This window comes from Neobacillus sp. S1227, assembly GCF_055385255.1.
Genome location: NZ_AP038276.1, coordinates 1,350,172 through 1,407,842, shown reverse-complemented (window position 1 = coordinate 1,407,842; position 57,671 = coordinate 1,350,172). Strand labels below are relative to the sequence as shown.

The following is a 57,671-nucleotide window of genomic DNA, read 5'->3' as shown; positions in this document are numbered from 1 at the left end:
GAAAGTCATCAGAGTATTTTACTTTATTTAAGTCTTTGTATAGAGGGCGGTTTATTTCTTTTAGTTTAAAAATTGCATTGTTGAAACTTATTTGGTCTCTTGGGTCGTCATCATTGATTTCAAAGTCAAACAGTTTAAACAACAAATGACCAATAGTTTCATATACGGTAAAAGATTGTAAAAAGAACACGTCTACAAAATAAGTAAAGTTATAAAAATTACTGTAATGTTTTTCCTCAAAGTGAGGGTAATATTGAACTGATTGTCCTTGTTTACCTGGTGACATGAACCATTCATCATCTGGAATACCCTTGTAATAGTAAAACATTGCATAACCGAAATTGCGGTCTACTGAAAGCAATCTATTTTCTAAAATTGTTTCCCAATGTTGTGTGTCCCAATTATCTAAGTTTAGTATATGATCGTCTTCTTTTTGAAACATTCCTTTTGGAAGTTTAAAGTCTTTCAAAGGGCTTTCTTTTGTAGTTTCTCTAAGGTCAACCTCCGTAATGACTTCAAAAGGGTTAATATGTATATCCATGAAACCACCTCACTTAATCTTCAACTCGATCGAGTAGGAGGCTAATCATTAATTGATTAGCCGACCTCTCACACCACCGTACGTACGGTTCCGTATACGGCGGTTCAACCTTTTAAGTATCGTGACTCATACAGTTGGGAGATGTCTTTTAACCCCCACTTTGTGAGTCTTTCTTTTGTTATTGCTTGATGAAGAATTTCACTTTTTGAAATATGCCAATATCCCTTTCGGGAATTGGTTAATTTCATGGCATCGTCGTGATTAATTCCGTATTTGCGAAGCATCCTGTATTTGGTTTTAATCTTTTTCCATCTCTTCCAGATAAGTTGTCTGAGTCTGTGATTTAACCATTTTTGAATATCTATAATGAATCTTTTCATTCGCGATATCCCATAATAGTTAATCCATCCGACAGTTACTTGGTTTATTTCTTTGGTAATTTCTTCGAATTTCCCCGGACGTTTCCGACTGGTCAACTTTTTTAGTTTAGTTTTAAACCGTTGTTTTGCCGACCTGCTAGGCCGGCACCCGACTTTCCCATGAGGTTTTGTATATTGAACCCCAGGAATGTTGCCGAGGTTGCTCCACATACTTTACTTTTCTTTTGGTTGATAATTAACCCCAGGTCTTTTTCGATATAGCTTGTGATGCTATCCATAACCCTTTCACCAGCTCGCTTGCTTTTAACAAAGATGACGAAGTCATCCGCATATCTAATGAAACGATGTCCTCTTCTTTCCAGCTCTCTATCCATTTTGTTTAGATAGACATTTGCTAAAATGGGAGATAATGGTCCTCCTTGCGGAGCCCCCTCTGTTGTTTCAATAAAGATATCCTTATCAAGAATGCCTGAACGGAGGAATTTCCAAATTAGTTTAAGCACAGTTTTATCTGAGATGAATTCTTCTAGATATGCTCTAACTCTTTGGTGGTGGATTGTGTCAAAATAGCTTTTCAAGTCACAGTCCACTACTACTCTGTAACCTTCTTGGTAATACTGTTCGGCAAGATTAATTGCATGGTGGGCATTTATTCCCTTACGAAAACCAAAGCTCTTCTCGGAAAAGTATGGGTCAATAATTGGTTCAATCACTTGGAGAATGGCTTGTTGTACGACTCTATCCAATACGCATGGTATTCCTAGATATCTTTTGGAACCATCTGGTTTTGGGATAGCAACTCTTCTTACAGGTTGGGGCTGGTAAGTTCCATCCATGAGCTTCTGTTTTAGAGGTTGAAAATACTTTTCCATGTGTGATTTCAGTTGGAATACTGTAATCCCATCAATCCCGGGAGCTCCTTTGTTACTTTTCACTTTTTCGTATGCCTTCCAAAGGTTCTCATCTTCTATAACTTTATTGATTAAATCGATACCATCTTGTTCTTTCATATCCATGTTGGCATCCCTACGCACTCCTATGTACCTTTTGGTTTCCAACCTATCTCTTCATAGGCAGCCATCTTTTGGTCTTTACCTCGATGTTTTCTGCGATTAGGCGGTGATGCCTACACCTCCTTGTTTTCCAAGATTTAAGATTGTTCAGTCCTTCATTTCCAGCGGAAACTACTATGACTTCGGCTGACTTCTCACGATAAATCTTGTTTCAACCGAGCTATTTTGCTCGTCCGTGAGACCTCCCCGGGTAAGAGTTATAACCTTCATCCCATGTAACTGCTGTATCTACTGTATGGAACTTGGGCAGTGTCGGACTTTGTTTTGTTTGGGAAACTCGTCCATTCCAATTCAGCCTTATATACAGTTTCTGTCCGTCAGTTCGGGATTTTGCTTCCGGCTTCCTTCAGATTCCACCTCGCGGTGGACACCCTTGCCATTAGCTAACAGTTCCTACTGCCAAGTCTGTAGTGGACTTTCACCACCAAGTTATAGCCCATGCCGGGCGCACCAAAAAAACGGGTTAATCATTGTTGATAAACCCGCTTTTCAGGTATTCTTCTCCATCTTTTTATATCTTTGGATTTAGTTTTAATGAAATATAATTCTGACTGCCAACGAATACATAAGCGCCCAGATTCCAGTCATAGGGTGATGTACTACCGACAATTAATAAAATGGGTTCTGGACAATTGTAGGCTTTATTTTTTGCAATTCTTTTCATTTCTACGATGTCATGAATACTGGGAATAGGAGCGCCACCCGGATGATAGTGCCACTCCCCTAAATAAAAATCTCCCTGCGTCTCCCAGACTTCATCCAACAATTGCTGCAGTCCTTTTATCCCTCTGTGGAACCATGTCCTTCCATTCTTTGAGTCCACGGGCGCTCCAGTTACAATTGTTACTTGAGCTTTTTTAAGGTCAGAAGAATATTTGCCAATCACTATACCGCCTGTTTCTTTTGGATGGGCATCCTTACATATATTATAAATTGCACTAATTATTTCTTCCTTAATTTCGATACCAAAAGAATTCTCTTCATTTAAGTATAATAAATCACTCATTGTATTCCTCCCGGTAAACAAGAGAGACTCCTGCGAATAAATCTCCATCCCACTTTTGTTCATAGACCAATAGAGTTGGCTTATTCACTACCGAAATAATAGCTTGTTCAATGGATTTAAATGCTGTGGACACCATTAGCCAAACATCATCAGCTCTTGCTGGGAATACAGGGTGCCAGCAGCCTATCCCCTCCCGAGGAAATTCAATATGTGATGTTTCGCTTTGTTCCTTCAACAACCACGGTTGCATTAAACGGACAAATGCAGAATGATTAAATTGATGACCTTTGGAATAAAAAACAAACAACCGTTTTGCCCCATATCCTAGAGAAATCGATAAAAATGTTTTTTGCTTTTCAAATTGATATTGTTTCAAATAAAACAGGGTTTCATCTTCACCAGTACAATCCAAAATAACATCAAAATATTTTGGATCATTCGATTCAACCATAGGGGGGAATCTTTCCCGAATCCCCCTTGCCCTACTCTGCGGCGAAATTTGATTTAATCGTTTCGTCAAGCTATCAACTTTGTACTTAAGGACATCCTTTAATGTTAATGTATGACGAACAGTATTGCCAGCCTGGAGAATATCATTGTCCATTATGGTTAATTCCTTTTGCCCGCTGCGTACGAACAGTTCAGAAATCATCGAACCAACTGCACCAGCACCTAACTGGAGTATGGACGAATTTATGGTATCTGGATTAAGCCTGCCTCTGTTGAACAACTCATTCTCGTGCCAATTCTCCGAATTAAGCCAGTCTATATTTTTATGAAGCCTAAATACCCTTTTCGTATCCCGAAACCAATTATATGTTTCAACATCCCGAAAGCCGTGCGCGTTTTTTGTCACACGACTTAGCTTAGGCAATAAAATGGGTTGCCAATAGATGAGTTTAGGGCTGCCTTCTACTTTCTCGGGAATGGGAAAACCAATCAACAATATATGGGATTTACCATCGCGCAATGTTGAGGCAATCTTTTTTACGATCTTCAATAAATGAATTCCCTGCTCTTTACATGCATCATTCAACTCACCCCATGTCATTGGCGCTTGCCATGGTAAAATAATTGGTATTTCTTTTAGCAGAATCCAAGCACCACGCAATGTTTCTGATTCAGATTTAGGATTAGAAATAGCTTCACCCCAACCAGGCTCGAAAATAACTTCTCCCTCAATTGTGGTAAATTTCGTTGGCATCATAACAAAAGGCGCTTCCTTTTGGTAAAGCAATAATTCCGCCAGCCCATATGTTTTATTACTTTTCTGCCACTTTAAAAAAGATTCATTACTTTCGCTAAAAGCAATTGTATCTAAAGTATCGTTAAAGTCCGGCAATTCAAACGGATCCCCTGGAGTTCTCAGATTCCCTATATCTGCGTCTTGCACCCACCTCAATGCTCTTTCAAAGTGCCATAATAATCGATATTCAGGATCAAATGGTTCGTTATCTATTCCTAAGTTCTTAAATTTTCTGTAACTGGTGTCCAAACATAGATTTCCATTACTCCACGGAAGTTCTTCATTCCCTTCACCATTATAATTCTGATGAGGAAATGTTCCTTTTAACCCATTAATTTTATCGGGTAAGAATTTAATAATTCCCCAGGGATAACCCTCTTCAATTTGAACGTACCAATTGGTAGATACAGGCACTAAACCATTCGATTGAAGCATTGGCGAAAGTTTGCAAAGAAGGACCCATTTTCGAATCAATGGGTCCCATTTTAAATCTTCTATTATTTCAACAGCATCCAATTCTTCAACCATTCTCCTCGCAAGCAGCAATTCTGGTTTAGGTCTTTTTTGCTGTGTATTATGCAAACCTGTTTCCCCCGATTGTCGTTTTTTCAGTCCGTTTTGTAAATCCGGATTGTCCATTGTTATTTTCTGTTTTTGGTTTTGGAGGTTCTGGAAACATACTTCCAAATAAAATCCTCCATGCAGTGGCGCTATCGTAAACCGTTTCTGCATCCAATGCTTCGCGGGCAATTTTGGCAGCTTCTTTCACTCTATCATAAAAAGCCTCATAATCTTCATCTGTCAATCTATCAAATACATCATGTTCAGGGACTCCATGGTCCGGCATTACCGGTTTTGTTGGATGATTATCAACAATTGCTTCAAGTGTTAATGTAACGCCTTCTGCCACCGAATCAATGCTGTCTGGACAACATTGACCAATCAAATGCTCAAAAGGATAACTTTTTGGATGACTCCCTTCCGGATCATCCACACGCCGCCACCATTTTAATGCCTTTACGACGTTGACATAATGCTTATTGCATTTTTTGTTTTTGTCCCATGTCCATTTAATTTGCGCCAACGGGTCGGTCGGTTCCCATATTTCCGCATCCCTATTTGGAATGAACAATGGTTCTGTTTTCCATTCTGCTTCGTTTGCCGCTTTTTCGAAAAACCTATATGATTCTAAAAGGACATCGTTTGAGAAAGCGGTAGACTTTTGCAAAGTCCAATCCATCAAATCATCGATTGTGTAGTCGGTTGTGATACTATCATCTTCTAATAGTTCCTTTTGACTTTCAGACGGTGCAGATGTTACAACTAAATCCAAATCAACATAACTCAGTTCAATTCCAAGTGACCTTCCTTGGATGCGGTATTTATCCTTATAATGTTTGTCCAAAAAAGGAATGAAGAGATCGTGGGCTTGTTCTGGAGTATACTCATCTTTATCAAGATTTGTCACCACCACGACATCCACATCTGACCGTTTGCCGCTTTTTGGGCGGACCGCAGTTGCCCGGCGGTAGCTACCTTGTAGGAAGGTACTCACAATAATTTTAGAAAGGTCTTCATCCTCGTTTAATCGGTCGCGCAATGTTTGGTGACCTGTGATTAAATCGTCTACTTGATTGTCTGTTAAACGAATTTCGGCAAGAAAGTCATTAAAATATGTTGGTAATTTCCCCATTTGTTTCCCCCTATTGATTATTGTTTTTTTACAGGCGGCAGCGATATGGATGGTTCATATTTGCCAGGTTGCGCACTATCAAAATCATACTCATATAATGTGCATGGTCCAAACGATCTTGCAAATTGACCAATGAAGAAGAGAAGTGCACCAGGAACAGCCGGAAAAATATGCAGATGCCCCAATTTTTCTTGAAAGGGTCTTTGATTTATAAAGGAAGCAATTTTATCAGCCAAAACCCAAGCATGACTTCCGTTTTGGATTACAGCCCCTCCAGGACCTCCCTCTATTGTGCAATTTATGACCCTGCGAATTGGAAAGTTTACCTTATTGAGATAATAGTTCACTTCATCAATCGTTTTATGACGCACGCCAAGTGTAATAACAAGATCATTTGCATCTGGATTCCTGATATACTCCTCATATTCCCAGCCAGGATAATCTTCGTATTTTACATTATTATCGGGTTTCCATACATGGCGTCCATTGAACTTTTGTACGGGAGCAATATCGACTCCAGATTTGGAATCCAAAAAATAGCCTGCAGCAAAAGATATAGAATAATGAGCATCCAAATGGATATGGTATGGAACACTTTCGTGGGTGGAAGAAGCGATAAATTCTTTTATTTTATAAACAATAGGTCCATTCCAGTCAGTCATATCTTTAATGTTCCGGTCCTCAAAATGCTCCAGTAAACATAGCATTTCCTTTGTTTCCTGCTCCATATTTCCGGTGCCCCGTGCAAAGCTTCGGATTCCAATTGGAACAGCATCTGGACTATTCTCAACTTTTCCCTTCCATAAACCTTCTCTTTTGCAAATTTCAATCAGTTTTTCCTTGGTAAACTCATTATTTCCTTTGGTTAGTAACCCTTTGATTAAGTCGATATATGGTTTTACTATTTTACCAGGGTCAACAGGCTTTAACCCTGCTGCATTTAAATGCATATTCAGGCGCTCATTCATCTGCTTCATATTATCAGGGTAGTGAATTATTCTCAGTGGTCTTAAAACAACTTCGAGCTCCTCGTCTGTTTTTAGACCCAGGTGTTCCTTCATGGCTTTACGAATTTTGCCTGTCCTGCTTCTTTCTCCTCCTTGGGATAATTTATCCCAGCGGATTTCCCCGCCATCTGTACTTAATATTTTAGCAAGCTCATCATCCGGATGTACTTGCCAAGTTGATATTAAATAAAAACGACGTCCTTTTCCATCGGGAGCGAAACGCTTCTGCGCTTGATGAACTTTCTGTAAAAACGATTCAGATGTAGCATTAATGAACTTAGGATCCAATAAATCATCCCATTTAATTGAACCGCCTTGTGTGACATGATATTTTATTTGATAGTAATCGGCATTAACGAATTCACCATATTCATCTAATATCGGCGTATCATAAAACAACACCACATCATCCAGAGACCTAATCTGCTTATATTCATATGCAATTTTGTCTACATGTTCATCTTCAATAAAAAGTTTGCAGGCATTAATCCAAAATATATAGGCTTGATAATCGTCACCTTTAATCCTGGAACTAACAGCATTACTCAAAAAAATCACCTTAAATTCGATATTATTTCCAATAATTATACTAAATTGGTCAAAAAAGGTCAATTTTTTGCTTTTTTCTAGACATTTTTCGATTATCCTCAAACATTAAAGAAAACGCCTTGCTCCTTTTTTGGATTACAAATTGATGCAAATACAAAAAATAAAATACAGGCAGATATAGATGTTAATAATTGATTTACAATCAACAGAGCTACCACAATAAAAAAATATGTGCAAATAACCAACACATTTTTTGGGGAATAATTAAAGCGTTTATCAACGATTGCTGCAATTATTGCTAATATTAAAAATAAATTCATTACAATTGATATGTGGCTGAAAAATAAAGCATTTAGTCCAAATAATGGTTGTAAGCCAACAAACGTAAAATAAATAATAGATAAAAAAGCACACGTTGTAATAAAAATGGGCTGAAAAATAAGCTCGATAATACGAATAGTAAAACTGATGGAACCTGAAAAAGTCCCGCGGTTAAAAATAGGACTGATTTCATCAAGTACTTGCTTTAAAACGTTAATCTCTTTTTTTATCTCACAAATACTTTCTTTAGCATTATCTCCTTTATACAATACTCCCTCCAACTTATCGCAAATTTCTTTTTTTATTAGTGGAATTGAATTCGTATAATCATCCAATAATGTTTCTCTTGATTCTTTCCCTTCATGATAAAGCAGTAGGGTTTTATAAAGTAAGCTATACTGATTTAATAAAGCTAACGTTTCAGCTTTTTCTTCTTCATGAAGTTTTTCCTTTCGCGCGGCAACTTGTTTATAAAGCCAAGTAAATAACAAAACCAATAAAATTAAAACGAATATTGTTATCGGTGTAAGCCCCAATTCTTCTAACCCTTTAATCACAAATTGAATAATTTCTCCCAAACCCTTTCATCCCCTTTATTTTTTACCTTACATTAAATCTTCACCTGTCTTGTCCTACGCGTTATTCCCTACATTTTTTACGTATTGATAATAACCCCATTTCATAATTACGTTTATAACGTAATTGCAATTTAAAACTAATATAATATGCCCCTATAATTTAGTCAATACATTTTTCCGTATTGAACGTAAAAAATAGATTATGTTACACTGATAGCGTAGGAGGAATGATAATGAAACTGGGAGAACGATTAAAAACATTCCGAAAAAATGCCGGATATACACTTGCTCAATTAAAAGACTTATCAGGATTATCTGTTTCATATTTATCCGATCTAGAACGGGGAAGAACAAACCCATCGGTAAAAACCCTTCATACACTGGCATCCATTTACAAAACTTCTGTATCAGCACTTACGGAAGGAATCGAAGGATATGGCGCTACTGATAGTAATGAAGAATTTATTCCGAAAAGTTTGCTTGCTTTAAAGGGTGACCCTGATATTGGGTTTATGGTAACAGATGAGGATTTACAATCCCTTAGCCGCATCTCATTAAGAGGAAAACAGCCACAAACAACGAAAGAATGGAGACAAATATTTCTATATTTAAAAGCGATGCTGCCTTCAGGAGATGAATAGATGGATATCTCAAAAGAATTGTGTGAACGGATGGAGCACCTTATACAAAAGACAATTAAAGCATCGAACTTGCGTGATCGATTTTCACCTGAAGAAGTGGCTGAAAAATTAGGATTAACCATTCGAAACGGCAGTCTGCACCAGATTGATGGGTTTTTTCACGATGACAGCAAAGTCATTGTGATAAATTCAGAAGTCAAACTGGAGCGGAGAAAACGTTTTACATTGTTTCATGAAATATGCCATTTTTTACTTCGGAATGATGAGGAGTTTTTTTCGGATATAAATGATTTATACGATGATGATGAAGAGTTCAGAAAAGCAGAAGAACGGCTTTGTGATATTGGGGCTGCTGAATTTTTAATGCCTAAAGAAAAAGTTTCTTCTCTTATTTCTGAATATGGCTTATCTATCAGTTTATTGTTTGAACTTGAAAAGCAATTCCATGTGTCAAAACAAAGTGCGATGTGGAGAATGGCAGAATGTGCTAATCATCCTTGTATTTTAGCGATTTACCTGCCGGAATACGAAACATCAAAAATTATAAATATAAAGGTTGAATGTGCTTGGAATTCGAATCAAACACGGTACAAACTGAAAAAAACTGCTATAATTCCGGGAGATCATCCGATATGGAAATCATACGATTCTCCAAGTGATGTCTTTTCTGTTAAGAGTTCATTTATTCAATTTTATACAGGTAAACAAATGAGCGCACATGTTGAGGGTGTGTGGGTTAATGGACGAGCATACGTGATTTTTCATTTATAATCTAACAGAAAACAATGATTTGTTCTTTGATATACATCAGTGTAATCAGAGCAAAACTATATATCGGCTAAGAAAAAACAGGTATATCTTCGTAGATATACCTTTATTTTTGGTGTTAGTTCGCTTATTTCTTTTTGTTTTGCTAAATCATTAAAAATTGCCGATTTCGTTCATTCGGTTTCCCTTCCTCTTGAATCGGAACTTTCCGCTGCATCAGTTTTTTTAATACTTTAAGACCTTCTTCCCGGTCGCTGCTGCTGTAAACATGAATTTGTTTTTTCTTTGTTTTGATTTCCAGTCTTTGAAAGCCGCCGCTTTTCCCCCATATCATCCTGACGTGTTCTGGCTGCATGATCTCCTCGTTCATCTTTTCTTTCATCAATAAGAATTCTTCATCAATAATGTCAAGCGATTTCCATAGGATATCCCAGGGCGGGATACCGTCAAATTTTACTTTTACATAACAATCATTAATGCTGCTTAAAGTGGTGGTTTCACCAGTTAATCCCTTTTTTAATAATGGATGATACTTTGTTAAATCATCTTTCAGTTTTACTTTAATGTTCATAATGCTCACTCCTCATAAATTTAGTTGAGAAGGTATATTAGAACAATTAGAGTGCAATGATTTCTTTTTTAAAGTATAGCTCAATATAATAAAAAGGGTAAAAATAGGAAGATAATTTTACCAGGGTATTGTTATTTAAAGGTTCGCTGCTTCTGGCAACTAACTTATGGATGTTTTGGTTGGTACAACGATTTAATGGTTTGGCGAAAAAATACCTCAACCATTATTTGAGTTGGTTTCAATTCTTATATTCAAGTGGAAATAGATCCGATTCTAACTTAGCCAAAAAAATGATAGTTGAAAGTTGCTTATTTCCAATAAAGGAAACTTATGCTTCACTCAGAACGTATAAGTATTCGATTGGAAAATAATGTTGGAGTGATTAGATGTATTGGAAACTAAGGATTCCTCTATTTTTGTTTGTTTTAGGGATAATTTCTGGTCTTGTTCAGAAATATCCAGAAGTCTTTCTTACAAACACCTCGTATTTCATAAGAAGCGCAGTCTTTATCGGTCTAATTGGAATTATTTTTTTATCTTTGAAAAGACAAAAATTAATGAAAACAAGATTCATTTTACAATCGGCATTGGTTTAATTTTCTTAGGTGTTATGATTGATTATTTGATGGTTTATGATTAGAACTTTCACAACGAATCTGTCTGTGAAAGTTCTGTATCTAAAATCAAAAATATAGGGGGAATTTGTGAGTAAAGGTTAACAGGAACTAAAGATGTTGTTACATGGGGAGATAGAGTTGTTGTATACTAAATAGTATATTGATATGTAAAGAGGTTAAAATGTGCAAAGAATAGTCGAATATATTATTTATTTTTTAATAACTTTCCTTTTTCTTTTATTTCTAATAGCATTTTTGGTCAATTTATTAAAACTTGATCAGCTCAATACTACAATATTATGTTCATCGATCATCTGTTCAGTTATTATAGTATCTGCTAAATGGATTATAAATAAAACGAATAGTAATTAAAGAACAAAGACGTGGATATTCCTCCACGTCTTCTTCATCCTTTGGGTCTTTTATGTCAATTTTCATCGACATTCCCTACGTCCGTTTGGTCAACTATCCATTTTTTTATTTCATTTATGGAATGAAATATTCTAACACAGTTTCCGGTTCTTCTTTTTTCTATTAGAAAAAACATCGAATCCAATAAATTGGCTTTTAGATAAAAATCTTGTTCTTTATTTCGTATTCGATATAAAAACATATGAATTCGATGACATTCAAAACCGGCTGAGCGAACATGGTCTCCCAAAAAATGCATTTGAACTGAAAAAAGCGTTTTGGATAATGGTTTAGTTCATATTTCTTTAATCATGCCCTAGAATCACACCTACTTTCGTTAAAGCCCAATCCTAAACAAAAAGAAAGCGCAACCTAAATTTCTTAAAGTTTAGGATTTTTTCTACAAGATCTTGCGCTATTACAATTGGTAAACAGAATGCGCCTGAATATCCCTTTCCTTCATATTGAATATCGTGATGTCCAACATGCCAATCGCTGGATTCGTCCAATTTATAAAGGTGAACCTTATACCAACATAGGTCGTCTAGTTTAATACGAACCACTGCTATATGATAATTGGGCTGGTGCATCCCGGCTTCTCCAAAAGGGTTCGAAGTTGGTTCATAAATAAATTCACCATCAATTATTTCCGTTGCCATTTATAACCTCCTGATACATTCATATAACAAAAAACGGGTGTATCTCTTGAGATAGGACCCATTAAACAAAAAGAAAAGGAATTCTGAATTGATTAAAGTTAAGGATTTTTTCAGCGAGTTCCTCTCTTTTTGGGATTGGTAAATGTAAATATCCCATACTTTTCTCACCATCCATGACAATGTCAAGGTACCCAATATGCCACTGATCTTTCCCGTTACGCCTTTGTAATTTCACATTATACCAACAGTTGTCCTCCATTTTTATTCGAACAACTGAAACAGCATAATTCACATCTTCAATCCCAAATCCTCCAAGAGGATTACTTTTAGGTTTTAACAAAAAATGACCCTTTACGATATCACCATTCATGTTATCTTTCCTTTCTGAAGATTTCTTTGGCTAGAAGCCAATTTCAATCATTCCTCTTTCATCAAGGTCCACTTTGGCAACCACCTCATAATGATAATCCTCACCTTGTCCAGTTATGGTGACTTTATCTAGCAAATATAGAATCAATCGCCTGAATTCCGGTTCATCGAATTTGTATTCAAAATTGGTTACAGTGGCGGTAAAGGTTTTAAAATTCTCAACATGACCGTATGCGAAATAAAGTTGCTGTTTTTCTCTCTCCTTACGTTCGATTTCATTTTCATAAAAGTCCATTTTCTTTCGCAGACTAATGCGGACCTGGACCAAAGCATGTTGAAGTTCATCGAGCTCCGGATTCTTTTGCATCAGCATTTTTTGTTTTACTTCAACATCCCTCAACTTTTGCGATAAGGACTGCAACTCTTTTTTATATGACTGTATACAGGCATCGACTTCATTCATTTCCTTTTGGACTGCCTCCATTACATTTGCTTGTAGCTCTCCTTTTCGCTTTGAAAAGTATTGAAAGTGCCATCCACTTAGCAACTTTTCGATCATATCTTTTTCCACCGTTTCCACCACCCACTTTTGTTTGCACGATGTGCAAATATAAAATCGACCGCCGTAAGCTTCACCATCCTTATTTTTCTTTCCGGATGTGTAGTTCTTTCCAACCACTTTAACATCACAATTCTTGCAAAAAAGCACATCCACGAAAAGGTAAGGCGTAATCAGACTGTTTTGGGATACCTGCCCACCCTTTTTCTTCTCGTACAGCTCCATGCATTCATTCCATTCTTCTTCCGTTATGATGGCAGGAATTTTATTACACTTCCCTTTTATCCACTCACTCCTGTCTTGTATTGAATTTCCTGCTCCCGGAACAATTCTTTGGCTTGTGGTAAAACCTGCATAAAATGGATTGGTTATGATGGTCTTAATACTTCCCGCCACCCACTTCCCATTTCCCGCTTCATTAAATTTTGGCTCATTTTCATTCATGAGGTTGGCTATGCGCTTAAAACCATATCCTCTCTTATATAAATTGAAAATTTCCTTTACCTGTTCAACACGGTCCGGAATCTGAACGATGGCACTGTTTCCATCCTCATCCACATCGTATTTGAAACCATAAGGAAGATTCCCACCTAACCATTTTCCCTGCGCTGTAAACGCTTTATAATTGTCCCGGGTCCTGATGCGTGTATTTTCCGACTCAAATGAGCTCATCCCAATTTCAATCATGATTTCTGTTAGACTATCTGTTGTGTACAATTTCTCTGATTCTGCCAAAATAATATGAATGCCTAATTCCCGAAACTCTCCCCAAAGCTGTATGTGCCCATCTATTGTTCTTGCAAGCCGGTCCCCTTTATAAACCAATACACAATCAAATTTTCTTTCTTTTGCCTGTTTACGAAGCTGGTGAAGCTGCCCCCTTTTATCCAATGATTTTTTAAAAGCGGAAATATTCTCGTCCACATACTCCTCAATAATGGTGATGCCATGTTTCTTGGCAAATTCGTAACAAATACTGCGCTGGGATTCTACGTTTTGCCCATCCGTTGAATGCCTTCCGTAAAAAACTGCTGTCAAACCTTCTTTTTTCAAAAACTCAGATAAACTCATACAATCACCTCATTTGCTTCCAGAAATGGATGTTTAAATACAATTCGAATGGTGTCATCATCAACAAAGATGCACTGGACGAGATCTTTTATCAATTCCTGCTTTCTGACAAAGGGCAAGAGTTCCCATGTCTCTTTTTTTAGTACTTCTTTTTTTATTTCGTCTGCAAAACCAGGAACATCCAAAAACTGTTGCCGTTTAGTCTCAAGATCAAAAATTTTATCCTTTATCTGTTTTACATCTCTCGAACACTCCAGCATCTTTTCCCTGTTTGAATCATTTCCCCTATTGAGCCATTTACTGGTTGACTGGACCAACCTTTCCCCCTCGGTTTCCAATTCTTTTTCTAGTATCGATTGCCGCTTCGATAATTCGAATAGGTTTTTCTTGAGCTGGACAGAATATAACTGATCAAAATGGGTTTTGAATAATTCGCTATAAAAGTCTTTGGTTTTGATATAAACAAGGGATTCAATTTCGAGTTGATCTAATTTGATATTGTGCTCCTTACATTCGTAAGTGGCAAAAGCCTTTCCATTTCTGGTTCTTTGGTTTTCAACCACAGGCTTCCTTTCAATTTGAACCTTTGATTTTTCTTGTTCCACAAGTCTTTTTTGCTCACACAATTCACAAAAAACAAGACCTGACAACAAATAATGAAACTTCTCCCTCTCCTTTATTGGCTTTCTCCGTTTTTCAATGAGCTGCTGCGCCAAATCAAAGTCTTCGGGTGCAATGATTGACAGCTCTTCAACGGACCTGGAGACTTGCTGGTTATCAAAAGTGGCTACTCGTATCCCCATATAAATGGGATTTGTGAGAACATCAGAAATATTGTTTCTTGTCCAATATTTATTGCCTCTTTTAATTCCATCATCTTTTAATTTCTGAGCCAATTTCTCCATATTCACATATTCATCATTATTCCATTCTTCAAAGATGGTCTTCACAATGTTAAGTTCATCTTCATTCCGGAGTATTTTTGTCTTGTTTTTGCAGACCAATACCCGTAAGGGAGGTTTCCGATACTGTTTCCCCTCAGAAATTTACTTAACTTGGTATCGGCAATCCGTAAACGGATTTGTTCTCCTTCCCGCTGGGACATAACACCGATAAATAGTTCCATCAACTCCCCAAAGACATCAAAGCGCATCGGAGGTTCATTATCTGCGATAAAATGAACCTCTACGTTGTGAGTTTTAAATAGTTTGTATAACTCAAGATGATCCTCTACCTTCCGTGCCAATCGGTCCCTTTTATAGACAAGTAATGTCCCAATCTTTCCGTTTCGGATATCTGTCATTAATTTCCGCATTTGCGGTCTCTCGTATAGTTTATTTTTCCTAGCCGAGACGGATGGGTCTGAATATTCTTTATCAATCAAAATCCCTTTTTTTAAGGCATATTGATTGATGTTATATTGCTGTGACGGAACAGATTCTTTCTGAAGGTCAGTTGAACTTCGGTAATAAGCTGCCGTTTGTTTCATATGACACCCCCTATTTATCTTTATTCGAAGCTTGGTTCAATAATTTCCTTTTTGTGATCTCCATGAACAATTCCATCCATCCCTGCGCTGCGTCCGGATCATGGACATATTGAATGGAAGTGATCCTGCTTTTCGACTTTTTCGCTTTCGACATATCATCATCAACCTTTCCATTTATTCTTGAAGGAATTTTCCGGCTATTTATCGAATAGGACAAGTACCTACTTCATATATAGAATTATCAAAGAACGGAGGAACCGCATGCTGCAAAATATCGGACAACGAATACGCGCCTTACGTACCAGTAAAGGAATCGGTTTAAATGCCTTCGCAGAAAAATTGGAAGTTTCACCAGGTTACCTCAGTAACCTGGAGACTGGAAAAACTGATACACTCCTATTGCCCGTTTTGGAAAAACTTCAATCGGAGCTAAATCTCTTTCCACTTGAAATGGAAAGCTCCGGTGAATTGGACACCAGACTAAATCATGCGAAACAAAAATTAATGGAATTGGAACAACGTAATCCTGAAGCAGCGGAATATCTGCTATCTGCCCTAGAAAAAGGATTGGATATTCTGCTAAAGCAACAGTAGGTTCTACCTTAAGTATTTCCATAATTTCACTTTTTATTCACCATAGTAAACATATTGTTTACTATGGTGAATAACTAAACAAAAAAAGGAGAGTCTAACCTTAAATGGTAGGGCTCTCTTTTGTTTCCACGGAAACATCTAGGACTTTGCTCGCGTCCGTTTTTAACTCATCGGTTAAGGAATGGATTGCTGAAGTATGCATGACTTTCTTCTCCCACATGAGAAATAAATGCTTGGCTCTTTCTTGATTTCCTTCGTTTAAATCAGAGAAGTCATGGAATTCATTGTTGCCGAAGCGAAAGCTCACCTTTAAGTCGTCCATCCAATCCCCCCTTACTCATTTCTATGCCGGGGCGAGGGTGGGACTACCCTTCAATTTGATATTTCATGTTTTTCCGTTTTTCTACATATATATGGACAAACAGAGTATGGAGGAAACAAAAATGATCACCGAGTCAACTGAGATTGTAAAATTTATGGCGCTTTATTGTCGTGTATCCACAGATGAGCAAGCCAGGGAAGGAGTTTCATTGGCTGAGCAGCAAGAAAGGCTGACATCCTATTGTCGAGCCATGGGATGGAGTGAGGCGCCGCTTGTGTTTGTGGAGGATGGTTATTCTGCCAAAAACATGGACCGTCCACAGCTAATCAAACTTTTGGAGAAGGTAAAAAAAGGGGAAATTTCAAAGGTTTTAGTGACAAAACTTGACCGGATGAGCCGACGCCTCAAACATTTGCTTGAAATCATTGATTTATTTGAAGAACATAAAGTTTCATTTATTTCTATTAGTGAATCTTTTGACACCAATACCCCTTCAGGACGGTTAACCCTTCAGGTTCTCGGGGCGGTCGCTGAATTCGAACGGGAGCGTATTCGGGAGCGGGTATTTGAAAATATGTTGCATGGCGCAAGTCACGGAAAATGGTTAACCCAAAGTCCTTATGGCTACGATTTAACCAATAAAGAATTGGTGATTAATGAGACAGAATCCAAAATCGTTAAAAGGGTTTTTCATCTATATCTGGACCATGGACATGGTTTTTACTCCATTGCAAAGTTATTAAATAAGGAAGGAATTCCATCTAAACAAAAAAAGGAATGGTCCATTCGTGCCGTTAAATTAATGCTGACCAACCCTGTATACAAAGGCACTCTTGTTTGGAACCGGATTGACCGAAGCAAAAAGAAACAAGTGGAAAAGGATAATGATGAATGGGTTATCGTCGAAAATGCCCATCCTTCGATCATTGATGAATTGACTTGGGACGCGGTCCAAAAAAGGATCAATAAAAATCCAGTGCACCCAAGGTCCCAAACAAGCCCTCATTTATTAGGTGGGATATTAAAATGTGGACGCTGCGGCGCCGGAATGAGCATAAGCTGGTCCGGTCCGAAAACAAACCGAAAACGCGTGTATCGATGTTCCGCAAATAAAAATAAAGGGACTTGTGTCAGCAAACCCTACAATGCAACGGACGTTGAGAACTGGTTTAAACAGGGATTGCTGCGTCTTTCCAAGTCCATCAATCAATCCTATGTTTATAAACTGGCTAAACAGATGGAAGATGATGAAAAGCATGTTAAAATGCAGCAGGTTCATTCCGCCAAGAACCGGTACAAGCGAAAAGTGGATGCCTATACAGCAGGATTAATTGAACTCGAGGACCTGCAAGAGGAAAAAGAAAGAATGGAGAAAGCGATAAGTGAAGCAACGAACAGAAAATCTGCCACAAGTTCCATAAATACATCCGAGCTCGAGGAAAAATTAAATACCAAAATCACTTCCATCATTGACGCGATTGATACATTGCCGGTTGTTGAAGCAAAATCATTGGTCAAAACACTGGTGGAAAAAGTAGTTTTATATGACGAAAAAGATATTGAAGTTGTTTTGTGTTCGCCAACATGAGAAAAAGCGCCGACTGGCGCTTTTTCTAAATACTTGTACATTCTTATTTACCGCTTTTATTCTTCGTCGTCATCATCCGAAATAATTTTGATTTTTGGTTCATTTGTGTAAATACTATCCCCGTTAATCATTAAATCTGTTCGTTCTGTTCTAAGTTGTTTTTCGAGATCATCTTTTAATTCTTCAAGTACTTGTTTTTGAATATGTAATTCGTTAAGTTCTTCAGGAAAAGAAGTAGGGATGCCCGTTCTGTTCTTTGGTTTGTCAATACCAAGAAAATACCAGTCATCTTCTATCTCCTTATCTTGTGATAAATATATCTGTAAATCTTCAGTTTCAATTTGGTTATTTCTTTGAATATCTACTTTAACAACTTTTGTCCTTCCGGTTACATGGACCTTCTCCCAATTTCCCTTAATGCTATATTTCCAATTCCTCATCTTATCATCCTTTTCATAAATTGCTTTTGCTTCTTTAATGTATCAAATCGCAATATACATTCCCAATAAAATGCAGGTTTTTTCCATTTAATAAGTAATCATTTATCGGAGGTGAAACTAACCAATGATTTATATGGTGAAATTAGAACTTGATTTTGAATCAATAGTTGATGAATTTAAAAATGAAATTATTAAAAGAATGAAGAAAAGTTCTTTAAATGCGGTTATAAAAATGGACTTGATAAACGTAATAAATGGGATGACACATACAAATTTCACTTCAATCGGAAAGCAAATTTCAACAATTTTTAAAACACTGGACGAAGCGGTTTCTGATGAGGTTTTTAATTTATTGTCAGATTTTAAGAAACTCGTTTTGATTATGCCATTTATGGAAAAAGAAATGCCAATAAGAATAGATACAGCCTTATATTACAAAGGAAAAATGCAAGAGGTTGAGAACATATATGAACTATACATCGATTGCGGCGGTCTTGGTGAATTAATGCTTTATGATACATTGACACATGAACTGAAACACGATGAAATAATAAATAGAACTATTACAGAGGAATGTGTAAAAAAAGTTAGGGCTATTTTAGAAACAAATCATATTTGATAAAAATGATGACAAATCCAACTTTTTTTATGAGATGAACTACCAATGGCTAACGGTTCAACCGTTAGCCATTGGTAGTTCAAGCTGTTCCAGTTTAAGTTTTTGATTATCAATGGAATCAAAGTAATTTTTTATAACTTGTTTAATAAAACGCTTTTGCTGTTTGAACCTTTTCTCAGAATATGGGCAACAAAAAGCGCCTTCTTCGTCCACTAAATCAGTTTTTATCAAGCCTGCTTCAAAGACTTGTTCGTAAATGGAACGTAGATGATCAGCTACCGCGGTTTCATCGAGCTTTATCTCTAATTTTACAACCATATCATGACCTATATTTTTAAAATCCTCTAAAGTAATGGGTGAAATCTTTTCCTTAACGGTTTTTTCTTCTTTTTTCTTTACTGTCTTTGACTGTTTGGCAATGATTTTTAGTTGCTTATTTTCTTCTTCAACATAATCATACAATTTAGCGAAGGTATCATTCTCCTCCATCAATTCAATGATTTTGGTCTCCAATTGATGTTTCTCTTGTTCCAAGTTGGTCAACTTATCTTCCAAATCGCCAATCCGCAAAAGCAATTCATCTGTTACGTTTTCTTCCATTTTATCTTTAGGCGGGAGCTCTTTTGAAGGGTTGTCTTCATTTAAATCAAGTTTAAGCCCCTTCACATACCCATCATAAACCTCCATGATGGCAGATAAACCCGGGCGCTGTTCTTCAATAAAATCATACAAATCTTCTTCAGCAATCCTATACCCTTCTTTTCGATTTTGGCTTCTCGTTCCCAAAATCTTTCCTTCACGAATCCAGCGCGGCACCATCTGCATTGAATCGGTTATATAGTATTTTTGTAAAATTGCAAAAGCCTCATGAACATTGTAATCACGCATACCTTAACCCCTCCCCTTAACGTTACTAACGTAACTATATGAGAGAAGTAAAAAAAAAGAACACACAGTATCTCTTCACAAATGAGGATTTTCCATTTGTTAATTAACAGTTTGAATGAGGTGATGCATTTGGAACAAGTGCTTAATATTCACAATTGGATAAAATTATTTAAGAGGCTGCCCTTTAATTCAATTAATCATTTTTATTTTATCGTAAGTGTTTTTTGTTTCGGCATTTTTTCTAATAAAATGGCAATAATCGATTCTAATTATCAAACAAAAAGAAAAAACCGCCAAAAAAGACGATTTCGTAAATAGTCTTAAAAATCATTATTTCTCAAACTCATTCTCCAGATTATGCCAATACTCTTCACCCAAAGGGTCACGATCATCCAGCAGTTCAAATGGATCAGAATAATCGTAGTAAAGCCTATGAGCCATTTTACTTAATACATTCCGTGCATCTATTGCCTCTTCACGAACCACATAAATTCTTGCAATCCCAAATTTATCTTTTAAAGCAAAAGGTGTTATACCTGCTGTATCTAATGAGGAAAGATGTTCTTTAATATCTTTTTCTTTCCTTTCACCCAAATATTCCAAAACCAAATGGTCATTATTTATTACCCCTTTTAATGCATTTTTTTCATCAAGTCTCGGTTCTTGATCTTGCCAAAACAAAATTAATTCAACGGGTGTAACTGTCCATGTTTCATCTTTTTCCAAATAATATTCATGCCATTTAGAAGTAGTAATTTGAAATTGATTTCCCTCATTTTTTTTAATTCGATATCCCCGCGCCTGCAGGAATTCAGTCGCTTTATTTGCATAATAATCTATTTTTTGCTGTACGTTTAATCCGCTGGGCATATCATTCGTTAAACGAAACTGAACCGGTTTTATCATTCCATTTTCAATTTGTTGTTTTTGTTGTTTATATTTTACTCTCATTTTTTTTATGCTATTTTCTGTAAACGGATATTTTTCCACATATCTCTTAAACTGCTCTCCATAGTAGGTGAGTTCATCTATTGTCTCTGCCATAGTAAATCTTACCCAAAATTCACTGATTCGTCCTCTAACATACGAAGTATCCTTATTTTCAAAAAAGGGCTTTTGGTTGGTTCTTCCGGCGTGTCGGATCCTACATGAAATTCTTTGATAAACAGAATTTATATTTCGAGTTTTTACTTCCTTTTCCATAAGCTTGTTCAACGCATCGTATTCATCCATCCCCCAACTGCATTGAGAAATTCTATAGGGAGGCTGATTTGGAGCCCAATGGCAAAAACCATAAATAAAATATTCCTTTGGCATTTCATTCCTCCTAGCAATCGATTAATATTACATCATATGAGAAGCCATTCACACGTATGTCCTTTCTATAAATGCAATATAGAAAGTTAAGTATATTAAACTGCGAATAAAATGAATTATGGAGATGAGCTAAATGGGCAAGTTAAGTGCAAAAGATATAAATAGTGTTGTTTCCTATATTGGAGTTCATGGCGGGTATTTAGGGGATTTTTCTTATTCAACGCATGCTGAATTTTATCCATTGTATTGTGGCTTAGACAAAAATCCTAACGAATACATAGGAACAACAAGGGAAAGGTTTATTCATATTCTATCGGAAGCAGACGCAAACGAACAATCCAAAATCCTATTGGGGATATTAGGAAAATATCCATTACATTATTTTGAAGATCAATTAGAATGTGAAGTTATTTCAAAAGCCGAATTCCTTAATAAACAAAGACTACACGAAAAAATCAATCAATGGATTTCGGAATTGAGAGGTGAGTTGATTGATGTTGGTGAATTAGTACATAATTTCGAATTTGTTAAAGATGTACTTGATCAGGCAGATACTCTTATCCTAAATCATTCTTGCAGCAGTGCGATTGACCGAGCACATACTGCAATCCATGGATTTCTAAAAGAAATATGCAAACAGGCAGGTATTGAATTTGAAGAGAAAAACGTAAAAATACAGGAATTATGGAGCAAAATTAAACTTGAACATCCCAAATTTGGTATTAACGTAAAGGAACAAAATAAGCCCGTCAATCAAATTGTCAATACCATTTCAAAAACACTCGAAAATTTGAACGATATTCGAAACAATCAAAGTTTTTCTCATCCAAACGAGGAAATTATTGAAGAAATTGAAGCTAAGTTTATCATTAATTTATCGAGAGTCCTGTTACAATACATCGATAATAAAATAGCTTCATAAACCAAAAAAGTCCATTAAAGGGACTTTTTTTATAGGTCATTTTTTCCTCTTAGATATCCCAGGATTTTTCCCGCTTTTTCACCAATTTTAATGGTTTGAACAAAAAACCCGGTTAAATTAACCGGGTTATTTACTATACGATGATTCTACGCGTGGTATATATGAATAATTTTCCGATGTCGGTTTACCTTGTATAATTTCAACTTTAGCGCCAATTTGTTCTCTTAATTTCTGAGCGACTTTTTCTTGACTCTTTTCGAAAAGCTTTTGAAGCTGTGCATATTTTTCTTTTGACATGATTTTCATCACCTCTTTAATTAAAGTATACTTTATCAGATCTAAATTGCGTAGATTCTCTAAAAATTTTTCACCTATTTCAAGAATATTTTTTACAGCATTATCCTTTTCCCAAATTCTAGGACTGAGTGTAAATAACAAAAACTGATTGGTATTCTCAATTTTCTTAAACAAATACCATCTTTCTTTTCTGTCATTGGATCCAATATATTTAAAAATAAATTCTGTCTTCTTACTAACTTTATAATTCATGATTCCTTTATAAATACCTGTCCGCTGTTTACGAAAAAGTTCATGTTCTTTACCTTTATTATCTAATAAACTGTGGATATGTATGGATTTTAATAGGTCTTTTCTGGATTCTTCTAAAAAGGTTGTTATTTCATCTTCAGATAGACCCATCCCCGCACTAATTAATTCTTCCCTTAATATTTCAATTTCAGTTTCAACATTTTTTTGCTTTAGAATCAGGCTTCCAAGAATCGTTAAAGCGAATTCGATGGAATGGTGTGTTTCAACGGGCTCAACCGTTAATGTTCCTGCAATATTGCATTTAAATCAACAGAACTTGAAACTTTTCCAGCGACATAATTAACTGTAATGGAATGATTTTCAAACTCATCTTCAGAATATTCGTATAGCTGTATTGCCATTATGTAGCTGTTTTTTGAAATATAATTCCTCATCAATTCCTTTTGCTTTTCAAGTTGTTTAAAATTCTTTAGTTCTTCATAATTCGAAATAATGGCTAATGCTTTATCCTTTAATTTTTCCTCATATTGTTTTATTTCCTCCCTATGGTTATCCATTAAGGAAGCCATTTGTTGCTTTAAGTCATTTGTTTCTGATTCACGTTGAATTTCTTTTGCATCTAATTTTTCTTCATAGTCATTAAATCTTTTTTCAATTAAGATATAGACGATTGCGCCAATCAATACCAACCATTGTGGTTGCCCCAGAAAGTCATATATCTTTTTAACGTATTTTTCCCAAAGATGATCGGCACCATATTCGATGTACATAGCAAAGAAAAAGTGAATTACGGCAATAATTAAAAGACCTTTTGAACTCATATTATTTTCCCTTTAAATATTTTATGTAAGGAGTACTAGCTTCTAGAAAATTTTAGCATAAACCAGAATGAACTTCAAAAATCGATTAAATAAGATTGGGTTATAACGTAACACCTTTGCGAAACGATGCCCAGCCTTCGTTCATGATTTTTGTTTCCAACTGCGGCCAGAAATACAGCATTTCTTCCCGCATCATTGTAAGAATATCACGCTGCCAATCCTCCAGTTCGCGGCTATATGTTTCAATGAAGAGTAATATATCTTTCTCTGGTCTTGGCGGAAATTTCTTTCGACGTGGCGGCTTTGTGTCCTTTTCGTCTTTTGTATCCAAGCCCCAAAGATCATCATACGGGGAAACTGCTCGCTGTTCTTGCTCTTCTTCATCGTCCTCCAAGGACCATGCCAATTTCGGACGCATTAAGGAAGGGTCAATATGCTCATCAATAGACAATATTGCATCAAGAAAACTCTCCACTTCTTTTTTACCATATTGAATTTCGTATTGATGAATTCTTTCTGCTGTAGCCGCCATGCTTTCGACCATATCCCGTTTTGTGTTTTGGAACCGAACATTGTTTTTAAAGAAATCACAATGGGCCAAAACGTGGGCAACAATTAGTTTATTTTGGATTAACGAATTAGAATCCAGCAAAAATGCGTAACATGGGTCCGAATTAATGACGAGTTCATAAATCTTACTTAGACCTAAATCATAATGAAGCTTCATTTTGTGAAATTGTTTCCCGAAGCTCCAGTGTGAAAATCGGGTCGGCATCCCATAAGCTCCAAATGTATAAATGATTTCGGCAGGGCAAATTTCATAACGCATCGGGTAAAAATCTAAGCCAAAACCGCTGGCGATTTCCGTTATTTCATCGATCGCATATTCGAGTGCCTTCTTATCTCCCTCATTCATCAGCCATTCCCCCTTTTCCTCTTACCACAATGTATGAAGAAAGAGAAGGATTGATGAAACAAGATCATAACAATTACAAAATATACAGGTAAATGTTGAAAAGGCCATGAGGACAAGGTGTCCAAATTTTTGCGTGAAAGTTCACGGCAAAATTTCATAAAATAATCTCAACTCCTAGTAAGGAGGAGAGAAAATTAATGAATAAATTGGATTATGACCGGGCGTTATTTTATACACATCGGTCTGAATGGGATAATTTATTGATATTAATGGTAAGAACCACAGACCAGTTCTTATCTAAAAAGATTGAACATTTCCTGCACGCCTACAATTTTGAACGCGACTATTCCGTTATAGAAACCAAACTATACAGCTTGCTTCGCTACATCGACCATGCCAACGAAACATTTGAACAATCGCCAAATGAGATACCGATGTATAGTCTTTCCTGAAACATCAAGTGGATACTGATTTTCATAAAGAAATTTTTTCCAAGCCAGACCTATGAATTCCACCAAAAAACACGGCATCCAAAACCTTTTGGAAGCCGTGTTTTCCTAAATAATACTAAACGTTTTGAACGTTTTGAACTTGCTTAACCTTTTGATCAACTAAATCCATGAAGTCTTTTTCGATTGTTTGTAATTTGCTTCTGCTGTCCTCAAGCGATTTGCTGTTAACACCAAAGTAAAATTTAACCTTTGGCTCAGTCCCCGATGGGCGTAAGCACACCCATGACCCGTCTTCAAAAATATACTTCAATACGTTTGATTTTGGAAGATCAATTTTCTCTTCCTGGTTATTAATCGTTCTATTTCCTGTTAGATAGTCTTCTGATACAGCCGTTTTTAAGGAACCAAGCCCCGTTAACGGTTCGCTGCGGAAGGAGGACAAAATACGCTGAATCAATTCTGCTCCTTCTTTTCCTTTTAAGGTTAAAGAGCGGAGTCCCTCCTGGTAATAACCGTATTTTTCAAAAACCTGCATCATACCTTCATATAAGGTCAATCCCTGTTTCTTATAATAGGCGCAAACCTCTGTGGCCAAAAGTGCTGCTTGAACAGCATCCTTATCACGGGCAAAGTCACCGATTAAATAACCATATGATTCTTCATAGCCAAATAAATATGTATGCTCCCCAGTTTCTTCATATTGCTTGATTTTTTCCGCGATGAATTTGAAGCCTGTTAAAACATCGACCGTTTCTAAATCATAGGCTGACGCAATTTTGCGGCCTAATTCAGAGGTGACAATTGTTTTTAAAACGACACCGTTTTGTGGCAAAGTCCCTTTTTGCTGTTTCTGGGAAAGTAAGTAATCAAGCAATAAAGCTCCGGTTTGGTTACCCGTTAATACAACGTACTTACCTTCTGGATTTTGCACAGCTATTCCCAGACGGTCAGCATCGGGGTCTGTTGCAATTAACAGGTCCGCCCCTACTGCTTTGCCATCACGAATGGCTAATTCAAAAGCGGCGTGTTCTTCTGGGTTAGGGCTTTTCACGGTTGAAAACTCGGGATCTGGAAGCTCCTGCTCCTTTACCACTGTTACATTCTTATAGCCCAAAGCGTGAAGCGCAGCCCGGACAGGTTTATTCGCCGTGCCGTGCAATGGTGTAAAGACAATCTGAATATCTGTTTCTTCGGCAAGCTGTGGATTTTCGGAAATTGTCTTAAGCTTATTAATATATGCTTGGTCGACTTCTTCACCAATAGTTTTAATTAAACCGGAAGCACTTAAAGTTTTTTCATTGTCTACCTTGATAACTAATTCATTGTCAATTTCATTTACTTTCGCAATAACCTGATCGGCAGCCTCTGGAGGCAGCTGGCCGCCATCTGATCCGTATACTTTATAACCGTTATATTCTGGTGGATTATGGCTGGCGGTGATGACAATCCCCGAAAATGCGTTTAAATACCGTAAGGCAAAGGAAAGCTCCGGAGTAGGGCGAAGCTCATCAAACACATAAGTTTGAATTCCCCGTGTTGCCAGGGTTTTGGCAGCTTCCAGCGCAAATTCCGGAGATTTATAGCGGGAGTCAAACGCAATGACAACACCGCGTTGTTTTGCTTCTTCTCCTTGCTCTTCTATGTATGCGGCCAGACCTGCGGATGCTTTGCGAACAGTATATATATTCATTCTATTTGTCCCGACACCAAGTTCTCCGCGCATTCCGCCTGTTCCAAACTCTAAATTTTTATAAAATGCCTCTTCAAGCAGTTTTTCGTTTCGCACAAGTGTTTCTAATTGGCCCTTTAATTCGGAATCCAATTCTTTAAATTCAATCCAGTTCTTTGCTGCGGTTCTCCAATCCATTTTTAGGTTCCCTCCAGTATGTTATCTATACCTAATATTGGTTCTAAACCGGTGTTTAATACTCCTTTAAAACCTAACGTCAAAATAACGACAATTTTTGCAGACCCAATATTTTCGGCAATCCAATACTTATAATACATTAAAACGAGCTGTTTTTTTATAAAAAAAAGAAAAAGCCAGCAAAACGGCTTTTTCTTCTATTAAATAAGCAGTTCATTATCTGCCTTCGTATAAATGCTGAGAACAGTATTTTTCAAACTTTTTGCTTCGGCAAACTGTTCAAATTCAAACGGAAAAAACAAGCCGAATTCATGAAGGTTTGCTGCATTTTTATTAAAAATAGCTTCGTATTGATCGTCAAGCTGAGGTGATTCCAGTATCGATATTAATGTTTGAATACTGGCCATCACTTGAAATGCATCCTTTAAAGTGCTAAATTCTTCAAAATGTTGTTTAGAGGTATGCAGTATTTTTAATTTTTCAAAACGGATTATTTCCTCGTCCGTAAAATATAGCGGAAATATATTTGAATAAATATATCTCACGAGCTCACAAATTTTTTCTTCCTGACTAGGAGTCGAGGCAAAAACGATCTTCACTCCATAACCCACCTTTGCTCACGCGCTAATTTCTGTCGTATTATATATGATAAGAATAACATATCTTAGTTTGTATTTAGGGTGGTAATTACTGTTAGCTGCTCTACAAGAATAAGAAGGAGACATTATGCTGAAAACAATGCGGCTGGGAGAATGGTTTCAGATTATCGTTCCTAGAAAATGGGCTGGAAAGACAATCGAAGAAATCTTCCGTCATGAATGGGAAACCCCTAGAAAGTTAACACATACATTTCGAATGGAGAAAAAGGTTCAGGTTGATGGAAGGGAATGTTCCTGGACGGCTCCGCTTTCAGAAGGCTCGAAACTGCAAATTCAATTATTTATCGAAGAGGAACCACATGTAATCCCTAACTATCTTGATATCAATGTCCTCTTTGAGGATGACCATTTATTAATTATTAATAAACCGCCATTTATGAACACACATCCAAATGACCCTGAAAAAGATACTGATACTTTAATTAATGCAGCTTCCTTTTATTTACAGGCCAAAGGGGAAATCCGGGATGTCCGCCAGATTCACCGTTTAGACCGTGATACCTCCGGTGCCATCCTGCTAGTTAAACACGCACTGGCAGGAGCGCTTCTGGACGGAAAGCTTGCAAAAAGGGAAATCAAAAGAACATACCTTGCAATGGTCCATGGATTATTGAGGCAACAAAAAGGGACGATTAATGCCCCGATTGGCCGCGATCGGCATCACCCGACCAAGAGGAGAGTATCTACTACTGGGCAAGCTGCGATTACGCATTATCAAGTGGTGAAGGAAGACAGAAAGCGTAATTTATCTTACGTAAAATGCTGGCTTGATACAGGCCGGACGCACCAAATTCGTGTGCATTTAAGTCATCTAGGCCATCCTTTAATTGGAGATGTTGTATACGGCGGGAAACCACTCGTCAACAGACAGGCCCTCCATGCTGGAAAACTGGAATTTACCCATCCTTTAACAGAGGAAAAAGTCGTTGTATATGGACCATTTACGGACGACCCGATTATTTTTAAAGAATTTGATATTTACTTACTATAAAAGCCTCCCAAATTTGGGAGGCTTTCTTCATAATGATTAATCGGCTTTCCTGAAAGCTCTCATGATAAAGCTTAATACAAGCACGAGGACTGCTGCACCAATGATGGCTGGTATAATGGCGAAATCAGCTACTTCCGGTCCCCAATCTCCCAAAACCGTTTGTCCTAACCATGCGCCAACAAAGCCAGCAATGATATTACCAATAATTCCCCCAGGTACGTCTCTACCTACAATAAGGCCGGCTAACCAACCGATTATACCGCCAACAATTAATGCCCAAATAAAGCTCACATAGAACACTCCTTTTTTAGTATTCATTTGATTTTTTCTTGAGCCTGCCAAGCAGCATCTGAGGATGTCTGCCTGTTACCTTATAAATTACCCTTTTTTCTTTTTTTTACTCATTTCAATGGAAAAGTTAATACATAAATAATGAAATCGAGGCAAAAGTAAAATAGTACTTCCACAAAATAGTTGTCTGAAAATTCTTATGTTAAGTTTTTGTAAATTTGTTTTAAATTATTTATTTTTTAGACAATCTTCATATAAAATTATTCCGTTGATGAACAACACGTACAATAATGGAGGGTATCTCTAATGGCATTTAAAAAAAATGACAAATTCTCAGTTTTGCTAAGCAATATTTCTTCCAACCTTAAAGAAGGGGGAAACTTCTTTACAGAATATAAACTGAAAAACGTCAGCGATTTAAAAATTTTCTCAGAAAAAATGAAGGAATATGAAACTAAAGGTGATACCTTTGTTCACGAAGTCATTAAAGAATTGAATGATGCCTTTATCACACCAATCGAGCGGGAAGACATTCTACACCTTGCGATGGTAATGGACGATGTATTAGATGGTCTTGAAGCCACTTCCGCCCTATTTGAAATGTACTCCATCACTAAGGCGGATGATTTCATGATTCAGTTTGTGGACGCCATTCAAGGCAGTGTTCTTGAAATTGATAAGGCTGTTGAGCTGCTTTCAAACAAAAAGCTTTTGCAAATCAGAGAACATGCTATTAAAATTAAGGATTTTGAATCCAAGTGCGACAATATTTTACGGCAATCCATTAAAAATCTGTTTAACGTGGAAAAGGACCCAATCCGTATCATCCAATATAAAGAGATTTATGAGAACCTTGAGGACGTTGCTGACAGCTGCCAGACCGTTGCCAATATTCTTGAAACTATTATCATGAAAAATGCATAAGGAGTCATAATATGAGTGCAGTTTTAATACTTACTATTTTAATTGTCATCGGGGCTCTCGCATTTGACTTTATTAATGGTTTCCATGATACAGCAAATGCAATTGCTACCTCGGTTTCGACAAAAGCATTGAAACCACGACAGGCAATTTTGCTTGCCGCTGTCATGAATTTCGTCGGAGCCCTCACGTTCACAGGCGTTGCTAAAACAATTTCAAAGGATATCGTTGACCCATTTAAATTAGAGCATGGATCCGTGGTCATTTTAGCTGCACTGCTAGCAGCTATTGCCTGGAACTTAATTACTTGGTATTTCGGAATCCCGAGCAGTTCTTCCCATGCACTAATTGGTTCCATAGCTGGTGCAGCAATCGCTGCTGAAGGATTAAACGTATTAAATTATGCTGGATTCATAAAAATTATTGAAGCACTTATTCTTTCGCCTATTTTAGCGTTTGCGGTCGGTTACATTATATATAGTATTTTTAAAGTAGTGTTTAGAAATTTCAATCTAACAAAGACAAATCGGAATTTCCGTTATATCCAAATCGCAACTGCAGCATTGCAATCTTATTCACATGGAACAAACGATGCCCAAAAATCGATGGGGATTATCACAATGGCGCTGATTGCGAACGAGTATCTTCCACATGATGCCGATGTACCTTTCTGGGTGCAAATATCCTGTGCGTTGGCAATGGGACTTGGAACATCCATCGGTGGATGGAAAATTATTAAAACTGTAGGCGGTAAAATCATGAAAATCAGGCCAATTAATGGGGTCGCCGCTGATTTAACTGGCGCAGCCATTATCTTTGGCGCTACTTATATCCATTTGCCTGTCAGTACTACACACGTCATTTCCTCCGGAATTCTAGGTGTGGGGGCTTCCCATCGACTAAAAGGGGTAAAATGGGATACGGCCCGGCGGATGCTGGTTACTTGGGTAATTACCTTGCCAATAACCGTACTATTAGCTGGGATTTTATATTTCGTCCTTAACCTTTTCTTTTAGTCACAAAAAAGGCTGTCCTTTTAATAAAAGGCAGCCTCTTTTTATATTAGTATTAGTAATTGCTGGAGGAAACTTCTCCTTTACAGATGGCCACACCCGAGCTTGCACCAATTCTTGTTGCCCCGGCATCAACCATTGCAAGGGCATCTTCTCGGCTTCTTACGCCCCCGGATGCTTTAACGCCGATTTCGGGACCCACCGTTTCGCGCATTAAGCGGATATCTTCTACCGTAGCACCGCCAGTTGAAAATCCTGTCGAAGTTTTAACAAAATCAGCACCAGCCTTGACTGAAAGCTCACATGCCCGTTTCTTTTCTTCATCCGTCAACAGTGAAGTTTCAATAATAACCTTTACTAATGCTTTCCCCTTCGCTGCCTCCACAACACTGCGGATGTCCGATTCCACTAAATCATCCTGCTGATCTTTAAGTGCACCAATGTTAATGACCATATCAACTTCATCCGCGCCATTTTCAATCGCATTTTTTGTTTCAAATGCTTTCGTCTCCGATGTCGTTGCCCCAAGTGGAAAGCCGATGACCGTACAAACTTTAACATCTGGTGTATCATTAAGTATTTCAGCAGCCGTTTTTACCCAGGCAGGGTTCACACAAACGGAAGCAAATGAATATTGTTTTGCCTCTTCTGCTAATTTCACGATTTGCCCTTTCGTTGCTTCTGGCTTTAATAATGTATGGTCAATCATTCTGGCTATGCTTTGGCTCATTGCTAATTCCCCCTATTTTTATTTCATTATGTACCTTAGTTTGCCCAGAAATAACTATAACAAAGCGGTTGAACATTTGTAAATATGTACATTTTCACCGGATAAGAAGGGAAATATTTATAAAAGGCTTTCTTATTAAAAGCCATGAAATAGTCAAACGTTTAAAGCTGTAATATTTTGTTACTTAATTGGATTGTTATTTTTTATTGGGGGTGATGGGGTGGAAAAGCTCGGTGGATTTATTTATCGGAATCGAAAATGGGTGATGCTGGTTTGGCTTTTAGCTATTATCCTGTTTGGCTTTTTCGCTTTGAAACTGCCTGCTGTGTTAAGCGGAAACGGTTTTGAATATAAGGGAGAATATAACGAAACGAGGCGGATTTTAGAAAAAGACTTTGGACAACCCAAGTCCTCCATTATCCTTGTTTTTCAAAGAGAAAAGGGCGTGAACGATGAAAAGTTTCAGGAATTTATGAAGGATACCTTCGTAAAACTAAAGGACTTTGATCAAGCAAAGGACATCATTCCCCCATTTGCCCGGGACGATATGATTAAAGGGAATTACGCTTATGGCCTGCTTACCTTTAATAAAAAAGCGGAAAGCCTCGGGACAGAAATAAGCGATTTAAAAAAGCTGCTGAAAAACAAAAAAGGGTTAAAGGTAACGATGACGGGGGAACCAATCATCGTTAAAGATTTAAATACAGCAAGCCAAGAGGATTTGGCTAAAGCTGAGATGATTGGCTTGCCGATTGCCCTGCTTGTTCTCATCCTCGCTTTTGGCAGTCTTGTGGCGTCAGCACTTCCGCTGATTATTGGTGTGGTATCCATTTTAACCACCATGGGGACCGTTTATTTTTTCAGTTACGGCATCGACCTAACTATTTTTATTTTGAATATTGTACCAATGATCGGCCTTGCTTTGAGCATCGATTTTGCGCTGTTATTTATTAACCGCTATAAGGAAGAGTTAACAAGGAAATCTGTTGGGGAAGCCATCGCAATTACCGTTGCCACAGCAGGCAGGTCCATCATCTTTTCCGGCCTATGCGTCTTTATCGGGTTATCTGGACTTTGGTTTATTCAAATTGATATTTTTCAGAATGTCGCCCTCGGCGGAATGACTGTCGTCCTTGTTTCTGCACTCTGCTCTTTAACGTTTCTGCCGGCGTTCTTGGCACTATTAGGACATAGAATCAATAAATTTAGCTTGTTGCGGATTTCAGACGATCGCGTAAGCGGCTGGTATTTATTTGCCAAGTTTGTCATGCGCCGTCCCGTTCTGATGGCAGTCTGCGCTTTAGCCATTTTGCTGGTCGGACTTATTCCAGTGAAGCAAATGGTTCTTACGATTCCGGGCACCGATTCCCTGCCTCCTAACTATCCTTCACGTGTCGCTATAGAAAAATTTAAAGATCAATTTATTGAAAAAGAAAAACGCGATGAGAAGAAGGTATCGATTATTCTGGAGACCAGCGGAGGTGTTCTGACAAGGGATAATCTGGAGAAGGTAAGCCGAGTGATCAATAAATTGGAGAAAGACCAACTAGTTAATACGGTTGATTCGCCATTTTCTGTTTTTGGCATTAAGAATACATCGCAATTCCAACAGCTGCTGCTTTATGGTGAAATGAGTAAACTTACCCCAGTTTTCGATCATTTCGTCCGGGAAAATAAAATGCTGGTTGAAGTCTACCTAAAGACCGGTGAACATTCAGCTAAAGCCCGCCAATGGGTTAAGGATTGGTCCGTGAAAGATTTAGGTGTAAAGGCTTCAGTTGGCGGTCCAATTAAGTTCGAGCAAGAAATCTTTGATGAGATTATAAAAAAGGCTCCGTATGGTTTGCTGTTGATTATGATTTCAACGCTAGTCATTTTGATGGCTGCTTTCCGATCGATACTCATTCCGTTTAAAGCTATCTTGATGAATGCCTTGAGCCTTGGCTGCACATTTGGGATTGTCGTTTGGGTTTTCCAGGAGGGACATTTGGGAGTTGAACCTGTCAATATTGGCTTAATCCTTCCCGTTTTTGTTTTTACTCTCGTATTTGGATTGTCAATGGATTACGAGGTATTTCTAATCTCCCGAATTCAGGAGTTTTATCTGAAAACGGGCGATAATAATGAGGCAACAATTTCAGGTTTAACGTACACGAGTAAAATCATTACCTCCGCGGCAGCAATTATGATTGTCGTGACGGGTGCTTTTGCTTTTACTGGCGTTATGCCAATCAAGCAATTGGGAGTCGGCATTGCGGTCGCCATTTTTATTGACGCTACCATTGTCCGGATGGTTCTTGTTCCATCTTTGATGAAATTGTTAGGTGATTGGAATTGGTGGTTTTTTGGGTTTAAGAAGAAAGGTGATGTTTCTCATCGAAAAAAACCTGCATAAATTTGAAGATTGATTAAAGCCAGCCTGATTGAGGCTGGCTTTTGCTGTTAAATATTATTGGCATATTGCTCGTTTGGAATTTTACTTAATACCACATATAAACTTACAGGTTCACTGCCCGTATTTTTGAAGGACATTTCCTCTTCACTTTCCACATGGATGAGGTCCGCCTCGGTTACTGTTGTCTCTATTCCATCTATTATAATTGTGCCGCTGCCAGTTAGAACATACAGATAAACCTCTGTTCCTGGGTGTTTATGAGTTGGGAGAGCCTGATTTGGCAGGAAGTTTAAAACGAATGCTGTTGTTTCGCCCTTCTTATAAATAATCCTTTTCGTGAATTTCTCTTCACTGTATTCCATATAGGCTTTAACTGAATTCTTTTCCATTGTTTATGCCTCCTTTATGTCTCTATTATAATTGATAATCATTTTCAGTTAAGTGAGTTGAGTCACTCCTTTTTAATTTATCTCTTTGAATATTCGATATCCGTTCTGACAGGAAAATGTTAACAAATATTTCATAGTTCGTGCATCGGTGGAAGTTATTTTTCTAGTAAAATAAATCTGTGATTTTAAATAAAGGATGGTGGACTATGCTTAAGAAACCGCGCACAATAAGAAAGGAATTAAGGAAAATGAGGTCATTGAATGCCCGCATGCTGTTGTCAGATGATGACAAATGGAATTATCTGAATGCGGAAAAGGGTTTTGCCGGTGAATTGGAGTTTGACAAGTTGACTGAAAAGCTTCAGTGTCAGTGTCTAGTTATTAACGATTTGCAGCTCAAGCTCAACAAATCTTATTTTCAAATTGACACAGTGATTATCTATCAAAAAGAAATTTGTCTGATTGATGTGAAAAATTTTGAAGGTGATTTTTATTACGATGCTGACGGGCATTTAATGAAAGGCAATCGAGAGATTAATAACCCTCTTAATCAGTTGGAGCGATGTGAAAACCTATTTAGGCAATTGCTTCAAAACTTAGGATACAAATATCATGTTGAATCATACCTGGTCCACATAAACCCCGAGTTTACCTTATACCAAGCTCCTCAAAATGACCATGTTATTTACCCGACACAAATCAAGAATTTATGAAGAAATTGGATAAACCATACTCGAGACTGAATCAGGGTCATGAGAAACTGGCAGAGCTGCTTATTTCGCTTGATCAAGAAGAATTTCCCTTTGCTGAATTTCCTTCTTATGAGTATGCTCAACTACAAAAAGGAGTACTTTCTTCTTCTTGCCACACACTCTCAACGTCTTTTACGGGAAATAAAATTGTGTGCGGTTTATGCGGGCATGAGGAGTCCGTTGATTCTGCGGTTTTGCGGAGTGTACGGGAGTTGGTTATGCTTTTTCCGGGGAGAAAGATTACTACTAATGGAGTTTGGGAATGGTGTGATGGGATCGTGTCTAAAAAGACAATTAATAGAATTTTAAGACGGCATTTTACCATCCAAGGGCATGGTAAGTATTCCTATTACAAACTTATGTAGTCGCATTTTTTAATTGTAATACTGATTATACTTTTTTATGAGGACATGCCTGGTGCTTTTTCTTGTCGGGGTGTCCTCATAAACCCTTTATGGGGACAACCCTGGTGTTTTTTCTTGTCGGGGTGTCCTCATGAACCTTTTATGAGGACAATCCTGCCTTTTTTCTTGTAGTGGTGTCCTCATGAACCCTTTATGAGGACAATCCTGGCTTTTTTTCTTGTAAGGGTGTCCTCATGAACCCCTCTATGAGGACAATCACCTCACTTTTTCTCATGAAGCTGTCCTCATGAACCCTCTATGAGGACAACCACCTCACTTTTTCTCATGGAGCTGTCCTCATGAACCCTCCATGAGGACAAACACCGCACTTTTTCTCATGGTGCTGTCCTCATGAACCCTCCATGAGGACAACCACCGCACTTTTTCTCATAGAGCGTCCTCATGAACCCTTTATGAGGACAAACATCGGACTTTTCCTCATGGAGCTGTCCTCATGAACCCCCGATGAGGACAACCACCGCACTTTTCCTCATGGAGCTGTTCTCATGAACCCTTTATAAGGACAACCACCGCATTTTTTCGCATGGGATTGTCCTCATGAACCCTTTAAAGCTGAAAAATGCCAGCCGCCCCCCCGGCTGGCACTTCCTATCAAACAGGTATTCACCCCCTATCCAAACTAACCTTCAGAGTTTACCAACTCCATTAAAATGCACATGTAAGGCTTCTGGCTTTTGCTTATGTCTCACTACCTTACAACACAGAATTTAAAAAAGAAGCTCCAAGGAACTTCTTTATGACACAAATGATAGAATCACTTTTTTCGGAATGTCGGCCATATGGTCAGCTTTGCTTTTTAATCTCTCACAGGATGGCAATTCAAAGGAAAACTCCTCGACATCTGCCGGAATAACTCCATCTTCCCGTAGTTTAGCAAACACTCTCTCCATTGCTTCCTCAGTTGAAATACGATCCTCTGAATCTTCCACTTGGAAACATTCGACACAAGTCTCAATGATGTTTTCTTCAATTTGTTCCTGCGAAAACACTAACTTTGCACCGGCAATCGCTTCAACTTCTTGATTTTCTAATTCAATAAAAGTAGTTATGTTCATGTCCAATTACCTCCCTGATTTAACTACCATCATTATAAAAAATTTATCTTCTTTTTTATTATGAAGATAGTATTATTCACTATTTGTTCATATGTTTTTGACAAATCTCTGACCAGCATCCCTAGCAGTTGCTTTTTATTATTAGTGTATCAACAGATAAATATGACAAATACTATTAATTATTAAACATCAATGTTGGGTGATTGGCTGATATGAATAAGATTTTGAGAATTTATCAAGATGATCTAAAAAGTGTCACGACGAATTGGGCTGCCGCCCTCGTTATTATCGCACTGATGTTTCTGCCATCTCTTTATGCCTGGTTTAATATAAAAGCGTCATGGGATCCATATGGTAATACGGGCGAAATTCCAATTGCCGTTATCAATGAGGATAACGGCACCATCCTAAGAGGGAAAAAAATCAACATCGGGAAAGAGGTTGTGAAATCTCTAAAACAAAATAAATCGCTTGGCTGGGATTTTGTTGATGCTAAAAAAGCGGAGCAAGGAGTGAAATACGGAGACTATTTTGCGAGCATTACGATTCCGAAGTATTTCTCCGAAAAAATTGGCACTGTCCTCAGTGATAACCCGCAAAAGCCGGAACTCAACTATGTCGTAAATGAAAAAGTTAATGCCATTGCCCCAAAAATTACAGCTAAGGGAGCCACAGGCATAAAAGAACAGATCAGCAAAAACTTTGTGAAGACAGCCAATGGCGTTATTTTTGATATTTTTAATCAACTTGGCATCGAACTGCAAAAGAACCTGCCTGAAATTGAAAAACTGAAGACCATGATTTTTTGGTTAAACGATCATCTGGCAGAGGCCGAAAATATTATTAATACTGCGAATCAAGACGCAGACCAAGCAGAAAAAATCGTGGCAGACCTGAAAGTGAAAATCAATGAGGTAGACTCCATCATGGGCCGCGCCCAGGACTTGTCCGGACAACTGACAACATTTTTTGACAGTAATAAAGAGACATTCGAAAATCTTGCACCCGCCGTTAAGCAAAATCTCATCTATATGGAACAAACAGCAGCAAATGTGGAGCAGGTCACGGGAATCTTATTATCGAATACCGCCAGTACAGAGGAAAGGCAAAGTGCACTAAACGATGCAATCACCCGCCTTACGGCACTAATCCGTGCGGAAACACTTTTAATCAACTTATTAAATCAATTAAATGGCTTAGGGACTGCACCACTGTTTACGGATGTAATCATACAGCTAAACAAGCAAAAAGAATCCGCCGAAAACCTATTAAATAATTTAAAAATGATTAAAAGCCTTGAGACACCCTCACAGGACCTGCTAGAGCGGACTAACCAAATTGCTTCGGATATGTCATCTGGTTTAGGACAGCTTGTGAATCAATATGACAGCAAAATTGCACCGAAGTTTGCACAAATCAGTAATGCAGCAAAACAAGTTCCCGTCAAGGCAAATGAATTTTTTGCAAATACAGACCAAACGCTTTCACAAATTAAAAAAATCCTTCAGGATGCCTCAGCCGGCATTGCCATTGGGAAACGGGATTTAGCTCTAATAAAAAGGGATTTCCCCGCTGTAAAGCAAAAAGTTATAAACCTGGCCAATCAAATCCGTGAATTTGAAAAAACGGAAGATATCCGTGACATTATCGATTTGCTGCGTAACGATGTCAAAAAGGAAAGTGACTTTTTCGCCGAGCCAGTACTATTAAAGGAAAAAAGGCTATTTCCGATTCCGAATTACGGATCAGCCATGTCGCCCTTTTTTACTACACTTGCTTTATGGGTGGGGGCAACTTTGCTTATATCATTAATCCCTGTCGAAGTGAATGATTTGCCAGGGGCGTATCATCCGAATCATGTCTATTTAGGCCGCTTTTTAACCTTTTTGACCATCGCGTTATGCCAGGCATTCATCGTAACCGCGGGTGATATTCTGCTATTAAAGACCTATGTTGTTGATAAGCCCTGGTTTATTTTATTTGGGTTACTGATTAGTGCTATCTTTATGCTGATTACCTATACACTGGTGTCCATTTTCGGAAATGTTGGAAAGGGATTGGCCATTGTTTTCCTTGTCCTGCAAATTTCTGGCGCTGGCGGCACCTTTCCTGTTCAGGTGATGCCGTCATTCTTTCAAAAGCTTCATCCCTTTTTACCCTTTACCTATGCCATTAGCTTGATGCGGGAAGCCGTCGGAGAAATCGAGTGGGATGTTGCCAAACATGACCTTTCCATCCTTTCGATGATCACCCTAGTAACATTGATATTTGGTTTAGTTTTAAAAGGGCCTATTGAAAAATATGGCGGTACCCTGCAAAAAAAAGCAAAAGAAAGCAGACTCATACATTAAAAGGAAATTCCGTCCAATTTTAATTAATATTTGTTTTAAAAAAACAAATACTATAGGGACCTATACTTTTAAATCCGAAGGAGGTCCCTCTATTGTTTAAAAAAACTTCCTTTCTATTATTGGTTGCCCTTCTATTCATTTTACAGCCTTCCGCGACGCATCCGGTTGCAAAAGCAACGGCACAGAAAAGCACGACAATTAACTTAAGATTGCTTGAAACGACCGATTTGCATGCGGATTTAATCAACTATGATTACTATCTTTCAAGGGAAAATAATCGAATCGGCCTGGTTCAAACGGCTTCACTCATTCGCCTGGCACGAAACGAAGTGAAGAATTCACTGTTATTTGATGGCGGCGACCACTTAAAAGGGAATCCCCTTGGCGAATATCTGGCCAGAATTAAGGGAATCAACAAAGGCAAGATCCACCCAGTTTACCGTGCCTTTAATCATTTAAAGTATGATGCCATTGCTATCGGCAATCATGAATTTAATTATGGGTTAAAATTTTTAAATGCTGCTTTAAAAGGGGCTAAAATGCCTGCCATTAACGCTAATGTGATTTCTGCAAAAACGAACACCCCATATTTTAAACCCTACGTTATATTAAAAAGAAAACTAGTGGACAAAGATGGGAAGAAACATAACCTGAGTATTGGTGTGATAAGCTTCATGCCGACTCAGATTATGAAGTGGGATAAATCAAACCTGGAGGGCAAAGTCTATCCACGGCCGATTGTGGATACCGCAAAGGAATATGTCCCGATCATGAAGGCGGAAGGTGCAGATGTTGTGATTGCCCTAGCTCATACGGGTATCACTGACGAACCATACCATCCCGATACAGAGGATGCTGTTTACTATTTAACAAAAATCCCCGGAATTGACGCTATCCTTGCGGGCCATTCCCATAGCCTGTTTCCCGGGCCATCCTATAAAAAGATTGCCAACACGGATATAAAAACCGGACGAATAAATGGAAAACCGGTCGTGATGCCAGGAGCTTTTGGAAGTCATCTTGGAATTATCGATTTAAATATTAAAAAAGTAGCCGGTAAATGGAGGGTTGTTAATGGCATATCCCGGGTCAGACCGATTGCAGATGAAAACGGCAAACCGCTTGTTCAAACAGATACCGAGCTGTATAAATTATTAAAACCTGAACATAAGGAAACGGTTAATACGATTAATAAATTAGGCTACTAAGTCTTAAAAATTTATTTTTTTATTCATAATTTATCCATTGTTTTGCCGATAGATGTGATTAAAATAATAATTGTTGTCCAGCTTCCTTGCTCTGGCTGTCCATTTCAAAATAGTGGAATGGTCAGCTACAGACGTAAGCTTGGACAACATCTATTTGTTTAGACACTTTACAACCTAAGCAGACTTTTATAAAATTAAATAAGGAAATATTCGGTGAATTATAGAGGAGTCTGTTGTCTTTTTCGGGCTCCTTTTTGTATTCACTTGTTTAGTAGAAATTAGGGAGAAGAGGTCGAAACATGTCAACACAAGCACTTATAGCATTAGGCGTTTTTCTCGTCATTTATGCATTTATCGTTACTGAAAAGATTCACCGGACCATCATCGCCATGATCGGTGGAATTTTAATGGTTGTACTGGGAATTGTCGGTCAAGAAGAGGCACTTCATCATATTGATTTTAATACCATTGGATTATTAACTGGTATGATGATTATCGTTACCATTACAGCCGAAACGGGTTTGTTCAAATATCTTGCTATATGGTCCGCCAAAAAAGCGGGAGCTGATCCTTTAAAAACGCTAATTATGTTCGGTATCATAACGGCAGTAGTTTCAGCATTCTTGGACAATGTTACCACCGTCCTTTTGATGGTCCCTGTTACCTTTAGTATTACTCGCCAACTTCAAGTGAATCCAATACCCTTTTTAATAACACAAATCCTTGCGTCAAATATTGGCGGAACCGCTACTCTGATTGGTGATCCTCCGAATATCATGCTTGGAAGCGCTGTTAAAGAACTAACCTTTATGGAATTCATTTATAACCTTACAGCTATTTCATTTCTTATCCTTTTTGTGAATATTGCCATTTTGGCTTTCATATATCGAAAACAACTTAAAACATCTCCTGAACTAAAAGCAAATGTAATGGATTTAGATGAAAAAGAGGAAATAACCGATAAAGTGTTATTAACAAAATCGTTAACTGTCATTGGGTTAACGATATTAGGATTCTTCCTGCATCAATTAGTACATATTGAATCAGCCACTGTTGCATTAGCCGGAGCTTTTCTGCTGCTTTTATTAACAGGCGAAAAGTATTTGGAGAAGGCTTTAGAAAAAGTAGAATGGACAACCATTTTCTTCTTTATCGGACTGTTTGTCCTTGTATCCGGATTGGTTGAGACGGGCGTCATTTCCTTATTGGCAGACAAAGCAGTTCATCTTACCGGTGGAGACGTAACCTCTACTTCGCTTTTAATTCTATGGGTAAGTGCGATTGCGTCAGCATTTATTGATAATATTCCTTTTGTTGCTACGATGATTCCAATGATTAAAGATATGGGTGAACTCGGGATCCAAAATCTCGATCCACTCTGGTGGAGCCTTGCATTAGGGGCCTGTCTCGGCGGGAACGGGACCTTGATTGGGGCGAGTGCCAATGTTATTGTAGCAGGTCTTGCCGCCAAGGAAGGCTATCATATAACATTCGGTAAATTCCTGGTTATTGCCTTTCCATTAATGATTCTGTCAATTTTAATTTGTACGGCATATATCTATCTGAGATACCTAATTTAGGAGGGCCATGATGAAGTTAGAGTATAAAATCAATGAAAAGCTGATAGAATTAACGGAAAAGAAAAATGGAGATGACTTTGAATTCTCCATCACCCTTCTATCAAAAGAACAGAAAAAAGGACTTGAAAAGATCCGTGAATATTTCGATAATAACAAGGTCCTGACAGACATTCATTTTTACATTCATGCCAATAACCGCTATCAAGTGATCGTCAGAAACGACTTTTATCATGAGTTTTTAATTCAGCTATTTAAGGAACAATTTTTGCTAGAAGTAAAATGGGTATAAAAAATAACGGCTGCCATGCAAATGGCAGCCGTTATTTTTCCCCCTTATTTCATTATTTATTTTTTTGTGCATGTTCAGGTGTGCCAATTTCACCCGCATGGTCTGGTTTTCCAACAGCTTTTCCTTGATTATAAGAAAGACCAAATCCGTATTCGTATTTGTTACCCGCTTTATTTACATAAGAGTAATTAGGGGTTTCTTCAGGTGCAAAGCTAGGGACATCGCCAACTTCATTTTCAACTGCTTCAGCACTAGCAGGGATAGCCATCGGCAGCTTTCCAATCGGGTTAAATTCACCGCGAATGACATCTATTACTGCTTCAGGCTTCGTTCCGTATGTGGCTAGAACAGCAGCCGCATTTGGTTCAATTTGATTAATTAACCATGGGCTGATAAAGTTGATCGCCGTAATTGTTGGAACTGTTTTTTGGATTTGAATAATTCGATCCACATTAGCTACCCCTGTTTCAGGACCTACTGTGATTCGTGGATTGTTATCCCAGTTGGATTGTGCCGGTTTCACCCAAACAAACGCATGGGTTGCTTCTGATAGATTATCCACGATAGTGATAGATGCATCATGATTATTAATAGTCTGTTTTAAATTGGCCGTATCTGCTGCTGCATTTCCGCCGAACATTTCAACATAAAGCTTCACTTTCTGCAGCTTAGCATCTTTTAACGGCAAGATATTTTTATCGTTACGTAATAAAACAACAGACTTAAGGTGTGCTTCATCTGCTAATGCTTGAGCTTTTGCATCTGCGACAACTTCCAAAGCTTGCTGCGGATCTACATACGGGTCTTCGAATAGACCTAAATTCATCATTTCTGTCAGCAATAGGGTCACAGATTCGTTAACTTCCTCTTCTTTTAGTAGACCTGATTCAACTGCATCAATTATAAGCTGCGGGTCGGATGATCCTGAAATGATATCTGTTCCTGCTTGAATGGCCTTAGCTACTTTCGCTTCCGGCGATAAATCCTCAGCACCCCATGCGTTGCCTCCAACAGCACCTGTATCGGAGTTAACATAGCCCTTGAAACCTAGGTTGTTTCTCAAGAAATCCAAAATTCCTTTGTTTAAGGCAAAGCCGACTTCTTCAAATTGCTGGTTTTCAGCGTACCAAGGCAGTCCTTGATCGGCACTTGTATTGCTTGGATAAGCGTAATAAGGCATGACTGACGTAACATTTGCTTTAATCGCTGCCTTGAAAGGCGGAATGTGATAGTTTAACAGACTGCCTTCTGTCGGGTACGGATTGAATTTCCCTTCCTCAAAGTGAGGGTCTAATCCATTATCCCGTGCCCCGCCGCCTGGAAAGTGCTTGACCGTAATCGAAACACTGTCGCTGCCAAGTTTTTCGCCCTGGAAGCCGGTTATCACGTTATAGACCATGTCTGAAGCTAGAGTAGGATCCTCGCCAAAGGTGTCTTCGATTCTTGCCCATAATGGATCTGTGGAGACATCTGCTGTATAGCCATAAACCTTGCGGATGCCAGCCGCTCTCCATTCCTTGGCGGCAATTTGTCCAAATTCCTTAACAGCCTCTCCGTCTCGTGCTGCTGCAAATCCTAGCGGACCAGGCCAGAAGGTGTGCATGCCAGCACCGTCACTATTATTGGTATAGTCAGTGGAAGCATGGTTGCGCGGGTTTGAAGTGACAACAACTGGGATGCCCAATCTCGATTCCTCAGCTACTTCCTGTAGCTGATTTGTATATTTTGCAATCACATCGACAGTCGGAGTTTGCCGAAAGATGACATGACGCATATTTTTCGCAACAATCATCGGATCATCTGCACTTACATATCTTCCATCAGCCGGATTGGCAATCGGAGTGTGCGTGTTAATCAACATCATGCCTGCCTTTTCAGCCAAAGTCATCTTTGACACCAGATCGGCTACCCGCTCATTAACAGGTATTCTCCAGTCCTCATAAGGATCTAAACTCCTGTCGCCATCTGAATCTCTGAATTGCTTCCCATCCGCCATCAGAACGCCTTTCTTTGCTGCCTCAATTTCTGGTTGACCGGTAACCGAACTAGCTGCAATACGATATGTAACCGTATCTGCACCGCCGTTTCCGGCATTTTGTGAAGCTGGGTCCACGTACCCCAAGTCTTCATTACCATTTGCACTTACCTGCGGGACCATGACTGGAGCTAGCAGAGATAAAGCAAGTGTACTCGTAAGAAGTGTTTTTCTCAGTCTTGACGTTTTTCTTATTTGTTTTGTTACTGACGCCATCTTTCTTCCCCCTATTAATTGGTTTTAGTAAACGCTTTCAACCCTAATTTTAAGAGGATATTGAATGGTAGTAGTAGAGGATTTTTGTTGCTATATTTGTGTTTTTTTAATATTCTAATAAATGAGTCTATTTCCCTATTTCCAAATAACTATTATTCTTTTTTTGCAAAAAAAAACGAGTCATTTGATCGACTCCGTTAGTCACTTGATTTTCTATATTCAGAGGGAGAACTACCCGTAATTCTTTTAAAATTATTGCTAAAATAAGCTAAATCCGAATAACCGACCCGTTCTGCAATCTCTGACATGCGTAGTGTTGTATTCTGTAGCAATCTTTTACTCTCTTCAATTCGCAGCTCAGTGATATAGCCAACAAATTTTTTTTTGAACTGCTGTTTGAATAATTGACTTAAATAGCTGGGATTAATATGGACATGTTCTGCAGCACCCTTCAGTGTTATTTGGTCTAAAGGGGTTTTTTCTATATATTGTAATACTCGTTCGACGGTAGATGATGGGATTGTTTCATCCTGTTCTTGAGCAATTTTTCTGCTTGTCTCTTCTTTATCTTGTTTAAATAACCATCTTTCCAGACATTCCTTTAATTCTTTTTCCTCAATTGGTTTAATAAGATAATCCGTTACACCGCTCCTCAACGCCTGATGCGCTAAGTGGAACTCATGATGAACACTAATGATAATACAATCAAGTTTCTTGTTTAACTTCGATAGCTCATTCGCCAGCGAAAGCCCGTCCATTATCGGCATTTGAATATCTGTGATGACAAGGTCAACGTCATTTTGCCTAATCCAGTCAAGCGCCTCTAAACCATTCCCGCATTCATGGATAATTTCTAGAGGAAGTGCCAACTTATGGATTGTCCACTTAAGGGCTGCCCGAACCCACCTCTCATCGTCAACCAGTAAGATTTTTCTTATTTTTGCTCACCTCTATCCATATTTTTATTAACTGTCAGTCTATCAATCTATAAAAAAAGGCTTTGGAAAAATCCAAAAGCCTTTTTTATAGGTGAATTTCCTATGGAGGCAAAACAAATGAAAAATGCTTTCAGGATAGAACTTTATTCATACTTCCGCTCTGATAGCCAATTAAATCAAGTGTTATATATTTATAGCCAAACTCTTGTAAATTACGCACAATGGGATCTTGATTTTCAAGGATGACTGCCATATCTTTAGGTTCTACCTCAATTCGGGCAATATCCTGGTGAGTTCTCACGCGAACCTGACGGATTTGCAGAGATTTTAAATAGTATTCTGCTTTTTCCACCTTTGTCAGCTTTTCTTTCGTAATGTACTCACCATAGGCAATCCTTGAAGAAAGACAGGCGAATGATGGTTTATCCCATGTCGGCAAATCAAATTCGCGGGAAAGCTCGCGGATTTCTTCCTTATAGAGATCCGCTTCCTGGAGTGGGCCGCGAATCCCCTTCTCTTTAGCTGCCTGCATGCCTGGACGGAATTCATTCATGTCATCGGCAATAACACCATAAATGACATTTTTAAAGCCTTTATCTGCCATAACAGGAATTAAATGATCAAATAAACTGCTTTTGCAAAAATAGCAGCGGTTTTTACTGTTTTCTGCATAGCCGGGAATCGCTAACTCGGAAGTTTCAATAACCTGATGTTTCACACCGATTTTTTCCGCTAATTTAATCGCCTCTTGAAGCTCGCTGGAGGGATACGTTTCTGAATCGGCTGTAACCGCCAGGACCTTCTTTGACCCTAATGTCTCGACTGCTGCTTTTAACAGAAAGGTACTATCCACACCACCTGAAAAGGCAACTACAACAGAATCCATTTCTCGGAGAATAGACTGTAATTTACTGTATTTCACGGTAAGCATTGTCCCCTCTCCCCTCGGGTAAATCAATCCATTTATACTTCATCATTGTTATCTTATTAGGGAATTGACGTCATTATGTTTAAATGGTCATCGCTCCGAAACCGCCATCCACGCGGATCATTGCGCCTGTCACAAAACTTGAGGCTTTTTCAGACGCAAGCCATACAGTTGCCCCTTGAAGCTCTTCTGCTTCACCAAAACGGTTCATTGGTGTATGGCGCATAATGGACTCAATCCGCTCCTTGTCCAAAATTTTGCGATTTTGTTCAGCCGGGAAGAACCCAGGAATAATCGCATTGACGCGGATTCCATTCGGCGCAAATTCACGCGCTAAAAATTGGGTCACACTATTAAGGCCGGCTTTTGATACAGAATACGTAAAGACACGAGAAAGCGGAGTCGTCGATGAAACAGACGAAATATTAATAATGCTGCCCTTACGATCCTGCTCAATCATTCTCTTCGCAAAAATTTGGCAGGTCATCACAATACCTTTTAAGTTGATATCCATGATTTTATCGTACTCATCCATGTCAAGATCGAAAAATGGGGTAGCACTGTTGGTTCCTGGTGCATTTAAGAGAATGTCCCAACCGCCAGCCCATTGTTCAATTTCATTTGCTGCCTGCTGCAAGGAATCCTTTAAACTAACATCTGCTTGAAAAGCCTTCGCTTCGCCGCCGGCTTCGACGATTTCCTTTACTACCTTTTCAGCAGTTTCTAGATTGCGGCCGACAATCGCAACCTTTGCCCCATGCTCTGCTAATCCTTTTGCCATAGCTGAGCCTAATACGCCATTACCACCTATGGCTACAGCTGTTTTTCCGGTTAGGTCAAATAAGTTTGTCATATTGTTCTCCCCCGTTCTTTCTAAAATAAATTTCCATTTTCATCAAAGTTAATTTCATATAAATTTGAAACTTGCTCCATATTTGGATGATTGGCTATATAATCTAGCAAAGCTTCTGAAACTTCTATCTCACTGATCTTCAGCGTATTTTTAATGCGCACCATTTTTACTTTGGTAAAATCTAAAATGTTACACGTCTTAACGGCAGCCTGAATTGCCTGTTTATCATTCGGGAGAGTAGTGGCGATTTTTGTAGGCGACACAACCGTTGAAGTTAATCCATTGGCATATGTTCCTTCTAAGTCCATATCATCTACTAGACGCTGGGTTGTAAAATCTGCCGTACCTACTCCATTAGCATTTCCTTCGGATTCAGGAGTAACAGAAAGCACGACCATCTTGTTAACATCTGGGCCGCCAGAGGCGTAAGGAGTTGGATAACGGCCTGTAATATTCGGGTCCATTCCATCACCGCTGATATTTTTTCCAATCTCATCTATCACTAGAACATCCAATTGATCAAAGAAAAGCTTTGGCAATAGCTCTTTTGCTTTTTTCTGAAGGGAGGCTTCCTTTTCGATGATTTCCGAAGGACTAAGAACGTCCACTGCCGCCACTTTATCAAAAGCATTTTCAACGGATGCCACACCAAAAAGGACCGGCTTTTTCGCCATGATAACCTTTGCCATTGCCGGAACATTTTCCGCCATATACTTAAAACCTAATTGATGGCAGGCCTCTGCGCCTTTTTGTTTTCCCAGTCCAATACTGATCATTTTCATGAGCCCGCTTTCCACAGGGCCACGGAATGCGGTATGAGGTTTTACACGGTTTATGACGACAATACCATCTGCCTCTGAAGCATACTTATCGATATAAATCGGCAGTCCGTTTGGCAGTTCGTCAATTTTTACAACCTCCATGGAAGAGCGGATTTCACATCCCACAGTTTCCATAGTGATCCCTAGATGCGCCAATACTTCACGCTGACCTTCAGCTGTAGCACCGCCGTGGCTTCCCATGCTTGGCACGATAAAAGGCTTCGCTCCAAGTTCCTTTAAAAATCTCACGGTTACTTCCGTTAGTTCAACAAGTCGGTCAAGTCCCCTGCTGCCAACCGCCAAGGCAATTTCCATTCCAGGCTTGACTGTTTTTCGTATATGTTCTTGCTGTAATTTTTCCATTAATGCATGTTCAAGATTATCAATTTTCTCGTCGCTAAAATTCACTTTAACTTTTGCCATCTTCGGCACTGGTATATCTTTTAGTAAGTCTTGAATAACACCCACAATTCTTCACTCCTTATCTATACCTTTAATGTTTCCCTATGAAAAATTTACATGTACAGCCATTTTTCAAGGATCTGTTACGTGATGTAATCCTTTTCAATTTATTTTAAAAAAGAGATGTATACCATCATTCAATTTAATTTGTTTAACAAACTAACAAATTCATTTGTATCATATCACTATCGATATTTTACGTCAATTCATTTGCGAAAGTGTTCTCACATTTTGTTGATTCAATAATAGACTTTTAGAACCAGTAAGAACCAATTCACAAAAATAAATCGTGAATTGGTTTTTATTTTTTATTTTTTAGCAGGATATTTATTCTCTTCTAAAATTCTTTTATTTAATTCTGCCAAAAACAATTCTTCATCGACTGGTAATTCCACTTCCTCCCCCAACCAGGTTGAGAGATGCATGGCGTTTGCCAATTCCACTTGATTAATCCCATCACTGCAAGGTGCAAGCAAAGGCGTGCCTTCAAGGATACTTGAGGCGAAATTTTCCATTGCAGTGGTATGTTGTCCGCCCCAGACAGAATTAAACTCCAAAACTTCTTCCTTGTAAATATCCCCCAGATACCCTTGTTTGAAAATATTTGCCACTTCCTCCTGGGTCAATGAAGCGCTCATTTCTGATTCGGATTTGTAAAGCCGTTTGATCGTAACTTTTTTACTGTCATCGACAACGATTTTTCCTTTGTCACCTAATATTTCAAAACGGTCCGTACCCATTACATCATGTGTACAAGCAATAAAGACACCCGTTGCTCCATTCCCATAATCAAAAACAGCGGTAACATCATCTTCCACCGCTATATTTCGTTGGTAGCCGAACTTGACATTGGAATATACTTTTTTTGGCATGCCACAAATCCATTGAAACAAATCAAGTTGGTGCGGCGCTTGATTGACTAGGATACCGCCGCCTTCACCGCCCCAGGTTGCTCTCCATTCATTTTGTTCATAATAACCCTGCGGCCGCCACGAAGTCGTAATCATCCAGTTTGCCCGGCGAAAGCTGCCAATCTCACCATTACTGATAATCTCTTTTACCTTTTGATAAAGCGGGTTTGTTCTCTGATTAAACAATATACCAACCTTTATTTCCGGCTTGGCTGCTGCAAATTCGTTTAATTCTTTTACCTGCTTCGTATAAATTCCGGCAGGTTTTTCGATTAATACGTGTACGTTTTTTTTGATTGCCTCAATCCCCATCTCCGGATGAAGATAATGCGGTGTACAAATAATGACAGCGTCAACAGTTCCGCTTTCAAGTAATTCTATATAATCCTTATAAAATGCTACTCCCGGAAACTTCTCTGCAGCCATTTCCTGTTTTTCCGCGCTTCTGGCACAGAGCGCTCCAAGGACCATGTTCTTCACTTTTCCTTCAGATATAAATTCAGCATATGCATTCCCTTGTGCCCCTAAGCCGACGATCCCTACTTTCACCTGAACCAAATTAAGTTTCCTCCTTTTATTAAGAGATGACACATTTAATTTGTTAACTAAACATATTTTTATTTTAAGGTAGCCACCACATAATGAAAAGACATTATTCTGCTTTATTTACAACAAAAGCCGACCTAAATGGCCGGCTTTGATATTTTACTATTCCATCCAGTTTGTATGGAATACTCCCTCTTTATCAACTCGCTGATATGTGTGAGCACCAAAGTAGTCCCGTTGTGCCTGTAATAGGTTCGCAGGAAGTGTTTCGGTACGGTAGCTGTCATAATAAGCAATCGCACTTGCAAACGATGGTACCGGAATACCACGTTCAATTGCCAAGGATAGCACTTGACGAAGTGACTGCTGATAGCCTTCTACAATTTCCTTAAAGTAAGGATCAAGTAAAAGATTAGCTAGTCCTGGGTCACGGTCGTAAGCGTCTTTAATTTTCTGCAGGAATTGGGCACGAATGATACAGCCGCCGCGGAATATCATCGCGATATCGCCGTAGCGAAGGTTCCAATCGTACTCTTCAGATGCTGCACGCATTTGGGCGAAACCTTGAGCGTAGGAGCAAATTTTACTCATGTACAAAGCCTTGCGAACAGCTTCAATCAATTCTTCTTTATTGCCCTCAAATGGTTTTGCCTCTGGTCCATTCAACACTTGACTTGCCTTTACACGTTCCTCTTTCATGGCTGAAATAAAGCGCGCAAATACAGATTCAGTAATAAGCGGCAGCGGTACACCTAAATCTAAAGCGTTTTGGCTTGTCCATTTACCGGTACCTTTTTGACCGGCAGTGTCAAGAATGACATCAACCATTGGCTTTCCAGTTTCTTCATCCACTTTTGTAAAAATGTCTGCGGTAATTTCAATTAAATAACTATCAAGTTCGCCTTTATTCCACTCGGCAAATACTTGATGAAGCTCATCTGCATTTAAACCAAGAACATTTTTAAGGATAAAGTAGGCTTCACAGATTAACTGCATATCGCCGTACTCAATGCCATTATGAACCATTTTCACATAATGTCCTGCACCATTTGGACCGATATACGTACAGCATGGGTCACCTTCCACTTTTGCTGAGATGGCTTCTAAAATCGGTTTGACAAGCTCATAAGCTTCCCGTTTACCGCCAGGCATAATCGAAGGTCCTTTTAATGCACCTTCTTCCCCGCCGGATACGCCCGTTCCGATAAAATGGTATCCTGCTGTCGCTAGTTCCTTATTCCGTCTGATAGTGTCCTGGAAGAATGTATTTCCGCCATCGATTAGAATATCACCTTCCTCAAGATATGGTTTTAAGGAATCGATAGTGGCATCGGTAGCAGTACCTGCTTTAACCATTAATAAAATTTTACGAGGCTTTTCTAAAGAGTTAACAAATTCCTCCACAGTGCGGGCACCAACAAAGTTTTTTCCCTCCGCCTCATTTTTTAAGAATTCCTCTGTTTTTTCGTAAGAGCGGTTAAAGACTGCAACGGAATAACCTCTGCTTTCAATATTTAAAGCAAGATTTTTCCCCATTACAGCTAATCCAACTACTCCAATTTGTTGCTTTGACATATTACAATCTCCCTCCGTTTATCGGTTTGGGCTCGCGGGCACCATTAATATACCATTCATAATAGCGGTTTAAGCAAAGAACATCAAGAAAGGCAGTTTCTAAATTATCGCTTTAAGAAATACTTCTCTGCATTGTGATAGCCAATATTTCTAACCATTTGCTCCATAAACTCCTGATTATTTGGCGCTAAGCCTCTTTCCACCCATTCTCCAAGAATGTTGCAGAGGATTCGACGGAAATAATCATGCCTTGCGTAAGATAGGAAACTGCGGGAATCTGTTAGCATACCAATAAAGTGGCTTAATAACCCAACGTTTGCGAGATCCTTCATTTGTTTTTCCATTCCATCGATATGATCGAGGAACCACCAGCCTGAACCAAATTGAACTTTACCCGGGATACCCTCTTCATAAAAATTACCCATCATGCCAGCCAGGACAACATTATCCTTCTGGTTCAGGTTAAACAATACCGTTCTCGGCAATGAATTCTGTACGTCAAGAGCATCAAGAAAACGGGAGATCCCTTCCGCAAAATTAGTTTCGCCAACAGAATCAAACCCTGTATCAGGTCCAAGCGAATTTTTCATTTTCGTATTATTGCTGCGCATAGCACCCATATGAAGTTGCATGACCCATTGTTTTTCCGAGTACATTTTTCCAAGCTCCGTCAATAGGAACGATCTATATAGAGTTATTTCTTCTTCATTAAGCTCTTCACCGTTGAACCGCTTTTCAAAAATTAGTGAAATCTCTTCTTTTGTCGTTTGAATATATTCCATTTTTTGAATATCATGATCGGACGCACGACCGCCATTTTTATGGAAGTAATCAACTCGCTGTTTTAATGCTTGTAAAAAAGAATCTAAAGAGTCCACCTTGATTCCGGATACTTCAGATAATTTTTCAAGCCAGCTTTTAAAGGTTGGACGCTCAATGAAGAGCGCACCATCAGGACGGAAGGTTGGCGCAATGATGGTCTTAAAAGTTTCATCCTTCTTTAACAATTGATGGTGTTCAAGTGTTGAAACTGGGTCATCAGTGGTACCGATAAATTTTACATTAGATCGCTCAATGAAAGCCCTTGGCCTGAATTCCGGATTCTCGAGTTTTTCATTGCATTCGTCAAAAATTTCACGGGCGGTTTCCGGATTGAGAACCTTCTCGATTCCAAAAAACATTTTTAATTCCATATGTGTCCAATGATAAAGCGGGTTGCCAATTAAATGAGGCACTGTTTCCGCCCATGCTGCAAACTTTTCCCAGTCATCAGCGTCGCCGGTAATGAATCTTTCGCCAATACCATGCATCCTCATTGCTCTCCATTTATAATGGTCACCGCCAAGCCAAACTTCTGTAATACTGCGATAAGGTTTGTTTTCCCAAACCTCTTGGGGATTTAAATGGCAGTGAAAGTCAAAAATCGGCAATCCCTGTGCGGCATTATCATAAAGTCCCTTAGCTGTTTCGGTATTTAATAAGAAATCATTATCTAAAAAAGCTTTCATTCTATTCCCTCCCAATAGCAAAGCTTTAGCTGTAAACCCTTTCAACTTTGCAAAAAAATTTATAAATACATTCACCTTATTTTAATTTGTTTATTAAACTAATTAAATACAAATATAAATTATCATGTTTATCTAAATTCGTCAATGAAGGATTTTAATAATATGTTTTTCCGTCATTTAATAATTTGATATAATAGGAATGCTAAAGTGTAAAAATTGGAGGAAATCAATGATTACCGGTGATGCGGCATATATAAAAAAAATAAATCGTTCCTTAATCATTAAGGAAATTGTAAAAGCAGGACTGATTTCCCGCGCAGATATATCCAAACTTACAGACCTAACGAGAGCTACAATCTCCGCACAGGTTGCTGACCTTTTGGATGAAGGACTGATTATTGAAACGCAGCTTGAGCATTTTTCAGTCGGAAGAAAGCCGATTATGCTTTCATTAAACAGCCATGCAGGCTATGCCCTTGGGATCGACCTTGATTATGGCCAAATATCCTTTATGTTATCCGACCTGCTGGGCCATCCTGTTACATCTACTATTATTAAAATAAACACTACAGACTATCCAGAGATTCTTCATATAATAGTTGAACAAATTAAAAAATATAAAGCGGAATACACTGACAGCCACTATGGAATTGTCGGAATTGTCATTGCCATCCATGGTCTTGTTGGAAAGGACGAAGTGGTTCATTTTGTACCACGGCTTGGATGGGAGGGTATTCATTTAAAAACCGATCTTGGAAATGAGATTGATATCGATGTTTATCTTGAAAACAATGCCAACCTAAGCTCTTTTGCAGAACGAGTATTTTTCCACCATGAAACAGATAACCTGCTCTGTGCTACTCTCTATTCTGGAATTGGAATGGGAATGATGATGAATAATGACTTTTTCCGCGGGCATGATGGCTATGCTGGTGAGATTGGCCATATGATCGTTGTCCCAGAAGGCAAGCCATGCAACTGCGGCAATAAAGGATGCTGGGAGAAATACGCTTCTGAATCAAGTATTTTTGAGTATCTGTCTGAAAAAAGGCAAATGAAAAACCTTAACTATGAGGATATTCAAAGATGGCTTGATGAAGGTGATCAGGAAGTACATGAGCTGATGGAACAGTTAATCTACTATCTCTCTGTCGGCTTAAATAATATGATTAATATTTACAATCCTGATGTCCTTGTGCTAGACAGTGAATTACTAAGGATGTATCCGGATGCTCTTGATAAAATTAAGGGAAATTTACATTCATCTATTAGTCATTACCGTGAGTTATCCATTTCTTCTATTGGGAAAAAGTCTTGCGTACTAGGCGCATGTGCCCTTGCGATAAAACATTTCCTTGATGTTCCGATGCTGAATTTGCCATTCGAACAGCAGAATGATGAAACCGTTTCCTAAGTAATGACCCATCTAAAAGGGGGAACAGATTGCCGAGAAAGAGTATCTTTCTCGGTGTTTTTTGCATAAAAAAGAAGATAGCTAAGTTACCTTAACTATCTTCTATCATTCATATTAAAGAGCTCTTCTCTTTTCAGCTAAATCAATTGCAAGCTGCTGTGTTTTTTCCTTATTTAATGGGTATAGGAATACAAGAATTAAGAAAATCACGATAAGGATAACTGCCGGAACCAGTGTGCCGAGTGTGTGAATTCCATTCAATGTTTCCTGTGTTTGCGCCTTAAGAGTCGCATTATATCCAACTGATGCAATCGCAAATCCGCCAATACCACCGGCAATGGCCTGACCGACCTTTCGTGCAAAGGAATAGATAGAGTAAACAGTTCCATCTTCACGCAATCCAGTTAAGTATTCATGATAATCGATAACATCGGTCACAAACGCCCAAACGACTAAGTTAAACAATCCATACCCAAACATGGCAATCGCTAAAATCCCAATAAATTGATTTGCATTTAGGTTTGGAAGCAGATATAAAACGCCATATACAACTGCGGCAAGTAACAAACCTGCAGCGGCAACTTCCTTTTTCCCGAATTTAGATACTAAAGGCTTAACCATTGGCATTCCAACAAATACTGCTACGGATTGAAGAAGCCCAACCATACTTAATGCTTTTGCATTGCCAAAGTAATCTTTAAATAAATATACATTTACTGTACCAATTAACATAAAGGTAATCATAAATGCTAGGGATGCGATAAGGATCCATAACAATGGTTTATTTTTCGCAAGACCTTTTAATGTTTGTCCTAAATTCATTTTTTCCTTATTTGTTTCTGCCATTGTAATACGTTCTACTGACATTTTGTAACAGGCCATATAACAAGCAATGGCAAGTGCACCAAAAATGATGGCCCCTAATAAAAAGTGATTGGCATCAGCCTTATTATTGACAAACAGAATCATTGGGCCAACTACGTTAATGATTAAACCAGCTAAGTTTGCACCTAAGGTTCTCCAACTTGATAAAGATGTACGTTCAACCGGATCACTTGTAACAACGGAAGCCATTGAACCATATGGAATATTAACCGTACTATATAAAGTTCCCCATAAAATATATGTTACAAATGCATAGGCCTCATAAAATCCTTTAGACATTCCCGGAATGTGTACAAACATTAACACACCAGTGATGACAAGCGGAAATGACATTCTGAAAATCCATGGTCTGAACTTACCGTTTTTTCCTGCTTTTCTTGTGTCAATAAAACGTCCCCAAGTAACATCGGCTACGGCATCCCATAGGCGGGCAACTAAGAAAAGGGTTCCTACAAATGCGGGATTAAGACCATAAACATCTGTGTAATAGACCATTAAGAATGATGCCACTAAAATAAAGAAGAAATCGTTTCCAAAATCACCAAACAAATAACCTAATTTATCTTTCATTCCAAAGGGACGCACTGCTGCTTTCTCAACATTTAAATCTAGTGCTTTAACCCTTGCGTTTTGAGCCATTTTATTCCCCTCCGATATTCCGTTTTTATTTGTAATCCTTTTCAAAAACTTATAAAAATTATTCTGTTCATCTCAAGATTGGTTTAACCTTCCATTAATTTGTTTAATGAACTAACAAATTAGGTTTATATATGTAGAATATCACCCTCGACTTTTTTCGTCAACAACTTTATGTAAGCGCTAATATAAAAAAGATTTACCAATACATAAGTTGAAGACTATAATGGACACCTAATATTCAAGAACTTCACCCATTGTTCAAAATTGAGCAAATTATATTCATTATAATAGAAGTAACGAAATCATTAATCAGATGGGTTGTGTGTTGATGAAGAAATTACTATATATTACCGCTAATCCAAAGGGTCTTGAAAAATCAAAAGGGTTGCAAATCGGGGAGACTTTTCTCGAAACCTTTATGAAGGAATGGCCGGATGTAGAAATTAAGAGAATTGATTTGTTCCAATTAGATTTTGTCCAAATGGATGCCGATTTAGTATTTGCGCGGGGTAAGCTGGCAGGCTATGGATATACCCTAGATCAACTTTCAGAAGCTGAAAGGGAAAAAATTATTAAAATGCACGCTCTTGCAGATGAATTTATTGGATTTGATAACTATGTCTTTGTTTCACCATTATGGAATTTAAATTCGCCCGCAGTCTTGAAATCTTACCTCGATAATTTATTCATTGCAGGAAAAACCTTCAAACATACTCCTAACGGACCAAAAGGTTTATTATCCGGTAAAAAAGCGCTTCACATCCAAACTCGCGGCGGTCAATATACGGGATCGCAGATGAAGGATTTGGAATCCGGCGACCGTTATTTGAAAATCGCCCTTAATTTTCTTGGGATTGAAGTCATGGACAGCGTGATCGCAGAAGGATTAGACCTTTACCCGCAAAGAGTCCCTGAAATTGTTGCCACTGCAAAAAATAAAGCGCGTCTAGCCGCAAGGGAAATGGCAGACAGCCCCCTTCATATCGTTTTATAAAAATTTCAGCTTCAGTTTGGAAGCTTTTTTGTAGAAAATTTCCCGGAAAATGACGAAACCTTGTCATTTTTATCTAACTTTTGTCGATATCAAAAGATGTAGCCGTGTATCGTATACCGATATAAAATATGATTAGATTTAGTAAAAAAACCGGGCAAAGCCCGGTCTTTTTGATTTAAATCATAGAAAATCTTCCCGCTGAGGTGTAAAAACATCCAATATGATCGAGTCATCTTCAAGTGCTTTAACACCATGCAAAGTATTTGAAGGGATGTAGATACTGTCCCCTTTCACCACTCGCTGGACTTTTCCATCCAAATTAAACTCAAAACTACCTTGGACAATATAACTAACCTGTTCATGAGGGTGGGAATGGATCGCACCAACAGCATCCTTTTCGAAACGAACCTCCGCCATCATCAGGCTTCCGCCCCTGCCCAAAAGCTTCCTTTTGGCACCTTCTCCTGCTTCCACTGAATTTTCCTTATTTCCGAAGTAAAACATGTCAATCACCTCAATTATTTTAAATTTATCTTGTAACTTCAACCCTGCCTGCGATAATTGAATTGATTTCATCAAGAGAAGGGTTCCCTTCCCAATCACCCTTAAATTGAGTTGCCAGCGCCCCTAAAATATTGGCACGTATTAAGGCAGTTTCTAAGGATTCAGGAGTCATAACAGCTTCTTCGTCCAAATACACAGAGAGGAACCCTGCTGCAAATGCATCACCAGCACCCACCGTATCAATCACCTGTGTGACAACATGCGGCGAAGCTTTGACTGAATGGCCGTTAATAAAGCCCATCGAGCCCTCGGCACCGAGTTTCAAGACAACTGTTTTCGGACCCATTTGCAGGAAGCTCTTTCCATATTCCTCAATGGATTGCTGCCCCAATAGGAACTCTGCTTCCTCCACGCCCGGCAGAAACACATCACATAACGGGATCAGGGAAAGCAAAACACTCCTTGCTTTTTCCTCACTCCAAAGCTTTCTCCGTAAATTCGGGTCAAAAGAGACTGTCAGTCCCATGTCCTTGGCCATTTCCATTGCTT

General features: G+C 38.4%; 57 protein-coding genes and 2 pseudogenes (2 of these 59 only partly in view). 20 read left to right on the top strand and 39 right to left on the bottom strand.

Features of this window, described 5'->3' with window-relative positions; translation table 11 throughout:
* The 8 genes from ACZ5AE_RS07105 to ACZ5AE_RS07070 all read right to left on the bottom strand — a co-directional run.
* Positions 1-541, bottom strand: the 5' portion of a protein-coding gene (locus ACZ5AE_RS07105) for a Cthe_2314 family HEPN domain-containing protein (RefSeq protein ID WP_464570777.1). The gene continues 218 nt to the left of window position 1, outside the view; 541 of the gene's 759 nt are visible here — the first part of the coding sequence; its start codon is at positions 539-541; its stop codon lies off the left edge, out of view.
* A 104-nt stretch (positions 542-645) separates the two neighbouring features.
* Positions 646-1,131, bottom strand: coding sequence for a group II intron maturase-specific domain-containing protein (locus tag ACZ5AE_RS07100; protein ID WP_464570775.1), 486 nt, complete (start codon positions 1,129-1,131; stop codon positions 646-648).
* Positions 1,023-1,937, bottom strand: a complete 915-nt coding sequence (gene ltrA / locus ACZ5AE_RS07095) for a group II intron reverse transcriptase/maturase (protein WP_464570773.1) — start codon at positions 1,935-1,937, stop codon at positions 1,023-1,025. Before ltrA ends, ACZ5AE_RS07100 begins: the two co-directional genes overlap by 109 nt.
* Before the next feature lie 568 nt (positions 1,938-2,505).
* On the bottom strand, positions 2,506-3,000 hold the full coding sequence (locus tag ACZ5AE_RS07090; RefSeq protein WP_464570771.1) for a Mov34/MPN/PAD-1 family protein: 495 nt from the start codon (positions 2,998-3,000) through the stop codon (positions 2,506-2,508).
* Positions 2,993-4,774: a ThiF family adenylyltransferase gene (locus tag ACZ5AE_RS07085; protein ID WP_464570769.1), complete on the bottom strand. Its 1,782-nt coding sequence runs from the start codon at positions 4,772-4,774 to the stop codon at positions 2,993-2,995. The genes ACZ5AE_RS07090 and ACZ5AE_RS07085 overlap by 8 nt, the downstream gene beginning before the upstream one ends.
* A 46-nt stretch (positions 4,775-4,820) precedes the next feature.
* Complete coding sequence (locus ACZ5AE_RS07080) at positions 4,821-5,939, bottom strand: SMODS domain-containing nucleotidyltransferase (RefSeq protein WP_464570767.1); 1,119 nt, start codon at positions 5,937-5,939, stop codon at positions 4,821-4,823.
* A 17-nt stretch (positions 5,940-5,956) separates the two neighbouring features.
* A complete protein-coding gene (locus ACZ5AE_RS07075; protein WP_464570765.1) occupies positions 5,957-7,495 on the bottom strand; it encodes an SAVED domain-containing protein in 1,539 nt (512 codons plus the stop codon).
* 98 nt (positions 7,496-7,593) lie between these two features.
* On the bottom strand, positions 7,594-8,394 hold the full coding sequence (locus ACZ5AE_RS07070; RefSeq protein WP_464570763.1) for a hypothetical protein: 801 nt from the start codon (positions 8,392-8,394) through the stop codon (positions 7,594-7,596).
* Positions 8,395-8,627: 233 nt separating this feature from the next.
* Here ACZ5AE_RS07070 and ACZ5AE_RS07065 point away from each other — a divergent pair, with 233 nt between their 5' ends.
* On the top strand, positions 8,628-9,035 hold the full coding sequence (locus tag ACZ5AE_RS07065) for a helix-turn-helix domain-containing protein (RefSeq protein WP_464570761.1): 408 nt from the start codon (positions 8,628-8,630) through the stop codon (positions 9,033-9,035).
* Positions 9,036-9,806 (top strand): ImmA/IrrE family metallo-endopeptidase, encoded by a 771-nt coding sequence (locus tag ACZ5AE_RS07060; protein WP_464570759.1) that lies wholly within the window; start codon positions 9,036-9,038, stop codon positions 9,804-9,806.
* 142 nt (positions 9,807-9,948) lie between these two features.
* On the opposite strand, the gene ACZ5AE_RS07055 is transcribed toward ACZ5AE_RS07060, so the two are convergent.
* Complete coding sequence (locus ACZ5AE_RS07055; RefSeq protein WP_464570757.1) at positions 9,949-10,374, bottom strand: hypothetical protein; 426 nt, start codon at positions 10,372-10,374, stop codon at positions 9,949-9,951.
* A 182-nt stretch (positions 10,375-10,556) separates the two neighbouring features.
* Here ACZ5AE_RS07055 and ACZ5AE_RS07050 point away from each other — a divergent pair.
* A pseudogene (locus tag ACZ5AE_RS07050) lies at positions 10,557-10,745 on the top strand (IS1595 family transposase); the annotation flags it as partial.
* Positions 10,746-11,752: 1,007 nt separating this feature from the next.
* On the opposite strand, the gene ACZ5AE_RS07045 reads toward ACZ5AE_RS07050, so the two are convergent.
* From ACZ5AE_RS07045 to ACZ5AE_RS07020, 6 genes are all read right to left on the bottom strand, one after another.
* Complete coding sequence (locus ACZ5AE_RS07045; RefSeq protein ID WP_464570755.1) at positions 11,753-12,061, bottom strand: hypothetical protein; 309 nt, start codon at positions 12,059-12,061, stop codon at positions 11,753-11,755.
* A 61-nt stretch (positions 12,062-12,122) separates the two neighbouring features.
* Entirely contained in the window at positions 12,123-12,431 is a 309-nt protein-coding gene (locus ACZ5AE_RS07040; protein WP_464570753.1) for a hypothetical protein, read from the bottom strand.
* A gap of 30 nt (positions 12,432-12,461) precedes the next feature.
* The gene (locus ACZ5AE_RS07035; protein WP_464570751.1) at positions 12,462-14,060 is read right to left on the bottom strand and encodes a recombinase family protein; all 1,599 of its coding nucleotides are present in this window, start codon (positions 14,058-14,060) and stop codon (positions 12,462-12,464) included.
* Entirely contained in the window at positions 14,057-15,010 is a 954-nt protein-coding gene (locus ACZ5AE_RS07030; RefSeq protein ID WP_464570749.1) for a recombinase family protein, read from the bottom strand. Before ACZ5AE_RS07030 ends, ACZ5AE_RS07035 begins: the two co-directional genes overlap by 4 nt.
* Complete coding sequence (locus ACZ5AE_RS07025) at positions 15,007-15,549, bottom strand: recombinase family protein (protein ID WP_464570747.1); 543 nt, start codon at positions 15,547-15,549, stop codon at positions 15,007-15,009. The genes ACZ5AE_RS07030 and ACZ5AE_RS07025 overlap by 4 nt, the downstream gene beginning before the upstream one ends.
* Positions 15,550-15,559: 10 nt before the next feature.
* Positions 15,560-15,703, bottom strand: a complete 144-nt coding sequence (locus ACZ5AE_RS07020) for a hypothetical protein (RefSeq protein WP_464570745.1) — start codon at positions 15,701-15,703, stop codon at positions 15,560-15,562.
* A 107-nt stretch (positions 15,704-15,810) separates the two neighbouring features.
* Here ACZ5AE_RS07020 and ACZ5AE_RS07015 point away from each other — a divergent pair, with 107 nt between their 5' ends.
* Positions 15,811-16,143 carry a helix-turn-helix domain-containing protein gene (locus tag ACZ5AE_RS07015; RefSeq protein ID WP_464570743.1) on the top strand — a complete coding sequence of 111 codons (333 nt, stop codon included), beginning with the start codon at positions 15,811-15,813 and terminating at the stop codon, positions 16,141-16,143.
* 100 nt (positions 16,144-16,243) lie between these two features.
* Here the strand turns inward: ACZ5AE_RS07015 and ACZ5AE_RS07010 are convergent, their stop codons facing one another.
* Positions 16,244-16,465: a hypothetical protein gene (locus tag ACZ5AE_RS07010; RefSeq protein WP_464570741.1), complete on the bottom strand. Its 222-nt coding sequence runs from the start codon at positions 16,463-16,465 to the stop codon at positions 16,244-16,246.
* A 121-nt stretch (positions 16,466-16,586) separates the two neighbouring features.
* Between ACZ5AE_RS07010 and ACZ5AE_RS07005 the strand changes: the two genes are divergently transcribed.
* Positions 16,587-18,053, top strand: a complete 1,467-nt coding sequence (locus tag ACZ5AE_RS07005) for a recombinase family protein (RefSeq protein ID WP_464570739.1) — start codon at positions 16,587-16,589, stop codon at positions 18,051-18,053.
* 56 nt (positions 18,054-18,109) lie between these two features.
* On the opposite strand, the gene ACZ5AE_RS07000 is transcribed toward ACZ5AE_RS07005, so the two are convergent.
* Positions 18,110-18,493, bottom strand: coding sequence for a hypothetical protein (locus ACZ5AE_RS07000; RefSeq protein ID WP_464570737.1), 384 nt, complete (start codon positions 18,491-18,493; stop codon positions 18,110-18,112).
* A 133-nt stretch (positions 18,494-18,626) separates the two neighbouring features.
* On the opposite strand from ACZ5AE_RS07000, the gene ACZ5AE_RS06995 reads away from it, so the two are divergent.
* Positions 18,627-19,112 (top strand): hypothetical protein, encoded by a 486-nt coding sequence (locus tag ACZ5AE_RS06995; protein WP_464570735.1) that lies wholly within the window; start codon positions 18,627-18,629, stop codon positions 19,110-19,112.
* Positions 19,113-19,169: 57 nt separating this feature from the next.
* Here ACZ5AE_RS06995 and ACZ5AE_RS06990 read toward each other — a convergent pair whose 3' ends face one another.
* Together ACZ5AE_RS06990 and ACZ5AE_RS06985 are read right to left on the bottom strand one after the other, a co-directional pair.
* On the bottom strand, positions 19,170-20,000 hold the full coding sequence (locus tag ACZ5AE_RS06990) for a MerR family transcriptional regulator (RefSeq protein WP_464570733.1): 831 nt from the start codon (positions 19,998-20,000) through the stop codon (positions 19,170-19,172).
* Between the two features lie 330 nt (positions 20,001-20,330).
* Positions 20,331-21,317, bottom strand: a complete 987-nt coding sequence (locus ACZ5AE_RS06985) for a hypothetical protein (protein WP_464570731.1) — start codon at positions 21,315-21,317, stop codon at positions 20,331-20,333.
* Between the two features lie 133 nt (positions 21,318-21,450).
* Here ACZ5AE_RS06985 and ACZ5AE_RS06980 point away from each other — a divergent pair, with 133 nt between their 5' ends.
* Positions 21,451-22,239 (top strand): abortive infection family protein, encoded by a 789-nt coding sequence (locus ACZ5AE_RS06980; protein ID WP_464570729.1) that lies wholly within the window; start codon positions 21,451-21,453, stop codon positions 22,237-22,239.
* A gap of 126 nt (positions 22,240-22,365) precedes the next feature.
* Here the strand turns inward: ACZ5AE_RS06980 and ACZ5AE_RS06975 are convergent, their stop codons facing one another.
* The 3 genes and pseudogenes from ACZ5AE_RS06975 to ACZ5AE_RS06965 all read right to left on the bottom strand — a co-directional run.
* Entirely contained in the window at positions 22,366-22,938 is a 573-nt protein-coding gene (locus tag ACZ5AE_RS06975) for a hypothetical protein (RefSeq protein ID WP_464570727.1), read from the bottom strand.
* A gap of 128 nt (positions 22,939-23,066) precedes the next feature.
* A complete protein-coding gene (locus ACZ5AE_RS06970) occupies positions 23,067-23,609 on the bottom strand; it encodes a hypothetical protein (protein WP_464570725.1) in 543 nt (180 codons plus the stop codon).
* A gap of 121 nt (positions 23,610-23,730) precedes the next feature.
* A pseudogene (locus ACZ5AE_RS06965) lies at positions 23,731-24,525 on the bottom strand (SpoVR family protein); the annotation flags it as partial.
* A 197-nt stretch (positions 24,526-24,722) separates the two neighbouring features.
* Between ACZ5AE_RS06965 and ACZ5AE_RS06960 the strand changes: the two are divergent.
* A complete protein-coding gene (locus ACZ5AE_RS06960) occupies positions 24,723-24,977 on the top strand; it encodes a YhdB family protein (RefSeq protein WP_213116745.1) in 255 nt (84 codons plus the stop codon).
* Between the two features lie 115 nt (positions 24,978-25,092).
* Here ACZ5AE_RS06960 and ACZ5AE_RS06955 read toward each other — a convergent pair whose 3' ends face one another.
* Together ACZ5AE_RS06955 and ACZ5AE_RS06950 are read right to left on the bottom strand one after the other, a co-directional pair.
* Positions 25,093-26,844, bottom strand: coding sequence for a phospho-sugar mutase (locus tag ACZ5AE_RS06955; protein ID WP_464570723.1), 1,752 nt, complete (start codon positions 26,842-26,844; stop codon positions 25,093-25,095).
* A 200-nt stretch (positions 26,845-27,044) separates the two neighbouring features.
* On the bottom strand, positions 27,045-27,443 hold the full coding sequence (locus tag ACZ5AE_RS06950) for a YhcU family protein (RefSeq protein ID WP_464570721.1): 399 nt from the start codon (positions 27,441-27,443) through the stop codon (positions 27,045-27,047).
* Between the two features lie 127 nt (positions 27,444-27,570).
* On the opposite strand from ACZ5AE_RS06950, the gene ACZ5AE_RS06945 reads away from it, so the two are divergent.
* Positions 27,571-28,494, top strand: coding sequence for an RluA family pseudouridine synthase (locus ACZ5AE_RS06945; protein ID WP_464570719.1), 924 nt, complete (start codon positions 27,571-27,573; stop codon positions 28,492-28,494).
* A 36-nt stretch (positions 28,495-28,530) separates the two neighbouring features.
* On the opposite strand, the gene ACZ5AE_RS06940 is transcribed toward ACZ5AE_RS06945, so the two are convergent.
* Positions 28,531-28,785, bottom strand: a complete 255-nt coding sequence (locus tag ACZ5AE_RS06940) for a GlsB/YeaQ/YmgE family stress response membrane protein (protein ID WP_464570717.1) — start codon at positions 28,783-28,785, stop codon at positions 28,531-28,533.
* Positions 28,786-29,091: 306 nt separating this feature from the next.
* Between ACZ5AE_RS06940 and ACZ5AE_RS06935 the strand changes: the two genes are divergently transcribed.
* Positions 29,092-29,709 carry a DUF47 domain-containing protein gene (locus tag ACZ5AE_RS06935; RefSeq protein ID WP_464570715.1) on the top strand — a complete coding sequence of 206 codons (618 nt, stop codon included), beginning with the start codon at positions 29,092-29,094 and terminating at the stop codon, positions 29,707-29,709.
* A gap of 11 nt (positions 29,710-29,720) precedes the next feature.
* Entirely contained in the window at positions 29,721-30,722 is a 1,002-nt protein-coding gene (locus ACZ5AE_RS06930) for an anion permease (protein WP_464570713.1), read from the top strand.
* A gap of 52 nt (positions 30,723-30,774) precedes the next feature.
* Here ACZ5AE_RS06930 and deoC read toward each other — a convergent pair whose 3' ends face one another.
* Positions 30,775-31,449, bottom strand: a complete 675-nt coding sequence (gene deoC, locus ACZ5AE_RS06925; protein WP_464570711.1) for a deoxyribose-phosphate aldolase — start codon at positions 31,447-31,449, stop codon at positions 30,775-30,777.
* A 220-nt stretch (positions 31,450-31,669) separates the two neighbouring features.
* Here deoC and ACZ5AE_RS06920 point away from each other — a divergent pair, with 220 nt between their 5' ends.
* Positions 31,670-33,844 carry an MMPL family transporter gene (locus tag ACZ5AE_RS06920; RefSeq protein WP_464570709.1) on the top strand — a complete coding sequence of 725 codons (2,175 nt, stop codon included), beginning with the start codon at positions 31,670-31,672 and terminating at the stop codon, positions 33,842-33,844.
* Between the two features lie 47 nt (positions 33,845-33,891).
* Here ACZ5AE_RS06920 and ACZ5AE_RS06915 read toward each other — a convergent pair whose 3' ends face one another.
* Entirely contained in the window at positions 33,892-34,233 is a 342-nt protein-coding gene (locus ACZ5AE_RS06915) for a cupin domain-containing protein (RefSeq protein ID WP_464570707.1), read from the bottom strand.
* A 206-nt stretch (positions 34,234-34,439) separates the two neighbouring features.
* Between ACZ5AE_RS06915 and ACZ5AE_RS06910 the strand changes: the two genes are divergently transcribed.
* Both ACZ5AE_RS06910 and ACZ5AE_RS06905 read left to right on the top strand, forming a co-directional pair.
* Positions 34,440-34,946, top strand: a complete 507-nt coding sequence (locus ACZ5AE_RS06910; RefSeq protein ID WP_464570705.1) for a nuclease-related domain-containing protein — start codon at positions 34,440-34,442, stop codon at positions 34,944-34,946.
* Complete coding sequence (locus ACZ5AE_RS06905; protein ID WP_464570703.1) at positions 34,943-35,350, top strand: hypothetical protein; 408 nt, start codon at positions 34,943-34,945, stop codon at positions 35,348-35,350. The genes ACZ5AE_RS06910 and ACZ5AE_RS06905 overlap by 4 nt, the downstream gene beginning before the upstream one ends.
* Positions 35,351-36,144: 794 nt before the next feature.
* Here the strand turns inward: ACZ5AE_RS06905 and ACZ5AE_RS06900 are convergent.
* Positions 36,145-36,465, bottom strand: coding sequence for a hypothetical protein (locus tag ACZ5AE_RS06900; RefSeq protein WP_464570701.1), 321 nt, complete (start codon positions 36,463-36,465; stop codon positions 36,145-36,147).
* A gap of 212 nt (positions 36,466-36,677) precedes the next feature.
* Between ACZ5AE_RS06900 and ACZ5AE_RS06895 the strand changes: the two genes are divergently transcribed.
* The 4 genes from ACZ5AE_RS06895 to ACZ5AE_RS06880 all read left to right on the top strand — a co-directional run bounded on the left by ACZ5AE_RS06895 (position 36,678) and on the right by ACZ5AE_RS06880 (position 41,893).
* Positions 36,678-38,816 (top strand): YhgE/Pip domain-containing protein, encoded by a 2,139-nt coding sequence (locus ACZ5AE_RS06895; protein ID WP_464570699.1) that lies wholly within the window; start codon positions 36,678-36,680, stop codon positions 38,814-38,816.
* A 92-nt stretch (positions 38,817-38,908) separates the two neighbouring features.
* Complete coding sequence (locus ACZ5AE_RS06890) at positions 38,909-40,024, top strand: metallophosphoesterase (RefSeq protein ID WP_464570697.1); 1,116 nt, start codon at positions 38,909-38,911, stop codon at positions 40,022-40,024.
* A 299-nt stretch (positions 40,025-40,323) separates the two neighbouring features.
* Positions 40,324-41,604, top strand: coding sequence for an ArsB/NhaD family transporter (locus ACZ5AE_RS06885; RefSeq protein WP_464570695.1), 1,281 nt, complete (start codon positions 40,324-40,326; stop codon positions 41,602-41,604).
* A gap of 7 nt (positions 41,605-41,611) precedes the next feature.
* Positions 41,612-41,893 (top strand): hypothetical protein, encoded by a 282-nt coding sequence (locus ACZ5AE_RS06880; RefSeq protein WP_464570693.1) that lies wholly within the window; start codon positions 41,612-41,614, stop codon positions 41,891-41,893.
* A 52-nt stretch (positions 41,894-41,945) separates the two neighbouring features.
* Here ACZ5AE_RS06880 and ACZ5AE_RS06875 read toward each other — a convergent pair whose 3' ends face one another.
* From ACZ5AE_RS06875 to uxaC, 8 genes are all read right to left on the bottom strand, one after another.
* Positions 41,946-44,144: a glycoside hydrolase family 3 protein gene (locus ACZ5AE_RS06875; protein ID WP_464570691.1), complete on the bottom strand. Its 2,199-nt coding sequence runs from the start codon at positions 44,142-44,144 to the stop codon at positions 41,946-41,948.
* A gap of 197 nt (positions 44,145-44,341) precedes the next feature.
* On the bottom strand, positions 44,342-45,067 hold the full coding sequence (locus tag ACZ5AE_RS06870) for a response regulator transcription factor (protein ID WP_464573567.1): 726 nt from the start codon (positions 45,065-45,067) through the stop codon (positions 44,342-44,344).
* A 145-nt stretch (positions 45,068-45,212) separates the two neighbouring features.
* Entirely contained in the window at positions 45,213-46,013 is an 801-nt protein-coding gene (larE, locus tag ACZ5AE_RS06865; RefSeq protein ID WP_464570689.1) for an ATP-dependent sacrificial sulfur transferase LarE, read from the bottom strand.
* 79 nt (positions 46,014-46,092) lie between these two features.
* A complete protein-coding gene (locus tag ACZ5AE_RS06860) occupies positions 46,093-46,863 on the bottom strand; it encodes an SDR family oxidoreductase (RefSeq protein WP_464570687.1) in 771 nt (256 codons plus the stop codon).
* Positions 46,864-46,883: 20 nt separating this feature from the next.
* The gene (locus ACZ5AE_RS06855) at positions 46,884-48,152 is read right to left on the bottom strand and encodes a nickel pincer cofactor-dependent isomerase, group 22 (protein ID WP_464570685.1); all 1,269 of its coding nucleotides are present in this window, start codon (positions 48,150-48,152) and stop codon (positions 46,884-46,886) included.
* Between the two features lie 302 nt (positions 48,153-48,454).
* Positions 48,455-49,615, bottom strand: a complete 1,161-nt coding sequence (locus ACZ5AE_RS06850; protein WP_464570683.1) for a Gfo/Idh/MocA family protein — start codon at positions 49,613-49,615, stop codon at positions 48,455-48,457.
* 150 nt (positions 49,616-49,765) lie between these two features.
* On the bottom strand, positions 49,766-51,178 hold the full coding sequence (gene gndA / locus ACZ5AE_RS06845) for an NADP-dependent phosphogluconate dehydrogenase (RefSeq protein ID WP_464570681.1): 1,413 nt from the start codon (positions 51,176-51,178) through the stop codon (positions 49,766-49,768).
* A gap of 104 nt (positions 51,179-51,282) precedes the next feature.
* Positions 51,283-52,686: a glucuronate isomerase gene (gene uxaC / locus ACZ5AE_RS06840; protein WP_464570679.1), complete on the bottom strand. Its 1,404-nt coding sequence runs from the start codon at positions 52,684-52,686 to the stop codon at positions 51,283-51,285.
* A gap of 229 nt (positions 52,687-52,915) precedes the next feature.
* Between uxaC and ACZ5AE_RS06835 the strand changes: the two genes are divergently transcribed.
* Positions 52,916-54,100, top strand: a complete 1,185-nt coding sequence (locus ACZ5AE_RS06835) for an ROK family protein (RefSeq protein ID WP_464570677.1) — start codon at positions 52,916-52,918, stop codon at positions 54,098-54,100.
* 114 nt (positions 54,101-54,214) lie between these two features.
* Here ACZ5AE_RS06835 and ACZ5AE_RS06830 read toward each other — a convergent pair whose 3' ends face one another.
* Positions 54,215-55,624 carry an MFS transporter gene (locus tag ACZ5AE_RS06830; protein ID WP_464570675.1) on the bottom strand — a complete coding sequence of 470 codons (1,410 nt, stop codon included), beginning with the start codon at positions 55,622-55,624 and terminating at the stop codon, positions 54,215-54,217.
* Positions 55,625-55,952: 328 nt separating this feature from the next.
* Here ACZ5AE_RS06830 and ACZ5AE_RS06825 point away from each other — a divergent pair, with 328 nt between their 5' ends.
* Positions 55,953-56,618 (top strand): FMN-dependent NADH-azoreductase, encoded by a 666-nt coding sequence (locus tag ACZ5AE_RS06825; protein ID WP_464570672.1) that lies wholly within the window; start codon positions 55,953-55,955, stop codon positions 56,616-56,618.
* Positions 56,619-56,798: 180 nt separating this feature from the next.
* On the opposite strand, the gene ACZ5AE_RS06820 is transcribed toward ACZ5AE_RS06825, so the two are convergent.
* Complete coding sequence (locus tag ACZ5AE_RS06820) at positions 56,799-57,122, bottom strand: cupin domain-containing protein (protein WP_464573566.1); 324 nt, start codon at positions 57,120-57,122, stop codon at positions 56,799-56,801.
* A 25-nt stretch (positions 57,123-57,147) separates the two neighbouring features.
* Positions 57,148-57,671 carry the 3' portion of a sugar kinase gene (locus ACZ5AE_RS06815; RefSeq protein ID WP_464570670.1) on the bottom strand. 460 nt of this gene lie beyond the right edge of the window, so only the last 524 of its 984 coding nucleotides appear in the window; its start codon lies off the right edge, out of view; its stop codon occupies positions 57,148-57,150.

Coding starts and splice junctions, on each gene's coding strand:
- ACZ5AE_RS07100 (WP_464570775.1), bottom strand. CDS start 1,131: ATGTGGAGCAACCTCGGCAACATTCCTGGGGTTCAATATACAAAACCT.
- ltrA (WP_464570773.1), bottom strand. CDS start 1,937: ATGGATATGAAAGAACAAGATGGTATCGATTTAATCAATAAAGTTATA.
- ACZ5AE_RS07090 (WP_464570771.1), bottom strand. CDS start 3,000: ATGAGTGATTTATTATACTTAAATGAAGAGAATTCTTTTGGTATCGAA.
- ACZ5AE_RS07085 (WP_464570769.1), bottom strand. CDS start 4,774: ATGGTTGAAGAATTGGATGCTGTTGAAATAATAGAAGATTTAAAATGG.
- ACZ5AE_RS07080 (WP_464570767.1), bottom strand. CDS start 5,939: ATGGGGAAATTACCAACATATTTTAATGACTTTCTTGCCGAAATTCGT.
- ACZ5AE_RS07065 (WP_464570761.1), top strand. CDS start 8,628: ATGAAACTGGGAGAACGATTAAAAACATTCCGAAAAAATGCCGGATAT.
- ACZ5AE_RS07060 (WP_464570759.1), top strand. CDS start 9,036: ATGGATATCTCAAAAGAATTGTGTGAACGGATGGAGCACCTTATACAA.
- ACZ5AE_RS07055 (WP_464570757.1), bottom strand. CDS start 10,374: ATGAACATTAAAGTAAAACTGAAAGATGATTTAACAAAGTATCATCCA.
- ACZ5AE_RS07045 (WP_464570755.1), bottom strand. CDS start 12,061: ATGGCAACGGAAATAATTGATGGTGAATTTATTTATGAACCAACTTCG.
- ACZ5AE_RS07040 (WP_464570753.1), bottom strand. CDS start 12,431: ATGAATGGTGATATCGTAAAGGGTCATTTTTTGTTAAAACCTAAAAGT.
- ACZ5AE_RS07035 (WP_464570751.1), bottom strand. CDS start 14,060: ATGAGTTTATCTGAGTTTTTGAAAAAAGAAGGTTTGACAGCAGTTTTT.
- ACZ5AE_RS07025 (WP_464570747.1), bottom strand. CDS start 15,549: ATGAAACAAACGGCAGCTTATTACCGAAGTTCAACTGACCTTCAGAAA.
- ACZ5AE_RS07020 (WP_464570745.1), bottom strand. CDS start 15,703: ATGTCGAAAGCGAAAAAGTCGAAAAGCAGGATCACTTCCATTCAATAT.
- ACZ5AE_RS07015 (WP_464570743.1), top strand. CDS start 15,811: ATGCTGCAAAATATCGGACAACGAATACGCGCCTTACGTACCAGTAAA.
- ACZ5AE_RS07010 (WP_464570741.1), bottom strand. CDS start 16,465: ATGGACGACTTAAAGGTGAGCTTTCGCTTCGGCAACAATGAATTCCAT.
- ACZ5AE_RS07005 (WP_464570739.1), top strand. CDS start 16,587: ATGATCACCGAGTCAACTGAGATTGTAAAATTTATGGCGCTTTATTGT.
- ACZ5AE_RS07000 (WP_464570737.1), bottom strand. CDS start 18,493: ATGAGGAATTGGAAATATAGCATTAAGGGAAATTGGGAGAAGGTCCAT.
- ACZ5AE_RS06995 (WP_464570735.1), top strand. CDS start 18,627: ATGGTGAAATTAGAACTTGATTTTGAATCAATAGTTGATGAATTTAAA.
- ACZ5AE_RS06990 (WP_464570733.1), bottom strand. CDS start 20,000: ATGCGTGATTACAATGTTCATGAGGCTTTTGCAATTTTACAAAAATAC.
- ACZ5AE_RS06985 (WP_464570731.1), bottom strand. CDS start 21,317: ATGCCAAAGGAATATTTTATTTATGGTTTTTGCCATTGGGCTCCAAAT.
- ACZ5AE_RS06980 (WP_464570729.1), top strand. CDS start 21,451: ATGGGCAAGTTAAGTGCAAAAGATATAAATAGTGTTGTTTCCTATATT.
- ACZ5AE_RS06975 (WP_464570727.1), bottom strand. CDS start 22,938: ATGGGTCTATCTGAAGATGAAATAACAACCTTTTTAGAAGAATCCAGA.
- ACZ5AE_RS06970 (WP_464570725.1), bottom strand. CDS start 23,609: ATGAGTTCAAAAGGTCTTTTAATTATTGCCGTAATTCACTTTTTCTTT.
- ACZ5AE_RS06960 (WP_213116745.1), top strand. CDS start 24,723: ATGAATAAATTGGATTATGACCGGGCGTTATTTTATACACATCGGTCT.
- ACZ5AE_RS06955 (WP_464570723.1), bottom strand. CDS start 26,844: ATGGATTGGAGAACCGCAGCAAAGAACTGGATTGAATTTAAAGAATTG.
- ACZ5AE_RS06945 (WP_464570719.1), top strand. CDS start 27,571: ATGCTGAAAACAATGCGGCTGGGAGAATGGTTTCAGATTATCGTTCCT.
- ACZ5AE_RS06935 (WP_464570715.1), top strand. CDS start 29,092: ATGGCATTTAAAAAAAATGACAAATTCTCAGTTTTGCTAAGCAATATT.
- ACZ5AE_RS06930 (WP_464570713.1), top strand. CDS start 29,721: ATGAGTGCAGTTTTAATACTTACTATTTTAATTGTCATCGGGGCTCTC.
- deoC (WP_464570711.1), bottom strand. CDS start 31,449: ATGAGCCAAAGCATAGCCAGAATGATTGACCATACATTATTAAAGCCA.
- ACZ5AE_RS06915 (WP_464570707.1), bottom strand. CDS start 34,233: ATGGAAAAGAATTCAGTTAAAGCCTATATGGAATACAGTGAAGAGAAA.
- ACZ5AE_RS06910 (WP_464570705.1), top strand. CDS start 34,440: ATGCTTAAGAAACCGCGCACAATAAGAAAGGAATTAAGGAAAATGAGG.
- ACZ5AE_RS06905 (WP_464570703.1), top strand. CDS start 34,943: ATGAAGAAATTGGATAAACCATACTCGAGACTGAATCAGGGTCATGAG.
- ACZ5AE_RS06900 (WP_464570701.1), bottom strand. CDS start 36,465: ATGAACATAACTACTTTTATTGAATTAGAAAATCAAGAAGTTGAAGCG.
- ACZ5AE_RS06895 (WP_464570699.1), top strand. CDS start 36,678: ATGAATAAGATTTTGAGAATTTATCAAGATGATCTAAAAAGTGTCACG.
- ACZ5AE_RS06885 (WP_464570695.1), top strand. CDS start 40,324: ATGTCAACACAAGCACTTATAGCATTAGGCGTTTTTCTCGTCATTTAT.
- ACZ5AE_RS06880 (WP_464570693.1), top strand. CDS start 41,612: ATGATGAAGTTAGAGTATAAAATCAATGAAAAGCTGATAGAATTAACG.
- ACZ5AE_RS06875 (WP_464570691.1), bottom strand. CDS start 44,144: ATGGCGTCAGTAACAAAACAAATAAGAAAAACGTCAAGACTGAGAAAA.
- larE (WP_464570689.1), bottom strand. CDS start 46,013: ATGCTTACCGTGAAATACAGTAAATTACAGTCTATTCTCCGAGAAATG.
- ACZ5AE_RS06860 (WP_464570687.1), bottom strand. CDS start 46,863: ATGACAAACTTATTTGACCTAACCGGAAAAACAGCTGTAGCCATAGGT.
- gndA (WP_464570681.1), bottom strand. CDS start 51,178: ATGTCAAAGCAACAAATTGGAGTAGTTGGATTAGCTGTAATGGGGAAA.
- uxaC (WP_464570679.1), bottom strand. CDS start 52,686: ATGAAAGCTTTTTTAGATAATGATTTCTTATTAAATACCGAAACAGCT.
- ACZ5AE_RS06835 (WP_464570677.1), top strand. CDS start 52,916: ATGATTACCGGTGATGCGGCATATATAAAAAAAATAAATCGTTCCTTA.
- ACZ5AE_RS06830 (WP_464570675.1), bottom strand. CDS start 55,624: ATGGCTCAAAACGCAAGGGTTAAAGCACTAGATTTAAATGTTGAGAAA.
- ACZ5AE_RS06825 (WP_464570672.1), top strand. CDS start 55,953: ATGAAGAAATTACTATATATTACCGCTAATCCAAAGGGTCTTGAAAAA.
- ACZ5AE_RS06820 (WP_464573566.1), bottom strand. CDS start 57,122: ATGTTTTACTTCGGAAATAAGGAAAATTCAGTGGAAGCAGGAGAAGGT.